Annotated in this window: 38 protein-coding genes and 1 pseudogene (2 of these 39 cut by a window edge); 34 read left to right on the forward strand and 5 right to left on the reverse strand. The window is 44.8% G+C overall.

Features of this window, described 5'->3' with window-relative positions; all coding sequences use genetic code 11:
- The 3 genes from prfB to SK066_RS03535 form a co-directional block, all read left to right on the forward strand.
- Positions 1–481, forward strand: a protein-coding gene (gene prfB / locus SK066_RS03525; protein ID WP_188774109.1) for a peptide chain release factor 2; it begins 633 nt to the left of the window's first position. Within the gene, positions 1–481 belong to an annotated coding region that runs on past the window's edge; the region does not span the whole gene.
- 375 nt (positions 482–856) lie between these two features.
- Positions 857–2,056: a pyridoxal phosphate-dependent aminotransferase gene (locus SK066_RS03530; RefSeq protein ID WP_320543669.1), complete on the forward strand. Its 1,200-nt coding sequence runs from the start codon at positions 857–859 to the stop codon at positions 2,054–2,056.
- A 507-nt stretch (positions 2,057–2,563) separates the two neighbouring features.
- Positions 2,564–3,460: a YitT family protein gene (locus SK066_RS03535; protein WP_188774564.1), complete on the forward strand. Its 897-nt coding sequence runs from the start codon at positions 2,564–2,566 to the stop codon at positions 3,458–3,460.
- A 532-nt stretch (positions 3,461–3,992) separates the two neighbouring features.
- Here the strand turns inward: SK066_RS03535 and SK066_RS03540 are convergent.
- Positions 3,993–4,445 carry a DUF6386 family protein gene (locus SK066_RS03540; protein WP_320543670.1) on the reverse strand — a complete coding sequence of 151 codons (453 nt, stop codon included), beginning with the start codon at positions 4,443–4,445 and terminating at the stop codon, positions 3,993–3,995.
- A 469-nt stretch (positions 4,446–4,914) separates the two neighbouring features.
- On the opposite strand from SK066_RS03540, the gene argC reads away from it, so the two are divergent.
- The 16 genes and pseudogenes from argC to SK066_RS03620 all read left to right on the forward strand — a co-directional run bounded on the left by argC (position 4,915) and on the right by SK066_RS03620 (position 26,656).
- A complete protein-coding gene (gene argC, locus SK066_RS03545; protein WP_320543671.1) occupies positions 4,915–5,973 on the forward strand; it encodes an N-acetyl-gamma-glutamyl-phosphate reductase in 1,059 nt (352 codons plus the stop codon).
- Between the two features lie 136 nt (positions 5,974–6,109).
- On the forward strand, positions 6,110–7,336 hold the full coding sequence (gene argJ, locus SK066_RS03550) for a bifunctional glutamate N-acetyltransferase/amino-acid acetyltransferase ArgJ (protein ID WP_320543672.1): 1,227 nt from the start codon (positions 6,110–6,112) through the stop codon (positions 7,334–7,336).
- A 306-nt stretch (positions 7,337–7,642) separates the two neighbouring features.
- Positions 7,643–8,452, forward strand: coding sequence for an acetylglutamate kinase (gene argB / locus SK066_RS03555; protein ID WP_320543673.1), 810 nt, complete (start codon positions 7,643–7,645; stop codon positions 8,450–8,452).
- 111 nt (positions 8,453–8,563) lie between these two features.
- A complete protein-coding gene (locus tag SK066_RS03560; protein WP_320543674.1) occupies positions 8,564–9,799 on the forward strand; it encodes an acetylornithine transaminase in 1,236 nt (411 codons plus the stop codon).
- A gap of 190 nt (positions 9,800–9,989) precedes the next feature.
- Positions 9,990–10,955 (forward strand): ornithine carbamoyltransferase, encoded by a 966-nt coding sequence (gene argF / locus SK066_RS03565; RefSeq protein ID WP_188774102.1) that lies wholly within the window; start codon positions 9,990–9,992, stop codon positions 10,953–10,955.
- Between the two features lie 165 nt (positions 10,956–11,120).
- The gene (locus SK066_RS03570) at positions 11,121–12,374 is read left to right on the forward strand and encodes an argininosuccinate synthase (RefSeq protein WP_188774101.1); all 1,254 of its coding nucleotides are present in this window, start codon (positions 11,121–11,123) and stop codon (positions 12,372–12,374) included.
- An 8-nt stretch (positions 12,375–12,382) separates the two neighbouring features.
- Positions 12,383–13,786: an argininosuccinate lyase gene (argH, locus tag SK066_RS03575; protein ID WP_320543675.1), complete on the forward strand. Its 1,404-nt coding sequence runs from the start codon at positions 12,383–12,385 to the stop codon at positions 13,784–13,786.
- Positions 13,787–14,984: 1,198 nt separating this feature from the next.
- Positions 14,985–16,409 carry a glucuronate isomerase gene (uxaC, locus tag SK066_RS03580; RefSeq protein ID WP_320543676.1) on the forward strand — a complete coding sequence of 475 codons (1,425 nt, stop codon included), beginning with the start codon at positions 14,985–14,987 and terminating at the stop codon, positions 16,407–16,409.
- A 307-nt stretch (positions 16,410–16,716) separates the two neighbouring features.
- A pseudogene (locus SK066_RS03585) lies at positions 16,717–16,824 on the forward strand (metallothiol transferase FosB); the annotation flags it as partial.
- A 66-nt stretch (positions 16,825–16,890) separates the two neighbouring features.
- Positions 16,891–17,895: a LacI family DNA-binding transcriptional regulator gene (locus SK066_RS03590; protein WP_320543677.1), complete on the forward strand. Its 1,005-nt coding sequence runs from the start codon at positions 16,891–16,893 to the stop codon at positions 17,893–17,895.
- Positions 17,896–18,480: 585 nt separating this feature from the next.
- Positions 18,481–20,034: an MDR family MFS transporter gene (locus SK066_RS03595; RefSeq protein ID WP_320544792.1), complete on the forward strand. Its 1,554-nt coding sequence runs from the start codon at positions 18,481–18,483 to the stop codon at positions 20,032–20,034.
- Between the two features lie 252 nt (positions 20,035–20,286).
- Positions 20,287–20,973, forward strand: a complete 687-nt coding sequence (gene ftsE, locus SK066_RS03600) for a cell division ATP-binding protein FtsE (RefSeq protein WP_188774093.1) — start codon at positions 20,287–20,289, stop codon at positions 20,971–20,973.
- Positions 20,963–21,883 (forward strand): permease-like cell division protein FtsX, encoded by a 921-nt coding sequence (ftsX, locus tag SK066_RS03605; RefSeq protein WP_188774092.1) that lies wholly within the window; start codon positions 20,963–20,965, stop codon positions 21,881–21,883. The genes ftsE and ftsX overlap by 11 nt, the downstream gene beginning before the upstream one ends.
- 151 nt (positions 21,884–22,034) lie before the next feature.
- On the forward strand, positions 22,035–23,312 hold the full coding sequence (locus SK066_RS03610; RefSeq protein WP_320543678.1) for a murein hydrolase activator EnvC family protein: 1,278 nt from the start codon (positions 22,035–22,037) through the stop codon (positions 23,310–23,312).
- An 88-nt stretch (positions 23,313–23,400) separates the two neighbouring features.
- Positions 23,401–24,861, forward strand: coding sequence for a S41 family peptidase (locus SK066_RS03615; protein WP_188774090.1), 1,461 nt, complete (start codon positions 23,401–23,403; stop codon positions 24,859–24,861).
- Positions 24,862–25,036: 175 nt separating this feature from the next.
- Positions 25,037–26,656, forward strand: a complete 1,620-nt coding sequence (locus SK066_RS03620) for a PDZ domain-containing protein (protein WP_320543679.1) — start codon at positions 25,037–25,039, stop codon at positions 26,654–26,656.
- Between the two features lie 59 nt (positions 26,657–26,715).
- On the opposite strand, the gene SK066_RS03625 is transcribed toward SK066_RS03620, so the two are convergent.
- Together SK066_RS03625 and SK066_RS03630 are read right to left on the reverse strand one after the other, a co-directional pair.
- Positions 26,716–27,537 (reverse strand): flagellar motor protein MotB, encoded by an 822-nt coding sequence (locus SK066_RS03625; protein WP_188774088.1) that lies wholly within the window; start codon positions 27,535–27,537, stop codon positions 26,716–26,718.
- Between the two features lie 2 nt (positions 27,538–27,539).
- On the reverse strand, positions 27,540–28,328 hold the full coding sequence (locus SK066_RS03630) for a flagellar motor protein (RefSeq protein ID WP_188774087.1): 789 nt from the start codon (positions 28,326–28,328) through the stop codon (positions 27,540–27,542).
- A 556-nt stretch (positions 28,329–28,884) separates the two neighbouring features.
- Between SK066_RS03630 and uvrB the strand changes: the two genes are divergently transcribed.
- The 4 genes from uvrB (at position 28,885) to SK066_RS03650 (ending at position 37,422) form a co-directional block, all read left to right on the forward strand.
- Complete coding sequence (gene uvrB / locus SK066_RS03635) at positions 28,885–30,885, forward strand: excinuclease ABC subunit UvrB (RefSeq protein ID WP_188774086.1); 2,001 nt, start codon at positions 28,885–28,887, stop codon at positions 30,883–30,885.
- Positions 30,886–31,134: 249 nt separating this feature from the next.
- Positions 31,135–33,996, forward strand: a complete 2,862-nt coding sequence (uvrA, locus tag SK066_RS03640) for an excinuclease ABC subunit UvrA (protein ID WP_320543680.1) — start codon at positions 31,135–31,137, stop codon at positions 33,994–33,996.
- A gap of 298 nt (positions 33,997–34,294) precedes the next feature.
- A complete protein-coding gene (locus SK066_RS03645; protein WP_250345294.1) occupies positions 34,295–35,437 on the forward strand; it encodes a S1C family serine protease in 1,143 nt (380 codons plus the stop codon).
- Between the two features lie 62 nt (positions 35,438–35,499).
- On the forward strand, positions 35,500–37,422 hold the full coding sequence (locus SK066_RS03650; protein ID WP_320543681.1) for a stalk domain-containing protein: 1,923 nt from the start codon (positions 35,500–35,502) through the stop codon (positions 37,420–37,422).
- A gap of 180 nt (positions 37,423–37,602) precedes the next feature.
- Here SK066_RS03650 and SK066_RS03655 read toward each other — a convergent pair whose 3' ends face one another.
- Positions 37,603–38,052, reverse strand: a complete 450-nt coding sequence (locus SK066_RS03655; RefSeq protein ID WP_320543682.1) for a hypothetical protein — start codon at positions 38,050–38,052, stop codon at positions 37,603–37,605.
- 429 nt (positions 38,053–38,481) lie between these two features.
- Between SK066_RS03655 and SK066_RS03660 the strand changes: the two genes are divergently transcribed.
- The 3 genes from SK066_RS03660 (at position 38,482) to galU (SK066_RS03670) (ending at position 43,746) form a co-directional block, all read left to right on the forward strand.
- Complete coding sequence (locus tag SK066_RS03660) at positions 38,482–40,995, forward strand: U32 family peptidase (protein ID WP_250345296.1); 2,514 nt, start codon at positions 38,482–38,484, stop codon at positions 40,993–40,995.
- A gap of 654 nt (positions 40,996–41,649) precedes the next feature.
- The gene (galU, locus tag SK066_RS03665) at positions 41,650–42,534 is read left to right on the forward strand and encodes a UTP--glucose-1-phosphate uridylyltransferase GalU (protein ID WP_188774081.1); all 885 of its coding nucleotides are present in this window, start codon (positions 41,650–41,652) and stop codon (positions 42,532–42,534) included.
- 327 nt (positions 42,535–42,861) lie between these two features.
- Positions 42,862–43,746 carry a UTP--glucose-1-phosphate uridylyltransferase GalU gene (gene galU, locus SK066_RS03670; protein ID WP_320543683.1) on the forward strand — a complete coding sequence of 295 codons (885 nt, stop codon included), beginning with the start codon at positions 42,862–42,864 and terminating at the stop codon, positions 43,744–43,746.
- Between the two features lie 217 nt (positions 43,747–43,963).
- On the opposite strand, the gene SK066_RS03675 is transcribed toward galU (SK066_RS03670), so the two are convergent.
- On the reverse strand, positions 43,964–46,438 hold the full coding sequence (locus tag SK066_RS03675; RefSeq protein WP_320543684.1) for an O-antigen ligase family protein: 2,475 nt from the start codon (positions 46,436–46,438) through the stop codon (positions 43,964–43,966).
- Between the two features lie 311 nt (positions 46,439–46,749).
- Here SK066_RS03675 and SK066_RS03680 point away from each other — a divergent pair, with 311 nt between their 5' ends.
- From SK066_RS03680 to SK066_RS03715, 8 genes are all read left to right on the forward strand, one after another.
- The gene (locus tag SK066_RS03680; protein ID WP_320543685.1) at positions 46,750–47,901 is read left to right on the forward strand and encodes a class I SAM-dependent methyltransferase; all 1,152 of its coding nucleotides are present in this window, start codon (positions 46,750–46,752) and stop codon (positions 47,899–47,901) included.
- A 149-nt stretch (positions 47,902–48,050) separates the two neighbouring features.
- Positions 48,051–51,227: a glycosyltransferase gene (locus SK066_RS03685; protein ID WP_320543686.1), complete on the forward strand. Its 3,177-nt coding sequence runs from the start codon at positions 48,051–48,053 to the stop codon at positions 51,225–51,227.
- Between the two features lie 33 nt (positions 51,228–51,260).
- The gene (locus SK066_RS03690) at positions 51,261–52,043 is read left to right on the forward strand and encodes an ABC transporter permease (protein WP_320544793.1); all 783 of its coding nucleotides are present in this window, start codon (positions 51,261–51,263) and stop codon (positions 52,041–52,043) included.
- A gap of 28 nt (positions 52,044–52,071) precedes the next feature.
- Positions 52,072–53,376, forward strand: coding sequence for an ABC transporter ATP-binding protein (locus tag SK066_RS03695; RefSeq protein WP_320543687.1), 1,305 nt, complete (start codon positions 52,072–52,074; stop codon positions 53,374–53,376).
- 18 nt (positions 53,377–53,394) lie between these two features.
- Complete coding sequence (locus SK066_RS03700; RefSeq protein ID WP_320543688.1) at positions 53,395–54,366, forward strand: glycosyltransferase; 972 nt, start codon at positions 53,395–53,397, stop codon at positions 54,364–54,366.
- A gap of 178 nt (positions 54,367–54,544) precedes the next feature.
- Entirely contained in the window at positions 54,545–56,701 is a 2,157-nt protein-coding gene (locus SK066_RS03705; RefSeq protein WP_320543689.1) for a glucosyltransferase domain-containing protein, read from the forward strand.
- A 132-nt stretch (positions 56,702–56,833) separates the two neighbouring features.
- A complete protein-coding gene (locus SK066_RS03710; RefSeq protein ID WP_320543690.1) occupies positions 56,834–57,256 on the forward strand; it encodes a sugar 3,4-ketoisomerase in 423 nt (140 codons plus the stop codon).
- A protein-coding gene (locus tag SK066_RS03715) for an acyltransferase (RefSeq protein WP_320543691.1) crosses the window boundary here: on the forward strand, positions 57,253–57,671 show its 5' portion. Its footprint extends 166 nt past the window's final position; the window shows 419 of its 585 coding nt (coding positions 1–419); it begins with the start codon at positions 57,253–57,255; the stop codon falls past the right edge of the window. Before SK066_RS03710 ends, SK066_RS03715 begins: the two co-directional genes overlap by 4 nt.

The following is a 57,671-nucleotide window of genomic DNA, read 5'->3' on the forward strand; positions in this document are numbered from 1 at the left end:
TCGTCATACGTCGTTCGTATCCTGTGACGTTGTTCCAGAGATTACGAATGATGCTGAGATCGAGATCCGTACAGAGGATCTGAAGGTCGATACGTACCGCGCGAGTGGTGCGGGTGGTCAGCACATCAATACAACGGATTCCGCGGTTCGGATTACGCATATTCCAAGTGGCGTGGTTGTAAGCTGTCAGACCGAGCGCTCCCAGATCAAAAACCGTGAGCGTGCGATGACGATGCTTCGTTCCAAGCTGTATGAGCGGAAGATTGAAGAGGAGCGCAAGCAACTAGAAGAGATTCGTGGTGAGCAATCGGATATCGCATGGGGTAGCCAGATTCGTTCTTACGTATTCCATCCGTACAGCATGGTGAAAGACCATCGTACACAGGTAGAAACGGGGAATATTGGCGCGGTGATGGATGGCGATCTGGATTCGTTTATCGATGGTTATCTGCGTAGCCAGTTGAAGATTGAAGTGGAATAATAAATGATGAGCTTATAGTATAGGTGGCTCGTTTGAAATACATGTTGTGCATCATACGATGGCACAATTGAAATAAACGGTATGGATCATGTTATGAGCCGAATAGGCATCAACCATGGATCCATAAGAGCAGGCGCTGTATAAGCGACTGTTCTATCGTGTAGGAACCCTGAGACTTGCTTCTTCTATGAAGTAGGGCTCAGGGTTCTTTGTTATGTGGATATTGCAAATGATGCGGTATTATGGTTGGTTGCTTTCATAACAGGTAGAACCTGAGGATAGGAATAACAATGGTATCGCGGTGATGTTACGTTGCAATTCAGAGCATAGGGGCGGATAATGATTCTAATTTTATAGAGATAGGAGTGCAAGCATATGAGAGGAAAACCATCATTACATAGACAAAAAATGCGACCAAACAGTATTCGTAAAATCATGGTGGAGGCAACGCAATATGAAGATGTCATCTCATTGCAAATTGGTGAGCCGGAAGTAGATACGGCTGCACATATTGTTGCTGCCGGGCAACTGGCGATGGCGCAAGGCTACACTCATTATACGTCGAATGCAGGTCTGCCTGAATTAAGAGAGGCGATCGCCGGGCGCATGAAGCGTAAATATGATATCGATATATCTCCTGCACGCATCGTGGTCACATCGGGAGCAGTGAGTGCATTACATACGATTTTGCTCGCTCTGATCGATAGCGGGGAAGAGGTATTAATTCCTGATCCTGGTTACCCAAACTATGAAGGCATGCTCATCATACAGCATGCGGAGTCGGTATATTACAAAACGGATGCAGAGCGGCAGTATATACCGGATATGCAGGATATCGAATCCAAAATTACGCCAGCGACTAAAGCGATCATCGTCAATTCACCGTGTAATCCAACCGGCGCGGTATATGCATGGAAGGTGTGGGAGGAATTGCTGCAATTGGCAGAACGGCATGATCTGTTTGTCATTTCGGATGAAATTTATGATGAGCTTGTATATGAAGGCGAGGTCTGTTGCCCGTTACAGGTGAGACCTGATCTGGCACATCGAATTGTAAGTGTGAATGGATTTTCCAAAGGCTATGCCATGACCGGCTGGCGTCTCGGTTATATGATCGTACCAGAGCAGTTGATTGAGCTGACCTGGAAGCTACTGGAGCCGACAACGACCTGTGCGGCAGAGTTTACGCAAAAAGCAGGCATTGCTGCATTGACCGGGGATCAGACTCATATCGAAGAGGAGCGCCTGCGTTATAAGCATAAGCGAGATCGTGCCTGCACGCTACTGACGCAGTATGGCATCCCTCATTCGCGTCCACAGGGTGCTTTTTATATTATGGCAGATGTTTCGGCGACAGGCAGAACATCAGAGCCTTTTGCGTTGGAGCTGCTGCATCGACATCAGGTCATTGTTGCGCCAGGTGAAGGCTTTGGGCCAGCAGGCTTGTATAGTGTGCGGATTTGTTTTGCAGGCAAGCTGGAGCAGTTGGAAGAGGGGATTCATCGTTTGGGACGTTATTATGGGGAGTTGACCGGACGATCCAGTGAGGTGCTGGGGAAGTCTACGTTGCTGTGAGGGTAGGAGAATGATGTTTATGATTTTTATAGTTGGAGAAAATAGATAAGTGCATAGAAGGTTTGAAGCTTTAGTTTGCAGAGGTCATACTGATACTTTGCGAATTAAAGCTTTTTCTTGATTTATTATCGATAATTACTGTAGCTAATTAAACGCCCGGTTATAGCAGACTGCACGGAGTTATATGTACAAGCCTGATTGGTTTGTATTCAACCATAAATTTGCCGCTGTGGTCCTCTCCCGGGTTAAAGTGTCACCCGTTTGCCGCGTGTTCTTTCGCGAATAGCCATTTTACACTACAATAAAAGCCGCGATGTCACACAGAATGATGGATCTACGATAAGTAGTGCAGGGATGCTATACGTTCTAGCTAGGCTATACCTATCCGTGAAGCTCTAGATACAAATATAGTTATAGCTGTACATACGAATCTCATTCGCAGTAGACGTACATCATCGCTATGTGACGAAATGAAGTGTGAATATGAAGGGTATGGGTGATGTAGTAATGGTAGGTTCTTCAATGACGGCAGGACGCAGGCGGAAGCCGCCGATGATTCCGCTAACCGGGCCGATTCGTAATGTATGGGATATGGCGCTGATTGTGACGGGAGCGTTTGTGATGGCGCTGGCGTTTAATTTATTTTTGCTGCCCAATCATATTGCGTCAGGCGGTGTAGCTGGGATTTCGATTATTGCGGCGCAGGTGCTTGGCATTGAACCGGCATATACACAGTGGGTGCTGAATATTCCATTGTTTATCGCGGGATATTTGCTGCTGGGTCGGCAATCGAGTATACGTTCTTTGTTAGGGACGATTGTGCTGCCGTTGTTCATTTATATTACGCGTGATATTCCTGCACCAACGACCAATCCACTGCTGGGTGCATTATATGGCGGGATTGGCGTAGGGCTAGGACTCGGCATTGTCTTTCGCGGACGTGGTTCGACGGGTGGACTCGCAATTCTGGCGCAGATTATTCATAAGCTGACCGGGTTTAGTATGTCGGTCTGTGTGAGCTTGACCGATGGTACGGTAATTTTGCTGGCAGGTATTTTGCTCAAGCCAGAGCAGGCGCTATATGCGCTGATTGGGTTATTTGTCACGAGCAAAATGATCGATGCGGTTGAGCTTGGATTTAGTAATTCTAAGGTGGCTTACATTATCTCTGAGGAGATTGAGCCGATGCGGCAGGCGATTTTGAATGATATGGATCGTGGACTGACCAAGCTGAATGCAGAAGGCGGCTATACTGGAGACGAGCGGACGGTATTTATGGTTGTCGTTGGGCAAAATGAAGCGAGTCGACTCAAGACGATTGTCCGATCGGTCGATCCGGAAGCCTTTGTCGTGATCAGTAATGCGCATGAGGTATTGGGGAAAGGGTTTAAGCTGCCGGGATAATCGAGCAGCTATAGGCTGTGAAATGTGTGCGGATGGAGATGCACGATAAAAGGTTATTATGAAGATGAGATACCTATCATCGGCTGTGTAGTTCCTTTTATAAAATGGGCTATGTATGCTGTTCGCTTGGCATAGGGTAATGCTGGAGTTCTAAAAAGAAAATTGTGACCCCAACGCGCATCGTAATGCTAAAAGGATAGTATAACCCTAAAAAAACAAAAGTAAATTGCAAAGAGAGCACTATACTTCGATATGGAGTGCCTGTACAAATGAACATTAGAACATCCCTTGGATGTACGAATGAGCATTTAGGGCGAACTACGAGGTACGGTGCTCTTTTTATATACAGCTGCGATATTTTCATGTATTCCCAGCGAATCCAGAAGCGTTAAACTGACAGTAGTCGAAATACGTAGGGTGAAGGTCTACCAGCTGTTCCTATGCCAGATGTTACATGGAGTGAACGCATCATAGTCATACATCATAAACAGAGATCAATATAAGCATCGATTAACCACACTAATGAAATAAACTACAGGCGCAATCGTTGCTCGAATGAATTCAACTGAACTGCGCCCTGCTCGGAGGCATCAGCTATATGTTGCTCAGAGTGAGATTGCTGCCATTCTATTGGAGTCGCTGCCAGCCATTGCAGGGCAAGCTGGATCGTCTGTTGTTGCCGTGACACCTGTAGTGCATATACACCTTGCTCTACCGTCCACAGTTGACCGGAGACCGCGCCAGAATCATCTGGTTCTAGATCACCACCTGTGGTGTCCTCTGCTGCACCGATAAATAGCTGACCAGAAGGAGCATAGAGTAGACATTGCACTTGCGGTTGCTCGATTGCCTTCATAATATGCACATCATATGTATCATCGTCTTCTACATGTAGTAGAGCGATGTGACCGTTATTGATCTCCTCTAGCTCATCCTCTTCAAGCGTCCACCAGTCGGGAGTATCGTCCAATGGCCTGTAGATCAAAGATCGATAAGGCTGCTGTATCGGTTGTAAATGAAAATGAAGCCTGCATGCGATGATTCCTCCAGTATGAATAGGATGATACGAATAAAGTGATCACAGGTTACAGTGAAAGTAGTGTAACGGATGATAGTGCGGAAGCCAATTTTCCAAGGAAAAGACTGAATACAGATAGCATAAAATCGGATGAATACTCATGATAGCGGAATGAACTATCATTTATCTTAACATAACATCATCCTATCATTCGAGTTACACCGAGCCGCATGGCAGCTCAGTATGTAGCTTCAAGGCGCTTAAAATAATGTTTGCATTCAAGGTTGTATTTATATTACATCGGATGTATAATAATACACAGATTATTCATCGGACAAAACAATGTATCGCAGCAGACCATCACCTTTATCCTCCCAATACAGGAGAAGGATATAATCACAACAGATGCTGTTGCCAGAGTACTGAACAGGGGGAAATGCACGTGAGTTCACATCAACTAAAAGTTGCTATCGTAGGTTCCACTGGCTACGGCGGGGTGGAACTGATTCGTTTTTTACAGCATCATCCGAATGTAACGATTACATCCGTTATTTCGGCTTCCAGTAGTGGCAAGCCGATCTCAGAGCAATTCCCGCATCTGAACGGTATGCTGGATATGGTGCTGGATGGTGTCGATCCACAGGAAACGGCAAGTAAGGCGGATCTGGTCTTTCTCGCTACGCCATCTGGTGTGAGCAATGAACTCGTGCCGCAGTATCTGGAAGCGGGGCTGAAAGTGATCGATCTATCGGGTGACTACCGCTTAAAGGATACGAATCAATATGAAAAATGGTATAAGCATAAGCCAGCACCAGCGGATGTACTCGCTGAGGCAGTATACGGATTGTGCGAGCTAAAGGATAACGATGTACGTGATGTGCGACTGATTTCGAATCCAGGCTGCTATTCGACTGCATCGCTGCTCGGTTTGTTGCCCGCTGTAGAAGCAGGTTGGGTCAACACCGATACGATTATTATCGATGCCAAGTCTGGCGTATCGGGTGCAGGTCGTGGTACAAGCCTGACGTCCCACTATGCGGAAATGAACGAAAACTTCAAAGCCTACAAGGTTAACAAGCATCAGCATATTCCTGAAATTGAGCAGGTGCTCAGTGAGGTGGCGAATAAACCGGTACAGGTGACCTTCACCACGCATCTGGTGCCAATGACACGTGGAATTATGAGCACGATGTATATGAAAACAGACGGTGGTCATTCCGAGCAGGAATGGATTGATTTGTACCGTAATTATTATAAAGAGCGCCCGTTTGTACGTGTACGTTCCGCAGGACAATGGCCAGCGACCAAAGAAGTCACAGGCTCAAACTATTGCGATATCGGATTTGCACTGGATGAGCGTACAGGACGGATGACGGTTATCTCGGTCATCGATAATCTGGTTAAAGGGGCAGCCGGTCAGGCGATCCAAAACCTGAATCTAATGATGGGCTGGGAGGAAAACCTCGGTCTGAATATGGTTCCAGTGTACCCGTAAGCAGCTCGTTTTATTGTAGAACGATCCAAGATGTAAAGCTTTCTAAAGTATAAAAACTGTCTGTAAAAGAAATATGTCATTCCATCTATCTACAAAGTATATCCACATCGTCGACCAGGAAGTGAGAGGAGATATCATGTCAGATCAATTGTTCAAACCGATTCAAGGTGGCTCTGTAACTACACCGTCAGGATTCCAAGCAGCAGGTCTGCATTGCGGACTGAAAAAAACAGAGCGTAATGATCTGGGCGTTATTGTATGTGATGTTCCAGCAACAGCGGCTGCTGTGTATACAACAAATCTGTTTCAAGCGGCACCGCTACAGGTGACACGCGATAGCCTATCCAATGGCACACTGCGTGCGGTTGTCGTGAATAGCGGTAATGCAAATGCCTGCACAGGGCAGCAAGGGGAGCAGGATGCGTATGCGATGCGTGCGGAAACCGCGCGTCAGCTGGGTCTGGATGAACAGGACGTGGCAGTAGCCTCTACAGGTGTAATCGGCGAATTGTTGAAAATGGATCGTGTGATTGCTGGAATCGAACGGTTGCCGGAGCAGCTTGGTTATGAGCCGAACCATGCGGAAGCCTTTTGCCAGTCGATCTTGACGACCGATCTGGTAAAAAAGGAAATTTGCGTGCAGGTGGAAGTGAATGGTATTGAAGTGCATATCGCTGGTGCAGCCAAAGGCTCGGGTATGATTCATCCGAATATGGCGACGATGCTGGCATTTATGACAACCGATGCTGTTATTCCAGCCGATGCGCTACAGCTGCTGCTACGCGATACGACAGATCGTACATTTAATATGATTACGGTTGATGGTGATACAAGTACAAATGATATGCTCGTCGTGATGGCGAGTGGACATGCAGGCAATCTGGAGCTGACACCAGAGCATGAGGATTGGACAGCTTTTGCCGCAGCATTCCGTCATGTGTGTGAGCATCTAGCACAGGCGATTGCACGCGATGGAGAAGGAGCAACCAAGCTGGTTGAGGTGGAAGTGACCGGAGCAGTAAGCGACCTGTCTGCACGAGCGATTGCGAAGACGGTGATTGGCTCCAGTCTGGTGAAATCGGCGATGTTTGGTGCAGATGCGAACTGGGGACGCGTCATTGCTGCGGTAGGACGTGCGGGTGAGCCGGTTGACGTGAATACGGTCGATATTCGTTTGGGCGATATTGTTGTGCTGACAGCATCACGTCCGGTGCCTTTTGATGAAGAAGCAGCGCTAGAGTATCTAAAAGGAGATACGGTGCGTATTACGGTAGATTTGCACTATGGTGAAGGTCAGGCCATCGCATGGGGCTGTGACCTCACGTATGATTATGTGCGTATTAATGCTGCTTACCGTACATAAATGAAGCGGTGAGATGGATAGTTGGATTAGATGTAGTGATAGTGCTGTAGCTTGGTTAGAAAAATGTTGGTGCACGATAGATTAGGATATGTTGTGAAGTTCAGTTGTATTTTATGGGATATCGCGTTAGGAATGCGCTAACGCTAAATGTAAGATGTTTTGCTGTCGCAAAAATCACTTTTTATTGAACCTCGCGTTAGGAATGCGCTAACGCTAGAAATGTAAGATATTTTGCTGTCGCAAAAATCATGTTTTTATTGAACCTCGCGTTAGAAATGCACTAACGCTAGAAACGGAGGGGAAGCGATGACTGGACAAGCGGGGCAGACCTTTGTCATGAAATGCGGAGGCAGCACGTTGGCTGCGTTGCCGGACTCGTTTTTTGAAGATTTGCAGCAGATTCAGGAATCCGGCGTTCAGCCGGTAATTGTACATGGTGGTGGCCCGGCGATTTCGGACAATCTGGCGAAGCTGGGGATTGAGACGGAATTTGTGAGCGGCTTACGTAAGACGACCGAAGAGGTGTTGGATGTAGTGGAGATGGTGCTTTCGGGCAGCATCAACAAGCAGATCGTCCGACGAATTCAGGGCAGCCGGGCAAAAGCGATCGGCATCTCTGGTGTCGACGGCGGTCTGATCCAGGCCAAACCGGTTGCCAATTCTGCGGAGGTTGGACTGGTCGGGGATGTTACGTATGTAGAAGCCACAATTATACGAGCGATTACGAATCTGGGCTATATGCCAGTCATCGCTCCTGTTGGGGTGGATGCTACAGGGCAACGGTACAATATTAATGCCGATACGGCAGCAGGTGCGGTTGCTTCGCATCTGGGCGTACCACGTATGATCGTAGTAACGGATGTGCCCGGTATTATGCGAACAGTCGAGGGTGAGAAGGTTGTATTACCTCAGGTCACAATTGAGGATACGCAGCATATGATCGAGACGGGCGAAATTTATGGAGGTATGATCCCGAAAGTGAAGGCGGCAGTTGCTTGCATTCAGGGAGACGTACAGGAGGTTATTATTGTCGACGGAAGCGAGCCGGGTATTCTCAGCCGCGTGCTGAACGGAGACGCAGTTGGAACACGTATTGTACGCCAGACGGTGCTGTAGCAGTATCGTAACGATAAATAGAGTAGATGGATGTCGTTAGTCAAGGTAGAGGCGAGTAGAGGCTTACACGAGCTGTATTTTAAAATCAACTATTCAAGGAGCGTGACCAGCATGACGAATCCGATGAGCAATGAGCCATCAGCAACAAATGAAAGTGCATTATTTCCTTCTTATGCGCGCTATCCGCTTGCATTTGTAAAAGGAAAAGGCAGTTATCTGTGGGATGCCGAAGGAAACAAGTATCTCGATTTCATGTGCGGTCTGGCGGTTACGAATCTGGGGCATGCTCCTGAGCCTGTGGCTGCTAAGCTAAAAGAGCAACTGGATCAGCTATGGCACACATCGAATCTATTCCAGATTCCGAATCAGGAAAAGGCAGCTCAGATGCTGACGTCAATCACCTCTGGTGATGCGGTGTTTTTCTGTAATAGTGGAGCGGAAGCGAATGAAGCAGCGATCAAGCTGGCACGTAAATATCAGCAGAAGATTAAGGGCGAAGAGCGCTACGAAATTATTACCTTTACCCAATCGTTCCATGGACGGACGCTCGCAACACTGACAGCGACAGGGCAGGACAAGGTAAAAGAAGGCTTCCATCCGTTGCCAGCTGGCTTTATCACAGTGCCGCTGAATGATCTGGATGCATTGCAAAAGGTGATCGGTCCTCATACTGCCGCTATTATGCTGGAAATGATTCAAGCTGAGGGTGGCGTCTATCCAGCAGAAGTAGCTTATGTGCAGGCCGTAGCCGAGCTGTGCAAGCAGCATGGCGTGTTGCTGATCATTGATGAGATTCAAACAGGCATGGGACGTACAGGTAAGCTGCTCGCATCCGAGCATTATGGTATTGAACCGGATATTTTCACACTGGCAAAAGGTCTGGCTAGCGGCTTCCCGGTTGGCGCGATGGTAGGTAAAGCGTATTTGAAAGATGCCTTTACCGCAGGCAGTCATGGCTCTACATTTGGCGGTACACCACTTGCGACAGCAGCAGTGATAGCTACACTAGAAACGATGCAGGAGCAAAACGTCGTTCAGCACGCAGCAGAGATGGGCGACTATCTGATGCAGCAGCTGGAAGACAAGCTGAGCAGCCATCCATTTGTCATCGAGATTCGTGGTAAAGGTCTGATGATCGGAATCGAATGTACGGCTCCAATTAATGAGTTGATTCTTGCTGGACAGAAAAAGGGACTGCTGTTCGTAAGCGCGGGGCCTAACGTCATTCGTCTGCTGCCGAACCTGCTCATTACGAAGGAAGAGATCGATCATGCGGTAACGATTCTGAGCGAGCTTATTCAGGAGCATGCGCCGGTTGTTGGAACGGCTGGAGCTAATAGTAACTGAACAGCGGAGCGTGATCAGACCAGCTAGCAGCCAAGAAATCGAGCATCGTGTTCTTTATCCGCGAATGCAAGTATAGGCTGCTATTACAAACGATAAACCAGGCGAACACCAATCCTAGCTACGGAATGCCTCATAAGGGATTCCGTACTACACATAGAACAGAATAGCTATCCACAAGGGAGGAATACCATTGGCAGATACAGCACAGACAGGCAAGCTGGAACTGAGCCATTTTAAAGGCAAAGACTTTATCGAGCTGAGTGATTTTACAGCGGAGGAGATTGAATTTCTGATCGACTTTGCTATCGAACTCAAGCGTAAACAGAAAGCAGGCGAAGCGTATCGTCCGCTGGAAGGTAAGACGGTCGGACTTATTTTTGAAAAATCATCCACACGGACACGGGTATCGTTCGAGGTAGGTACGTATCAGCTTGGTGGACATGCACTGTTCCTGAGCAAAAATGATATCCAGATGGGACGCGGTGAAACGATTGCCGATACCGCACAGGTCATGTCGCGTTATCTGGATGGCATCATGATCCGTACATTCGGACATGAAAATGTAACCGAGCTAGCCAAATATGCAGACATCCCGGTAATTAACGGACTGAGCGATCTGGGACATCCATGTCAGGTACTGGCGGATTTCCAAACGATTGTTGAGCATAAAGGTAAGCTGAAAGGCTTGAAGCTCGCTTATGTCGGTGATGGTAACAATATGGCGCATTCGCTCATGATCGGCGGCGCACGTGTAGGGCTGGATGTGTATGTGGCGAGTCCAGAAGGCTATGAGCCAGATGCCGAGGTATTGAAGCAATGTCAGGAGCTGGCGGCAGAGAGCGGTGCGACGATCAAGGTCGTGCGTGATCCGAAGGAAGCGGTAGAGAATGCAGATGTGATCTATACCGATGTATGGGCAAGCATGGGCTTTGAAGAGGAGCAAAAGGTACGCGAGCAAGCCTTTGCCGATTATCAGGTAAACGAGCAGCTCGTCAGTCACGCGAAGTCGGATTATATTTTCCTGCATTGTCTACCAGCACACCGCGGTGAGGAAGTAAGCGCAGGCGTGATTGATGGTGGCAACAGCGTTATTTTTGATGAAGCGGAAAATCGTCTGCATGCGCAGAAAGCGATTATGGCGGCATTGATCGGCTAAATGGATGGACGGCGAACGAGTCGCCTGTGTGGCGGCTGAATCGTGTATAATGACTACATCAGACCAAAACCTTTTGACCGTATGCGGATGAAGCCTGCCTGGAATGCTACATTCCAGCTTCACCGCACGGTGTCAAAAGGTTTTATATTGGAGGGCATATTAGCAATGGCAAAAGACAAAATCGTTCTAGCATACTCCGGTGGATTGGATACATCCATCATTCTGAAATGGCTGAAAGAAACATACGATGCTGAGATTATCACATTCACAGCAGATATCGGACAGGCTGACGAGCTGGATGGTCTGGAAGAAAAAGCACTCGCTACGGGCGCATCCAAAGTATACATCGATGATCTGCGTGCTGAATTTGCAGAGGACTTCATTTATCCAATGTTCCAGGCTGGCGCATTGTATGAAGGACAATACCTGCTTGGTACGAGTATTGCACGTCCACTGATCGCGAAGCGTATGGTCGAGATTGCTCGCGCAGAAGGCGCAATTGCCATTGCTCACGGTGCAACAGGTAAAGGGAATGACCAGGTTCGTTTTGAGCTGAACGCAGCTGCACTGGCACCGGAAATTAAAGTTATCGCACCATGGCGTCTGGAGCAATTCCGCGCTGACTTCCCGGGTCGCGCTGAGATGATCGCTTATGCAGAATCTCACGACATTCCCGTAACCGCATCGGCAGCGAAGCCTTATTCGACTGACCGTAACCTGCTGCATATTAGCTACGAGAGCGGCGTGCTGGAAGATCCGAACTTTGACGCAAGTGCAGAAGACAACAAAGATATGTTCCTGCTGAGCGTATCGCCAGAGGATGCACCGGATCAACCGGAAATGCTGGAGCTGGAATTTGAAAAAGGTAACTGTGTTGCATTGAACGGTCAAAAGCTAACTCCACTGGAAGCGATGGAGAAGCTGAATGAGCTGGGCGGCAAGCATGGTATCGGTCGTGTCGATATGGTTGAAAACCGTTTTGTCGGTATGAAGAGCCGTGGCGTGTATGAGACACCAGGTGGAACCATTCTGTTCACTGCACACCGCAAGATGGAATCCCTCACGATGGATCGCGAAGTAATGAGCCTGCGTGACTCGCTGATTACACGTTATGCGAATCTGGTGTACAACGGTTTCTGGTTCGCTCCGGAGCGTCTTGCCTTGCAAGCACTCGTAACCGAAAGTCAGAAAAACGTAACCGGTACCGTACGTGTGAAGCTGTACAAAGGCAATGTAATCGCAGCTGGACTGAGCAGCCCATACAGTCTGTACAACCCGGATATCGCGACAATGGAAGCTGATCCAACAAATGCTTACGATCAAGGCGATGCAGCCGGCTTTATCCAGCTGAACGCACTGCGTCTGAAAGTTAATGCAGGTGTACAGCAAGCAGCAAGCCAAGCGAAGCAAGGAGTGTGACCGGCAGCATGAGCAAACTTTGGGGTGGACGGTTTACCAAACAAACAAATCATCTGGTCGAGGAATATACCGCCTCGATCCATTTTGATAAAGCATTAGCAGAAGAAGATATTCAAGGGAGTCTGGCGCATGTAACGATGCTGGGCAAATGCGGCATCGTACCCGCTGAAGATGTGGAGACGATCAAAGCCGGTCTGAACAAGGTACTGGACAAAATCCGTGCAGGTCAGGTCGAGTTCTCCGTTTCCGATGAAGACATTCATATGAATATTGAAAAGCATCTGATCGAAGAGGTCGGCGCGGTGGGTGGTAAGCTACACACCGGACGTAGCCGGAACGATCAGGTGGCTACCGATATGCACCTATACTTACGTAATCGTGCGGTAGAGCTAGTTGGTCTGCTGCATGCATTGCAGGAATCCCTGATCAATCAGGCGAAAAATAATCTGGATACGATCATTCCAGGCTACACACATCTACAGCGTGCCCAGCCGATCCTGTTCGCGCATCATCTGATGGCGTATGTATCGATGTTCGAGCGCGATATTGATCGCTTGAAGGATAGCTACAAGCGCATTAATGTACTGCCACTGGGCGCAGGCGCGCTGGCAGGAACGACATTCCCAATCGATCGCCATTTTGTAGCTGAGCAGCTTGGCTTTGATGGTGTATACGAAAATAGTCTGGATGCTGTAAGTGATCGCGACTTTATCGTCGAGTTCCTTGCAGGTGCTTCGCTGATCATGACACACCTGTCTCGTCTGAGCGAAGAGCTGGTATTGTGGAGCAGCACCGAGTTTAATTTTATCGAGCTGGACGATGCTTTCTGCACAGGCAGCAGCATCATGCCACAAAAGAAAAACCCGGACGTAGCCGAACTCGTACGCGGTAAAACCGGTCGCGTGTACGGCAACCTAATTGGTCTGCTGACTGTACTCAAGTCGCTTCCACTGGCATACAACAAAGATATGCAGGAAGACAAAGAGGGCATGTTCGATACCGTGGCTACTCTGGAAGGCGCATTACAGCTGTTCGCACCGATGATCGCAACGATGAAGGTCAATACCGGACGCATGCGCGAAGCCGTAAACAAAGACTTCTCCAACGCAACCGACATCGCCGACTTCCTCGTTGGAAAAGGCTTGCCTTTCCGTCAGGCGCATGAAGTGATCGGTAAAACTGTCCTGTACTGCATTCAGGAAGGTAAATACCTGCTCGACCTGAGCCTGGAAGAATTCCAACAATTCTCTCCACTGTTCGACGACACCATCTACCACGTCCTGCAACCGGAAACCGTCGTTAACGCCCGTAACGTCTACGGCGGTACAGCAACCGTACAGGTCGAACAAGCCATCGAACGCGCAGGCAGCAAGCTTCAGCACACTACAGCATGGTTGGAGCAACACGCTTAATTTCTAAGCCAGGTATGTCGCATAGTTGCAGGATGTATCTGCAAAGCCAATACATTTGCTACACAGCCCATACCCAACAGCTGCTATCAAAACCGACCATAAATTAAAAGTTAAAAAGCTCATGCCTCACTTTTCGCAAGACAAGTGCGCATGAGCTTTTTTGCTATGCTTACCGCCTTTCAAGTATGAGTAATCTTCATTAGTGTTGCTGTAGTTCATTATTGTTGAATTAATGAATAAAAGATTACTGTACTCAAAGATGAAAAGGTTAATTATTGCGGTCGTTCACCATTAAAAGCGAGCTTTCTCATCATAGCAGTTGTATCAAGGCTTGAAGTGCTGTACTTAAAGTACGCTCAAAGATTGAAGATTATGTAGGTGAATCCGACATGTTTAAGTGACATATTATTATCTCCATTCGATTAAAAACTCTATTAAGTTCTACATATTATGGAGTGAACGAATATAGCAATTACAGCGTACACTTGAGACTAGGAGAACTAAGAGAACTAGGAGAACTAAGAGAACTAAGAGAACTAAGAGAACTAAGAGAACTAAGAGAACTAAGAGAACTAAGAGAACTAAGAGAACTAAGAGAACTAAGAGAACTAAAAGAACTAAAAGAACTAAAAGAACTAAAAGAACTAAAAGAACTAAAAGAACTAAAAGAACCTATTAACCGCTACTATGTTTATGTTTTTTGCTACTTCGTAGACTGCGATAATTACGGAACGGAGGGAAGGAAATAAGGGAAAAGGACGACTTGCAGTGTTAGAGATTTCCTAACACGGGATTCAATAAAAAGTGATTTTTGCGGAGCAAAATATCTTACAGCTTTGGAGGGGCGGGAATCTTCATTCTCACCCCATTCCAAAAGATTCCCGCGGCTCCACCCGAGTCCGTTCCCTTATTCCTTACCGCAAGTGATGGATGCCTCAGCACCATAGTCTAAAAAAGCATCCGCTTTAAATTTTTAAAAAGCTCTAAAAGCTCTAAAAGCTCTAAAAGCTCTAAAAGCTCTAAAAGCTCTAAAAGCTCTAAAAGCTCTAAAAGCTCTACTAACTACACTTTAAGCTCAATCTCATCTCCCAAATCAATTCCCCCTTGCGTAATATCTGAAAACGTATACAATAAAACTATAAAAATGTTCACGTTAACAAAATCCATCATCAGCCCGATGCGAAAGGAATGAAGAGGTATGGCCCGTAAGTTTCTGGATGAGAACTTTTTGCTGAATAGTGAAACCGCGATCCGCCTGTATCATGAAACCGCCAAGGATATGCCGATTATTGACTACCATTGTCACCTTAGCCCACAGGAGATTCGCGATAACAAAACATTTAAAAACATCACCGAGGCATGGCTCTATGGTGATCACTACAAATGGAGAGTGATGCGCGCCAACGGCGTAGACGAGCGATACATCACAGGCGATGCCGATGATTATGATAAATTTCTTGCCTGGGCGCGTACGGTGCCGCAATTAATCGGTAATCCGCTTCATCACTGGACGCATCTGGAGCTGCAACGCTTTTTCGGCGTAGACGAGCTGTTGAACGAGCAGACTGCGCCTGCAATCTGGGAAAAGGTAAACAAGCAGCTACAGGGCGAAGGCTTTGGCGCACGTGATCTGATCACCAAATCTAAGGTAACGGTAGTGTGTACGACCGATGATCCCGTTGATTCCTTGGAGCATCATACGGCGATCCGGGAATTAAGCGATTTTCATACACTTGTGCTGCCAAGCTTTCGTCCCGACAAAGCGCTGGAAATCAATCGGGATACGTTCCGTCCGTGGCTGGATCAGCTTAGTGAGGTATATGGACGTGAAGTGAATAGCTATGATGAATTTTTACAGGCGTTGGAGCAACGCGTGCGCTTTTTCCATGCTGCTGGTGGACGAGTATCGGATCATGCGCTTGATGTGCTGGTATATGCAGATACGACGCGTGAGGAAGCAAGTCGTATTTTTGCCAAAGCATTACAGGAGGGTAGTGTAACTGCCGAGGAAGAAGCCAAGCACAAATCGTACACGCTTATATTTCTGGCAGGATTGTATCGCGAGCTAGACTGGGCGATGCAGCTTCATATTCATGCGCTGCGTAACAACAATACGCCGATGTTCCGCCGCCTTGGCCCGGATACTGGCTATGATGCCGTCAACGATGGTGCAATCGCTGCTCCGCTGAGAGGGCTGCTGGACGGGATGGAGACCGCAGGTGGCTTGCCGAAAACGATTCTCTACTCTCTCAATCCGAACGATTACCAGGTGCTTGCCAGCGTAGCAGGTAGCTTCCAGGGCGGCGGTATCGCGGGTAAAATTCAGTTCGGTACAGCATGGTGGTTCAATGATCATCGGGATGGCATGATGGAGCAGATGCGTATTCTGGCAAACTATGGTGTGCTGGCACGCTTTGTCGGTATGCTGACCGATTCGCGTAGCTTCCTGTCGTATACACGGCATGAGTACTTCCGTCGTCTACTCTGTGATCTGCTCGGAAGCTGGGTCGAACGAGGCGAAGCACCGGATGACGATGAGCTGCTGCGTGAGATGGTCGCTAATATTTGCTATCACAATGCAGAGCAGTATTTTGGTTTTCCAGCGGTTGTACCGGTGTCCTAATTAGTCATTAGTAACTACCTGCAAATGGATGAGTTTGATAAGCAATCATGAATGATCGAACTATATTCCTAATTTCAAGCGCAGTTTAAGCGCCAGTGTATACAGAGTCTTCCTGTTGCCGTGTATGATGCAGAAGCGGCAGGGAAGACTCTTTTTGCATATTTGCATAGACGAATAGAATTGAAGCATGGAACCATAACAATAGCGCTAACATGCGGCAGAAATAATATGGTATGGTTAGGTGTAGATTAGCAGGTTAACCATATTGAGGTGAAACGATTGTCGATCAAAGGTATTAATTACTTGCTATTTTACAGACCCGGATGGTCATAAATTTGAATTTCATACAGGCACCTTGCAGGATCGCCTCGAATACTATAAGCAGGAAAAAACACATATGGAGTTTTTCGATTAATGATGCTTGGGAACGATGCAGGTCGAACATCTCCAGTACAAGTGACGATAAAAGGAAGGTATGCATATGGCATCTACCATTAAAGATATTGCCAGGCTGGCTAATGTGTCGCATACGACCGTATCCAGAGCGCTCAACAATAGCCCATTAATCAAGGAAGTCACCAAGCGCAAAATTGTTGAAATTGCACGTCAGCTGAATTATACGCCCAACTATAATGCGAAAAGTCTTGTATTGCAGCGTTCGCATACGATTGGACTGTTTTTCACCAGTCTATCGCATGGAACGAGTAGCAGCTTTTTTGCGGCTACGATTCGGGGTGTGAATTCGGTGATCGGAATTGAGTATAATCTGTTCGTGCGTGGGATTGATGATTATGAGGATTACAGCACGATTCATCCGAAGCGATTTGATGGCATTATTTTAATGAGTCAGAGCGATGATGATAATGCGTTTATTGAGCACGTTGTTAGTCAGGAGATTCCACTGGTGGTGCTGAACCGTCTTATTCCTGATGGTAGCTTTGTGAATATTGTATCGAATGACCGTGAGGGAGCGCAGTATGCGGGAGAATACCTGATTCAGCAGGGACACCGCCGTATTGCACTCATTGAAGGAATGAAGGGCTTCAAGTCTGCGGAGCAGCGTCGTACCGGCTTTTTGGATGCAATGAAAACAGCAGGGATTACGATTCCAGCGAGCTATATTGTACCCGGTCGCTATAGCACGGAAAGTGGCTATCAGGCGATGGAGGCATTGCTACAGCTCGATTCACCGCCAACAGCCGTCTTTTGTTCGAATGATGATATGGCGATTGGCGCGATGAATGCTGCATTTGAGATGGGAATCAAGGTGCCAGAGGAGCTATCGATTGTTGGATTCGATGATATTAACTTTTCGATGTATACCAACCCAGCGTTAACAACCGTGAAGCGTCCGATTGAGCAAATTAGTGCGCATGGTGCGACGAAGATTTTGGAGCGTATTAGCGAGCAATGTGCTGGCGAGGAATTGATCTTCCTCGGAACGGAGCTGGTTGAGCGTCGTTCAGTGGCAGAGCGTTCAGAGTAAAGTAAGCTTAGGATTGATGGTTAGCGTGGTGTGCTAGTGATAGAAGCATCCTTTGAAAAGATCACATTGCAGTTGGAAAACTCGAAAGGGTGATATGCGGAGAAATGAATTTCTGTTTCTCATTGAGCATGTTCAAAACGCTTCTTCAAAATGAGTTCTTCCAAAACCCTCACTGCTCGTGTATTCCAGTCATTCATCACTATTTGCGTATAGTCAATGAGTTATAGTCAGTTCGGAATGAAATATGTGTCTCTTCGGATCGTATTGATCGAGGGAACGCTCTTCATGCCGGGCTGGCTTTTTTATGATGCGTATTCTGGTAGCGTCGTTCGCGTTTCCGCACTGGTAGCAGTAGGCTGTGAGCGAGTTACTTTTTAAAGAAGAAGACGTGGAACTGTAAGAGATGGGGATAGGCTCTTCATTTCATATTCACTGCTCCAATTGAATACTCCAATCCACTGCTCAAAAATAATTCACAATTCTATAATGACCAATGGGTCATTCACGTGCTAATGTGTTAATAGTAACGTATGACGCATTTTGCGGAGCATGAATTTAGAGCAGGGAGTGACCATCATGAATGGAATGGCGGCGCAGGCCGGGAAGAAAAATGCAACAGGCTGGATCATAGCTGGGCTGCTGCTGGGTATATTTATCGCTTCGATCGATAATACGATCGTCGCAACCTCGATTGCGACCATTGTTGGCGATCTGGGTGGATTTGATCAGTTTGTATGGGTAACGTCGGCGTATCTGGTCGCTTCACTGGCAGGCACACCGATCTTTGGTAAGCTGTCCGATATGTATGGACGTAAACGATTTTTTATATTCGGTCTGATTATGTTTATGCTCGGTTCGATTCTGTGCGGTACGGCACAGTCGATTGTGCAGCTTAGTCTGTATCGAGCTATTCAAGGGATTGGCGGTGGTGCGCTGGTACCGATTGCGTTTACGATCGTATTTGATTCCTTTCCACCGGAAAAGCGTGGTAAGATGACGGGATTGCTTGGAGCGGTATTTGGCATGTCCAGCTTATTTGGGCCGCTGCTGGGTGCGTATATTACCGAATATGCTAGCTGGCGCTGGGTCTTTTACATTAATGTACCGCTGGGCATTTTGTCGTTGCTGCTAATCGCGATCTTTTATCGTGAATCGCTGGAGCGTTCACGTCAGCGGATTGATTGGACAGGTGCGACATTGCTTGTAGGTGCGGTCGTATCGCTTATGTTTGCACTGGAGCTAGGTGGCGGCACATATGCTTGGAGCTCGCCGTTCATAGTAGGCTTGCTGGCATGCTTTGTCGTGCTGTCGATTGGCTTTGTGTTTGCGGAGCGGAAAGCGGCCGAGCCGATTGTATCTTTTCCGATGTTCCGTCAGCGTTTGTTTGCAGGTAGTGTCGCTGCTGGATTTTTCTATGGTGCGGCATTTATTACGGTCACTCTGTATATTCCGATCTACGTGCAGGGGGTGACCGGAGGTACGGCGGTCAATTCAGGTCTGACGCTGATGCCGATGACGATTGGCTCAGTGATTGCAGCGATGGTCGGTGGGATTCTGGTTAATAAAATGACCTTCCGCCGCATTATGATGTTCTCGGCCATCGTCTTTATTATCGGAATGGTGCTGCTAAGTCAGCTGAAGGCCGATACGCCAAACTGGTTGCTGGTGCTGGATCTGGTCATTACGGGCTTTGGGATCGGCTTCTCGTTCTCTGTGCTGGGGATTAGCGGAATTCAGGAGTTCGATGTTCGCCAGCGTGGTGCGGCGAACTCCACACTATCCTTTGTCCGCTCGCTGGGGATGTCGGTCGGAGTGACTATTTTCGGTCTGATTCAGCGTAGTCTGCTAAACGGACAATTGCAGCAACAGCTTGGTGGAGGTGCGCTGCCAGCAGGCATGGATCTGTCACAGGTGGATCCGCGTGCGCTATTATCGGAGCAGATGCAGTCACAGATTCCGGCCGGTGTGCTGGATGTGATTCGGCAGGCATTGACTCATTCGGTAGCGGGTACATTTGGCTGGGCAATCGTACCTGCGGTCTGTGCGCTTGTTGCCGTTTCGCTCATGGGAAGTGCGCGAGCGGTAACCAGCTCTCGTCAAAGCGGCAAGCGAGCTGCTGGAGAACAGACATCTTCATAAGTTGTATCAACAAGCGGCAAGCCGCACTATGACAGGAACGATCGATTTCATGACAAAAATGAAATCGATCGTTTTTTGATTCTACGGATATTTTCAGGTTATTATAGTACCCAGCAGGTAACGAATTTGTTACAATAGAGATTGTGGAATTGTGTCATGCCTGCCGAAATTGGGCGATACATAGGCCAGCTACAAAGCCTGATCACCTGGCCTTGCACATTGGCCCTGAACCTGTAATTAGGAAGTGATGAATTGATCGAGATGCAGGACGTATGGAAAACGTATGCGAATGGCGCACATGCGCTACAAGGCGTTTCCGTCAAAATTGACCGTAATGAATTTGTATATGTAGTCGGTCCCTCTGGAGCAGGGAAATCGACATTTATGAAGCTGATGTATCGGGAGGAAAAGCCGACCAAGGGACAGATTTCCGTCAATGGATTCAATCTTGGCAAGCTCAAGCAGCGCAAGATTCCTTTGCTGCGCCGTAACATCGGTGTGGTGTTTCAGGATTTCCGTCTGTTGCCGAAGCTAACGGCTTATGAAAATATCGCTTTTGCTATGGAAGTTATTGAAGCGCCGCGCAAGCAGATGAAGAAGCGCGTGATGGAAGTGCTGGAGCTGGTAGGCTTGCAAAGCAAAGCGAATCGCTATCCCGATCATCTGTCTGGCGGTGAGCAGCAGCGGATTGCGATTGCACGCGCGATCGTGAACAACCCGTCCGTCATTATTGCCGATGAGCCGACAGGTAACCTGGACCCGGAGACATCGTTTGGCATTATGCAATTGCTGGATGAGATTAATTTCCGCGGTACGACCATTATTATGGCAACACATAACAAGGATATCGTTAACTCGATGCGTCGCCGCGTGCTCGCGATCGAGAATGGACAGATTGTACGAGATCAGATCAGAGGGGAGTACGGTTATGAATTTTAGTACCTTCTTGCGACACTTGCGGGAAGGTTTTCGAAGCGTGTTCCGCAACGGATGGATGTCGGTGGCATCCATTACCTCCATTATTGTGTCTTTATTAATTTTGGGCGTGTTCATTTTACTCGTCTACAATGTGAATCAGTTGACCGATAAGGCAGACAGCCAGGTCGAGATCAATGTGTTTTTAGAGCTGAATGTCAGCCAGTCGTTGCGTGAGCAGCTGCAAAGCGAGATCAGCAAAATGCCAGAGGTTAGCAACATCACCTACATTCCGAAAAATGAAGGCTTGAAGGAGCTGCGTCAAAACCTTGGCGAAGGCGGCGAAAACTTCCTGGAAGGCTATGCCGAAAATAACAACCCGTTACCTGATGCACTGCGTGTACAGGTTGTCGAAGCGAGCACGGTGCCATTTGTCGCACAGAAGATTGAAGCGCTCAACAATGAGCATGTTGAGAAGCCGATCCTCAAAGTACGCTATGGCGGTGAGACGATTGAGACCCTGTTTAAGGTAACTGATCTGATCCGCAATATCGGTCTGGTACTGGTTGCTGCACTGGCATTGATGGCGATGTTCCTCATTGCTAACACGATTCGGGTTACGATTCTGGCACGTCGTCGTGAGATTAGTATTATGAAGCTGGTTGGGGCGACCAATCAATTTATCCGCTGGCCATTCTTCATTGAAGGTGCACTGCTGGGTGGAATTGGAGCACTCGTTACGATTGCGATTCTGTTCGTCGGATATCAGCAGCTGGTTCATGCAGCACAGTCTTCACTCAGTCTCGGAACGCTCATTACGCTGGTGCCATTACAGAAGGTATGGCTATGGCTAGGCGGATTACTGCTCGTTCTGGGCGTCTTGATTGGCATCTGGGGAAGTACGGTATCGATTCGTCGCTTCCTGAAAGTTTAATTTTCAAAAATAGTCCTAATTTTTACCAAAAAGGACTGTAGACCTATAACAGATCACTTAAAGTTGCCGATAAATGAAAATGACGTAATTGCTGAGTGCCGGAAACGACTATTTAAAATAACCTACTGGATATAAAGGATGGGAATAAAAGTTGAAAAAAGCCGCATCAATTATGGCCGCTATCTTATTGGCCGCTGCATTACTTCCGCCTGCACAGGCATCCGCAGCCAAATCATCGAGTGACATTCAGCAGGAATTGAAAGCTGTCGAGAAACAGGCACGAGAAGCGAAACAGCAACAGAAAGCTGCTGAGGCACAGCGCGAGAAGTCTTCTGCATTGCGAAAAGCTGCCAAGCATGATCTGGGTATTGTGCTGAACGCCATCAACGAAGTAAATAGCCAGATTGCTCGCGTGTCCAATGACATCACGAAAACCGAAACAGGGTTGAGACAGGCGAAAAAGGATCTGACTGAAGCTCAAGAGCGGATCAAGGCAAGAGAAGGCATGATTGATACAAGAGTACGTATGATGTACACCGACGGTATGGTTTCGTATCTGGATGTGTTGATGTCTGCGAACAGCTTTTCCGACTTTGTTGAGCGTGCAGATTCCCTGCGTATGATCGTGGATCAGGATCAGGACATTCTGGCACAGCACGAAAAAGATAAACAATTCGTCATTGTGACGCAAAATAAATTAAAAGCAGACTATGCGCTGGCAAAAGGATTATATGCAGAAAAAGCGAAGCGTAAGGGCGAGCTGAATGCAAAAGAAAACGAAAAGCAACGCCTGATCGCTAAATACGATCTACAAATTCAAAATGCCGAAGATACGACAGCAGAGCAAGAGCAAGCGTTGTGGGATCTGGCAGACAAACGTGCCGCTCTATATCGCGAGAAAACTTCAATCGAAGCACAGGAGCGTGCCGCAGCGGAAGCACGTGCGGCGGCTGAAGCAGCAGCGCGCAGCGCAGCTAGCGGTGGTGGCGGTAGCTCCTCCGGTGGCGGAGGCGGCGGTGGTTATCAAGGTAGCGGAAGCGGTACGCTGAGCGTGCCAGTATCTGGCGCACGCTTGTCTTCACCATTCGGCTATCGTACAAATCCAGTAACTGGTATTTATAAGCTACATGCAGGTGTCGACTTTGCGGCTCCGCAAGGAACAGACATTACCGCAGCAGATGGCGGTACGGTCGTGGTTGCTGGTGCGATGAGCGGCTATGGGAATGCAGTGATTATCGATCACGGTAATGGCATCCAGACGCTGTACGGTCATATTCGCAATGGCGGTGTGATGGTACAGGTTGGACAAAGCGTCAGCCGCGGACAAAAGATTGCTGAGGTCGGTTCCACAGGGAATTCAACCGGTCCTCACTGTCACTTTGAAGTACGTGTAAATGGATCGCCTGTAGATCCAATGGGATACCTGTAATACGATTGCGATTCCGGCTGTTCATCGTCCTTCCCTTTAGGTGGAGGATGATGGACAAGCCGGTTTTAGCTTAGAAAGGCGGTCTTACATGATGAGAAAACGCACGGTAGCTCTGCTTGTGGTTGCCATGATGGTACTCAGTAGCGTGCTGACGCTGGCTGTAGTGAATTTACCATCCTTTGTGCAGAGAGCCTCGATGGGTCAGGGCGTACTGGGCGCACTCAGCGGTGGTGGTCTGAACGATCAGGAGAAAAGTAAGCTAAGTACAGTCGCTAGCCTGATCGAGAGCAATTATTATCAGAATGTGGATGAAAGCAAGCTGGTCGATGGTGCGATCAACGGCATGATGGAAGCGCTGGGTGATCCGTATTCTAGCTATATGGATACCGATACAGCGAGCCAGTTCAGCGAATCGATCGCAGGTTCATTTACGGGCATCGGCGCGGAGGTATCGCAGGATAACGGAAATGTCGTTATCGTGGCACCGATTAAGGGCTCCCCTGCGGAAAAAGCAGGTCTGCGTGCGAAGGATATTATCGTTTCTGTGAATGGCGAGAAGCTGTCCGGTAGCGATCTGAATGCCGCAGTAGCTAAAATTCGCGGCGAAAAAGGTTCGGTCGCTCAGCTGGAGGTTCAGCGTGCCGGCAGCAAGGAAACGATGACTTTTAAAATTACACGCGACGATATCGCAATGGAAACCGTCTATGCGCGCATGACAGGCGATAAGATCGGCGTTATCGAGATTACGCAGTTCTCGCTCAATACAGCCGAGCGCTTCAAACAAGAGCTGACCAAGCTGCAATCGCAGGGGATGAAGGGTCTTGTGATCGACGTGCGTAACAATCCAGGCGGCGTATTGTCTGTTGTGGAAGATATGGCATCTCAATTAATCGCCAAGGGCAAGCCGATCGTTCAGATCGAAGACCGCAAAGGACAGCGTCAGGTTGCGAATTCTAGCGGTCAGAGCGTGGATTATCCAATTGCAGTCGTAACCAATGGTGGCAGTGCCAGTGCGTCGGAGATTCTTGCCGGAGCACTCAAGCAGTCCGCAGGTGCGACATTGTATGGCGAAACGACGTATGGTAAAGGAACCGTACAGACGAGCATGGACAATCTGTTCAATGATGGTAGCCTGATCAAAATCACCATCGCCAAATGGCTCACACCAAACGGCGACTGGATTCACAAAAAAGGCATCAAGCCTGACGTCGCGGTAGCACCACCGGATTACTATACGGTGACACCAATCAATACCGATACCGTGCTTGCCTACGACATGAACAATGACAATGTAAAAAATGCACAGATCATGTTAGCAGGTCTTGGCTACAAGGTCGATCGTAAAGACGGCTACTTTGACCGGAGTACCGAAACGGAGGTTCGTGCATTCCAGGCAGAGCAAAAGCTGGAGCAAACAGGCAAGATCGACGCGAAAACAGCCGCGGCATTAGAAGCAGCACTGATCAAGCATATTCAAGATCCGCAATATGATGTTCAACTGAACAAAGCGATTGCAGGTGTGGAAAAGCAGGTTAGCGCAGCCAAGTAAGCGCAACTTTTGAGTTCTATTCACGTTAATACAAATGATTCCAGAGAAGGCTGTTCGCAGCCTTCTTTTTTTGGATACATTTCGATACAATAGAATGGATTGAATCATCACGCCGATTACTTGACACGATGCATATCGATGACTGGAATGGGAACACAAAGGGGAGTGAGCCGTAGTGGAGATACTGGGCAAGACGCTGCACATTGTACTGGAAATCATCGTATCGCTACTTACGCAACCATTTTATTATATATTTTTACTGGCTGTACTGCTGCATTATCGGCGGCAGGGACTATTGGAAAGGCGATTGTTTAACATTCGCGTGCATATTTACGCCGGGCGCGTGCTACGCACGGTAGGAGCAGGCTTGCTCGTTGGCATATTGGCTTCACTGCTAATGACCGGTGTAGGTATACATACACAGCCACAGCTATTATGGGTCATTGCTGGGCTGATCGTGATCTTATCGTTGTTCCGTCTGCGTCTTGCTCATCTGCTGGATGCACTGGCATTGCTCAGTATCGTGTATATGGTGCTGTGGTTCATACCGGACACGCCAGCAGCTGGATGGCTCGGAACTATGATTGACGCTATTCGTCAAACGGATTGGATGGTATTATTCGCGCTGGCTGTATTGCTACATATTGCAGAAGCCGTGCTGTTTCGTATTCAGGCATCCGGACTGTCTTCGCCAGTAGCGGTTGAAGGAAAGCGTGGCAAGCCTGTAGGCGGATATACACTGGATGCGTTCTGGCCGGTTCCTGTCTGGCTGCTCGTTCCAGCGGCTGGCGGCTGGTTGTTGCCATGGCAGCCGCTGCATGGCGGCGAAGCATGGAGTGCTGGTGTAACGCTGGCCGTATTGCCTGTCATGATCGGTACGAGTGTGCTGACACAGAGTGATTTGCCACAGACCAAAGCACGTATCATTTCCAAGCAGCTCTGGCAGAGTAGTGCGGTGCTGATTATTCTGGCTGTTGCTGCTTACTGGTGGCAGCCGCTGGCACTGCTGGGTATCTGGATCGGTGTGATCTGGCGCGAATATATCGCTTACAGTAGCCGCCGTCAGGAGGCAGAGCGGATGCCGATGTATACTCATTCCCTGCGTGGTCTGCGCATACTGGCTGTCATTCCAGGCAGCCCTGCCGATGAGTTAGGTATCCAATCAGCCGAGACGATGTTTAAGGCGAATGGGGTTCAAGTGCACAGCCCACAATCGCTGCATGAAGCACTACGGATGAATCCAGCTTTTTGTAAGCTGGAGGTACTGAATCGGGATGGAGAGAGTAAGTTTTTACAACGTGCAATCTATGCTGGCGAGCATCATCAGCTAGGTATGATCTTCGTACCGGAAGATGATGCTGTAGTAACAAGGGAAGTCCAGCGCTTAAATGCCTTTCATTTGCTTCGTAAGCCTGTCGTGAGTAAAGGCGGAGCACGAAGTCCGATGATGCTTACAGCAGGCGATGAGAGTCTGACTACTCCATCCAGACAGGCTGTAGTTGATTCTAACCGCAATTCGAAGCGTATACAGACGAGGAAGAGTACTAGCAAGCAAGCGGAGCAGACGCAGTCTGAGGACGTGACACAGCATGTAGAAGAGAAGGCACCCGTATCTTTAACAAAGACGGTGTCTACATCCAATCCAGACGATGCTAACAGATCAGCAGCGCCGTCTGATACAGAATCGGAATCTGTATTGCCAGAAGCTACACAGCCACGATCCTCTACAGAGCCAACAGCGGCTGCTGATGGATGGGTCGGCTTACCCAAACGTAGTCGTAAAAGGGATCATTGATCCCAAATCAAAAGGGAAGGCACTCATTAGTGAGTGCCTTCCCTTTTGTTATGACCAATCTATTCTTGTAGCTGACGCAGTACAATAATCTCTACCCGCCGATTTTTTTGCCGTCCGGCTGGTGTAGAGTTATCTGCGGTTGGACGTGTGGCTCCATAGCCGGCATATTGAAACTTCGATTGATCCAGCTTCTTCACATCGATAAAATAGCGCAGCACGGATAGCGCCCGTGCACCTGACAGCTCCCAGTTATCCTTGTAGCGAGACGCATACACAATCGGCAAATTATCCGTATGCCCCTCAATACTGATCGTGGTGTTAATCGATTGGAACAGACTGGCTAATCGAGCAAGCGTTCCGAGCGAGCCTGACTTCAGATCAGCTTTCCCTTCATCAAATAAAAACTGATCGCTCAGTGTAATCGAGATGCCCTGCGGCTTGTCCACGACAGACACCTGCCCTTGCAGATTGTTCGTTTGTACATAGTTTTGAATGACTTGCATCAGGTTAGCGAGCTCGCGCTCCTGTTCACGAAACGCTTGCTCGCGATTGGTGAGTGTCTCCTGTCCAGAGCTATTTTGCTGTCCTTGGGGAGTTTGTCCGTTTTGCCCTTGTTGATTGCCTTTACCGCCATTATTAACACTTTGTCCAGCAGTTCCCGTTACGCCTTTGCCACCATCGAGAATCGAGTTTTGACTCTGAAAAGTAAGCTGTAGCGATTCGGTCAGCACTTTATATTTGTCTGAGTCAATCTGACTAACCGAATACATAACGACAAAGAAGATCAGCAGCAGGGTGATCAGATCGGCGTACGTGATCAACCAGCGATCCTTATGATCATGTCCGGTTGACTTGGATTGGCGGCGAGAATAACGTCCCATCGTTATTCCTCCTTCATGGATGCCGGGCTGTTATCATACCCGTTATCTTGTCCGGTCACAAACGTCTCCAGTTTACGACGAACAAGCTGTGGATTTTCACCATTTTGAATAGAGAGAATACCTTCTAGCAGCATTTCCATCGTTTGAATCTCCAATTCGGCACGTGCGCGAATTTTGGAGGCGAGCGGCAGGAAGATCAGATTGGCGCTGGCTACCCCGTAAAGTGTTGCTGTAAATGCGACTGCAATCGAAGCGCCCAGCCCTGTCGGTTCATTTAGACTGCTGAGTACCTGAATTAGACCCATAACGGTACCGATGATCCCCATCGTAGGTGCATATCCACCCGCAGAGTCAAAGATTTTGGCATACTGCTCGTATTCCTGTTCCGTCTTGCCCATCTCCAGCTCCAAAATCTGGCGAATCACATCACGATCGGTTCCGTCTACGACTTGCTGCAAGCCTTCACGTAAGAAAGCATTCTCATGTGAAACCGCCTGTGGCTCTAGTGCCAGTACACCAGCACGGCGCGCGTGCATCGACATATTGACCACATCCTCGATCAATTGCTCATTATCTGTGCGCGCTGGAATGAATACCGTCATGATGGCCTGCGGAACCTTTTTAAGACGAGATGCCGGAAAGCTGATCACCACAGCTGCCGCAGTTCCCCCGAATACGATTAATGCGGCAGCGCCTTGAATCAAGCCACCAGCGTCGCCGCCTTCCCATAAAAACCCCCCGATCAATGCAGCAATACCTGCAATAATTCCAATAATTGTTGTCAAATCCATGTATCCATCTCCTGTTCTGCATGCGGGAAGCGAAGTCTGTACTGGAACGTGAGTATCGATGAAGGGACAGTGGTGTATATGCTGTATCTTCATCTCATCCATATGAAAATAATTGAAAAAAGTGTTGTTTACAGACGCTGTTTCAATTGCATAAATAGGTTTCGAAGAGTATAATAGAAGGGAACAAACATTCCTATTCCGGTGCTCGTACTGTTAAATCCTGAGAGGATTTTCAGGGCTACGACACGGTCGGGACAGAACGTTGCTATATCATTATTTAACCATTTGGAGCGTTTGGCAATATCCATCATTTTGCAAATCTTTGCGCGGATATGTTGATTCATGTACTGCATATGTCAAATGATTCATGCAGTGCGCTTCAAGGGACGGATGGCATGGTGAATATGTACCATTAACGAGATTCGTTCATTCGGGATGTGCCGCTTCAGCGAACGCTGGGTAAAGTATACTGTACCGGGCATTCCCATGTACGGTCTCTTTTGTTATTATCGGGCACACGTAATTTATATTTTAGACGATAGGGTGATGCAGGGCAATGAACGATATTGTTGTCAGCTCCAAAAAATTTGAGATACAGTCGGAATTTTCCCCGCAGGGCGATCAGCCCAGAGCGATTGAGGAATTAGTCGAAGGCGTACACGAGGGCAGAAAGTTTCAAACGCTGCTCGGTGCGACCGGTACAGGTAAGACTTTTACAATCGCGCAGACGATCGAACGTTTACAGCGACCAACCTTGGTCATTGCACACAATAAGACACTGGCTGCGCAGCTGGCGAGCGAGTTCAAAGAATTTTTCCCGAATAACTCGGTCGATTATTTTGTCAGCTATTATGATTATTATCAGCCTGAGGCGTATATTCCATCCTCAGACACGTATATCGAAAAAGACTCCAGTATTAACGAAGAAATCGATAAACTGCGCCACTCGGCGACCAGTTCGCTGTTTGAACGTCGCGACGTGATTATCGTAGCCAGTGTATCGTGTATTTATGGCCTCGGTTCTCCGCAAGATTACGGTGGTTTGCTACTATCGTTACGAGTAGGCATGGAAAAGTCGCGTAACGAAATTTTGTCGCGACTGGTTGATATTCAGTATCAGCGTAATGATATTAACTTTGTACGGGGTACATTCCGTGTACGCGGTGATGTGATTGAGATTTTCCCGGCTTCACGCGGTGAACAGGCGGTTCGTGTGGAGCTGTTTGGTGACGAGATCGAACGTATTACCGAGATCGATGTACTGACTGGTGAGCTGGTGGGTGAACGTGATCATATTGCGATTTTCCCAGCCTCTCACTTTGTTACCAAAGAAGAGACGATGCGTGTAGCGATTGGCAATATCGAGCGTGAGCTGGAGCAGCAATTGGCTCTGTTCCGTGAGCAAGGCAAGCTGCTGGAAGCGCAGCGTTTGGAACAACGTACACGTTATGATCTGGAGATGATGAAGGAGATTGGTTTCTGTTCCGGTATCGAGAACTACTCGGGACCACTCACCTTCCGCGAGCGCGGCGAAACGCCGTATACGCTGCTTGATTATTTTCCAGACGATATGCTTGTCGTGATTGACGAGTCGCACGTGACCTTGCCACAGATTCGTGCCATGTACAATGGTGACCAGGCGCGTAAAAATGTACTGGTCGATCACGGTTTCCGTTTACCATCTGCACTGGATAACCGTCCGCTCAAGTTTGAAGAATTTGAGCAAAAGGTTGGTCAGATGATTTTCGTTTCCGCGACCCCAGGGCCGTATGAGCTAGAACATTGCGATACGATGGCGCAGCAGATTATCCGTCCGACTGGTTTGCTTGATCCGATCATCGAGGTACGACCAACGAAAGGTCAGATCGATGATATGATCGGTGAGATCAGACAGCGGATTGAGCGGGACGAGCGTGTGCTTGTGACGACACTCACGAAGAAGATGGCGGAAGACCTCACCGACTATTTAAAAGAAGTCGGTATTAAAGTCAGGTACATGCACTCTGATATCAAGACGCTGGAGCGGATGGCGATTTTACGGGATCTTCGTCTGGGTACGTTCCATGTACTCGTCGGGATCAACTTACTTCGGGAAGGTCTGGACTTGCCTGAAGTATCGCTGGTGACCATTCTGGATGCCGATAAAGAAGGATTCCTGCGTTCTGAACGTTCATTGATTCAGACGATCGGTCGTGCGGCACGTAACTCCGAAGGTCGCGTTATCATGTATGGCGATAAGATTACGGATTCCATGGCGAGGGCGATGCAGGAAACCGAGCGCCGCCGTAGCGTTCAGGTGGCTTACAATGAGAAGCATGGCATTACACCACAGACGATTCGCAAAAAGGTACGCGATGTGATCGAAGCGACCAAGGTTGCCGAGGGCAAAGCCGATTATATGGCAGAAGCATCCAAGGCGAAAATGTCCAAGCGCGAACGCGTTGCTCTCATCGAGCGTTTAGAAGGCGAGATGAAGGCAGCTGCGAAGGACTTGCAGTTTGAACGTGCAGCTGAGCTGCGCGATGCGGTGCTTGAACTACGCGCAGAGATGAGCTAGACACACTCAACATGAACAGACTTACATCAAAGGTTGTCGGACAATCCTTCCTGTTATTTAGGAAGGATTCCTGACAACCTTTATCATAGATAAACCATAAAGAATAAATGACGAATACTAGATGCATTTTAATATGTATCTTATCTGTTACTAAATAGCTTATGCGGAGCATTTCGTCATACCTGTTCATCAGGCATGTAGATTCGCATATTGATTCTTCCGGAAGCACCGGAGTTGGAGGTTGGAGCTTTGCTGAACAAATTTATTGAAATCAAGGGTGCCCGCGCGCACAATCTTAAAAATATCGATATTCAGATTCCGCGCGACAGCTTTGTCGTATTAACCGGTTTGAGCGGATCGGGCAAGTCCTCGCTCGCGTTTGACACGATCTATGCGGAAGGGCAGCGCCGTTACGTAGAATCGCTGTCTGCCTACGCACGGCAGTTCCTCGGTCAAATGGACAAGCCGGATGTGGATTCGATTGATGGACTATCGCCAGCGATTTCAATTGACCAGAAAACAACAAGCCGTAACCCGCGTTCTACTGTCGGTACGGTAACGGAAATTTATGATTACCTGCGTCTCCTATTTGCACGTGTAGGACATCCACATTGTCCGGATCATGGCGTTGAAATTACGTCTCAGACCGTAGAGCAGATGGTCGATCGGATTATGGAATATCCAGAGCGTACCCGTCTACAGATTCTTGCGCCTATCATTTCCGGTCGTAAAGGCGAGCACAAAAGTGTATTTGCCGAGATTTCCAAGCAGGGCTTTGTACGGGTTCGCGTCGATGGTGAACTGCGCGATCTGTCTGAGGATATTCAGCTGGAGAAAAATAAAAAGCATACGATCGAGGTTGTCGTTGACCGGATCGTGATCAAGGAAGATGTTACAGCACGTCTTGCCGATTCGATTGAGATGGCACTGAAGATGTCGGGTGGTCAATTGCTGGTCGATATTATCGGTCAGGAGGAGCTACGCTTTAGCTCGAATTTTGCCTGCCCGATCTGTGGATTCAGCATTGAAGAGCTGTCGCCACGTATGTTCTCATTTAACAGTCCATTCGGTGCTTGTCCGGAATGTGATGGTCTCGGGATTCGAATGGTAGTTGACCCGGATCTGCTCATTCCTGACAAAAGTAAAACGATTGAAGAAGGTGCTTTTCAGGCGTGGAGCGGTGGTCTATCGAATTACTATCCACAATTCCTCAAATCCGTCTGCGAGCATTATAAAATTCCGATGGATATTCCTGTATCCGAATTGACAGCCGATCAGATGAATTTGATCCTGAATGGCTCTGATGGACAAAAGATTCGTTTCCGCTATGAAAGTGACTTCGGACGAACTAAAGAAGCTCAGGTTGTATTCGAAGGAATTATTCCTAACCTGGAGCGTCGTTACAAGGATACGTCATCAGACAGTATGCGCGAATATATCGAAGGCTATATGAGTGCGAAGCCATGCCCGGTATGTAAAGGCAAGCGTCTGAAACGCGAAATTCTGGCAGTAAGCGTCGATGGTAAAAATATTTCCGATACGACAGAGCTGCCGATTCATGATGCGCTTCATTTCTTCCAAAATATCCAATTGAGCGAAAAGGAATTCAGCATTGCTCGTCTGATCCTCAAAGAGATCGTCAGTCGTCTCGGCTTCCTTGTCAATGTCGGTTTGGATTATCTAACGATGGCGCGTGCAGCAGGTACATTGTCCGGTGGTGAGGCACAGCGTATTCGTCTGGCAACACAGATCGGTTCCAGTCTGACAGGCGTATTGTACATTTTGGATGAACCGAGTATCGGTCTGCATCAGCGTGACAATGATCGTCTGATCAAGACGCTGGAGCATATGCGTGATCTGGGCAATACATTGATCGTCGTAGAGCATGACGAGGATACGATGATGGCTGCGGATCATATTATCGATATTGGCCCAGGTGCGGGGATCCATGGTGGACAGGTCATTGCAGCCGGTACACCAGCTGAAGTGATGGATCATCCGGATTCATTGACCGGACAATATTTGAGCGGACGTAAGTTCATTCCGGTACCGCTGGAGCGTCGTCAACCTGGCGAGCGCTGGCTCGAAATACGCGGCGCGAAGGAAAATAACCTCAAAAACGTGAATGTGAAGATTCCAATCGGTCTATTCACAGCTGTAACAGGTGTATCCGGCTCCGGTAAGTCGACGCTGGTGAATGAAATTTTATACAAAACGCTGGCTCGTGATCTGAATAAAGCACGCGTGATTCCAGGGCAATACCGTGAAATTCGTGGTCTGGAGCATATCGACAAGGTGATCGATATCGACCAATCGCCCATCGGGCGTACACCACGTTCCAACCCGGCAACCTATACCGGTGTATTCGATGATATCCGTGATTTGTTCGCTCAGACGAATGAAGCCAAAGTACGCGGCTACAAAAAAGGTCGCTTCAGCTTCAACATCAAGGGTGGACGCTGTGAAGCCTGCCGTGGTGACGGTATTATCAAGATCGAGATGCACTTCTTACCGGACGTGTATGTACCTTGCGAAATCTGTAAAGGACAACGCTATAACCGTGAGACACTGGAAGTAAAATATAAAAATCGTACGATCGCTGATGTACTCGATATGACGATTGAGGATGCAGTTGAATTTTTCCAAAACATGCCTCGTATTCATCGCAAGCTGCAAACGTTGCTTGATGTAGGTCTTGGCTATGTGAAGCTTGGTCAACCGGCAACAACACTGTCCGGGGGGGAGGCGCAGCGTGTGAAGCTGGCTTCTGAACTGCATCGTCGCAGTACAGGGAAGACGATGTACATTTTGGATGAGCCAACAACTGGCTTGCATGTGGATGATATTGCGCGTCTGCTACAAGTGTTGCAGCGTCTGGTTGATTCCGGTGAATCGGTTCTCGTCATCGAGCACAATCTCGATGTGATCAAAACAGCCGACTATCTGATCGACCTTGGGCCAGAAGGCGGTAGCGGCGGTGGAACGATTCTAGCATCCGGCTCACCAGAGCATATCGCAGGTGTGGAGAATTCCTACACTGGTCGTTATTTGAAGCCGGTATTGGAGCGCGATACCGTGCGTAGTCGTGAGCTTGAAAGTAGTCAGGTATAATCGTCTATACGAGATCCGATAGCAATTAAATCAGTGCCCGAAGTGATCGATCGCGTCAAAGGGATCACTTCGGGTTTACATAATGAATAATTACCAATGTAAGAGCTACCAATAGTGTCAAAACTGTATCCATTTGGGTACATCCAGCAGATTGTTAGCGATCTAGCATATATGTTACATTTGAAATACAAGTTTTTACAGAATCGCGTCAGTGTGCAGTTTTACGTCTACATCGGTTTGTATCCTGATTCAGGATGAATAATAGATAAGCAAGCAACTACAGAAAGGCTGGATGAATTTGAAAAAACTCCATATCCCCGTAACCGCACTTGTTATCGCCGGCGTCACTTTAATTGGCTCTGTACCTCTAGCTACCTTTGCTTCGGCAGCAGCATCCGGCTATACATATACCGCACCGCATTTGCGTGCGTCCTCAACTAGTGCCGGCTACACGAAAGTCATTGCCCGCATCTCACCTTCGGTTGTAGGGATTGTTGGTGTACCTACAAAAGAAGCTTATATGGCAGAAAGCGCTGCAAGTGGCGATGATTCGCAGTACAATCCGGATGATCCAGGTATTGCTTTTGGCTCAGGCGTGATCATTTCCAAGGATGGCTGGATTGTAACCAATGCTCATGTTATCGCTAACATGGAGGATGGAGCAAAGGTAATCACATCCGATGCAAGCGGACATAACAAGACGTATATCGTGCAGGAATTTTACAGCGATACCGTCAGCGATCTGGCGCTCGTTAAAATCAATGCTACAGGCTTGAAAACAGCCTCTTTCGTATCCTCGTCTCAAAAGCCTGAGGTGGGTGAGCAGGTAATCGCGATCGGTACTCCGCTGTCTCTGTCGCTGCGTAATACAGCTACATCAGGCATTATTAGCGGTGTGAATCGTGCTGTAGATGCGTCCTACTACCTGCTACAAACCGATGCGGCGATCAATCCAGGTAACAGTGGTGGACCGCTGATCAATATGGACGGAAAAGTAGTAGGCATCAACACGATGAAATACGAAGCGGTAGGTGTCGATAATCTTGGATTTACGATTCCGGCAGATACCGTACAATATATTATCAAACAATTATTCGCTTATGGTGAAGTCCGCCGCGCATCGATCGGACTGGAGCTCAAAGAAAGCGATGATGCACTGATCGGGCTACCAACGAATGATGCACTGACTGTCGCTGCTGTTCATTCCGCAGGTGCGAAAAAGGCAGGCATTAAGGAAGGCGATATTCTGTATAGCGTGAACGGCACGCGGGTACACACTGTAGTAGATCTGAATGAGCTATTCCGTTCCTACAAGCCGGGTGACAAGGTAAAGCTTATGATGCAATCGGCGGGTGATATTGTGACACGTACCGTTCAGCTTACCCAATCCCAGACAACGGATGCGGTCGTATCCACTGACGAAGAAGCTGGCGGAGAATAATCATCAGCGTTTCACTTCCATTCCGCAACATCCACTTTTGACTATAGAAATGAGGAACTGAAATGAATAAATGGATGCGTATTACTGCGACAGGGATGCTGACTGCGGTAATGACCGCCACAACAGCTTATGCTGGAGCAGGCTTTGCTTCGGCAGCTGAGATGCTGGAGCTGAAAATTAAAAAAGGCAGTACGGCGGCTACGATCAACGGCGACAAGCAGACGATCATTAAGCCCTATGAAGCGGCGGGTGCAACGATGGTTCAGCTTGGGCTATTCTCGCGTGCTTTTGGCGCTACAGTTGAGCTGCACGAGAACAATACTGTTCAATTAATCTCCGGCAAGCATACGATTGCGATGACAATCGGTAGCAAATCGGCAACAGTGAACGGCAAGAAGATTGCTCTGCCTGCGGCACCAGTTATGCGCGGTGGCACGCTGATGGTTCCACTTCGTCCGCTCGTGGAAGGGATCGGTGGTAAAATGAAGGTCGTATCCGGGCAGATTGTGATCACACTATCCTCTGCGGAAACACAAGCTGGTAGCGGCGATACTGCAAGCGAGCATGCGGATAAAACACGTGTCGGTAGCAGCAAGTACCAATGGTCGGTAAAATATCCAGACGATCTCGTCTATCTTGGTAGCTCGGACGCAACGATATCGAACTTTATGAACAAAGAAAGTACGTATTTGCTACAGGTTGTTGTACAGCCAGATACGGTTACAAGCTCGGTCTATACGCAACCAGACCCCGATGATCTGCTGAATGAGCTGCTTAACCATATACAGGTACTCGGTGATACCGTGCTGGATCAACAGATCGTGAATGGTGCAAACGGTACGTATGCTCGTGTAGTCAGCAAAACAGATGAGGGTTATCTGTCTGAGACACGTTTATATGCAGGTAATGGCAATCTGTATTATGTGCTGTATGCCGATTCCGAAGCGTTTACGTACAAAGATTTTAAAGATAATCATGCGTTATTGGATTCGTTCCAGATGTCCTTTAATACAAATGATAGCAAGTCAGAAGACCTGACAGAGGGCAGCGAGTCAGAGGAGGAAGGACAGGCATTTGAAAATGCTGATTACGGCATTTCGGTCAACCTGCCATCGGATTGGACGATCAGCGATGATTCCAACGAAGCTTCCAGCAAAGACGGCGCTTATGCCAAGTTCGGAGCATACGGGGTACCGGCAGGACAATCGTTGCAAGATTGGGCGAAGGATATCCGTACCTGGTTTGGCGATAGTTTTGCTGCCGATCATTATCGTTATGTGAGCACAACGGAGCGTCAGATTGATGGTCAAGCAGCGCTCGTGAACGAGATGCAATATCGCTATAATGATGACCAGTGGTATACCGAGTATGAAGTATTACTGCAAAAGGACGACTATCGCTATTACTTTGAATACAGCGGTCATTCCGATGATCCACTGGTTCAATCTCAATTTGAACAGATTGTTAACTCCATGAAGGTTGATTTTGAGACGCTATCCAGCAATTTTGGTCATCTGCCAGCAGATTATTATTCAACCGATCGTACGAAGACCATCACGCGTACATCGCCAACCTATAATTACAGCTTGCAAGTGCCGCGTTACTGGACAGATAATGGCAATGATTACACATCGTCTAGCGTATCGTTCTACTACACAGGTGGTAGCTTCAATGTGGATATCCGAAATACAAGCTCGCTAGAAAAAGCAGTAGCCGATGCGAAGGCGACACTGCAATCTGCCAGCAGTAGCGTGAAGCCTGTTTTGTCTGAAGGACAGGCAACTACGATCGCAGGGGTACCGGCGTATACCTTCACCGCTACGTATGCGGATAGCGAAACGCCGTACACAGGCAGCTATACTATTTTCACTAAAGGCAAACGTACTTTTATTTTGACCAATGAAGTGAACGATGCGAACAACACGAGTACGCATCAGACAGAAATAGCGAAGGTGCTGTCTTCGTTTCAATGGATCGGTCAATAATAATTAGAGCGACTGCATGATGCTGGGCTATATAGTACGAGCCATATAGTACTAATGCATATGTATAAGTTGCGGCGCTAAAGATTCATCCTAGTCTAAGCATGTCTAACCATATGATCCAAGCTAAAAGTTAAAAAGCTGACGATATAGAAGTGATTCCTTCTATATCGTCAGCTTTTTTCATATGATCGAATCAAGTTCAAAATACCAGTGCAAAAATTCAGCAAACGATGCCCACTGTGGTTCTAGTGTTCCAGCTAATGCTTGCTGCATTAAAGCTCCAGCCTCGATATACATCACCTGATCCGTCTGCTTGTTGTACACATATCCGCCTTCACCAGCAAATGTATCCAGTGGCACATAAGCATCAGATAAGCCCATAGCTTGCAAATTAGTCATGCCTAGCTTGAGATCACTGGAGTTCGTCATAAACCATCCGATATGCGCAAGCTCGTGATTACGACTACAAAAAGTAGGCCCATCCTCAGCATATACAAAAAAACGAAAGAAATCAGAATCCTCTGCAATACCAAGGTCACTTAATGCGATCATATAGGATTCGTAAGGTTCATCATACCACCAGCCTTGCTGACGTCCGTACTGCTCAATCCTCGCTAAAGAATAGGTCATATTGTACATCCACCTGCCAGATTATAGATTAAAATGCGACTATTACTATGTAATATCATATTCACCATACAGGCAATAGCCCTATCCAATACATTTTATCGGCTCGCTGAAGTAAGATCGCAAAGTTGCTAACCACTTATTCCTCACTATCAAGGCATAACCGTTTTACATATCAAACGAGATGATTTCCAAATCGATCTTATCGCACTCTGCCTTTAACCTGCAAATTGCCTGTAAATTTTCATACAAATTTAAAGGATACGGTAGATACAAGCATACAGGTCTGGTACACTGGATTAGAATCATTATAAAGTGTGTGACGTATGTGCTGCCTTTGCGCAGGTATTCCATTTTATTATGAAAACGGGCGATGGGCCGTGAATATAGCAGTGCCCTTAACAGGGACAATTCGGGAGGAAATTAACCTACATGACGGATACAGCATTACAAAGACAGGACGTGGAGCTTCTAGCGCCAGCCGGCGACTGGGACTGCATGCGGGCGGCGGTAGCGAATGGGGCGGACGCAGTCTTTTTTGGCGTGGAAAAATTTAATGCACGTGCACGTGCGAATAACTTTCGGATGGATGAATTGCCAGAGATTATGGCATTTTTGCATAGCTATGGGGTAAAGGGCTTTTTGACGTTTAACATTCTCGTATTTGAAAATGAATTGGAAGATGCGCGTGAGCTGATCGATGCTTGCGTGGATGCAGGCGTGGATGCGGTCATTGTACAGGATCTTGGTCTGGTGAAAATGATCCGCGAAATTTCGCCGGATTTCCCAATCCATGGTTCGACGCAAATGACGATTACTTCGCCGGAAGCGGTAGAATTTACGAAGCCATTTAATATGGAGCGTGTCGTACTGGGACGCGAGAACAATTTGAAGCAAATTCAAAAGATTGGTGAGCAAGCACGTTTGCCGATGGAAGTATTTGTTCACGGTGCATTGTGTGTATCATACTCCGGACAATGCTTGACTTCGGAGATGTGGGGCGGACGCTCTGCTAACCGTGGTGAATGCGCGCAGGCATGCCGTTTGCCATACGATCTGATCGTAGACGGTGAACAGAAAATTATGGGTGATGTGACATACCTGCTGTCTCCAAAAGACCTGGCAGCGATCGATATTATGCCACAGCTGATCGAAGCAGGCGTAACTTCCTTCAAAATCGAGGGTCGTCTCAAATCGCCGACCTATGTAGCGAATGTGGTTAGCAAATACCGCAAAGCGATCGATCGTTATTTTGACGGTGATGCAACACCGATTAGCAATGAAGATATTCGTGAGCTGCAACAAAGCTTCTCACGCGGCTTCACACATGGCTTCCTGGAAGGTACGAACAATAAGCAACTCGTAGATGGAACTTTCCCGAAAAGCCGTGGAGTATACCTGGGACGCGTAGAGAAGATTTTGCGTGACGGTGTCGTTTGCCGACTGGAAGCTCCACTCAAGCGTGGTGACGGTATCGTATTCGATGCTGGCGACCCAACGCAAAAAGAAGAAGGCGGTCGTGTATACGATCTGCGCCGTCAAGGTGTAAAGCTCGAAGGCGAAGCCGATGAGACCTGGATCGTAGATATCGTAGCTGGACGTAACGATGTGAACCTGAAGCGTGTGCATGTTGGCGATAAAATCTGGAAAACGAATGACCCTGCACTGGATAAACGTATGCGTCAAACGTATGAAACAGACAAGCCGTACCGTGTATTCCCGGTTCATGTCAAAGCGATCGGTCATGCAGGCCAGCCGCTCGTAACCTACTGGACGGACGTGCAAAAGGGTGTGACAATCCGTGTAGATTCGGAGATGGAGCTGGAAATCGCAGCGAAGCGTCCAATGAATGCCGAGCTGCTGCAAGAGCAATTTGGTCGTCTGGGCGGTACCATCTTCCAACTGGATGAGCTGGATGCACAACTACATGGCGATATCATTATCCCAATGCGTGAACTGAATGCGATTCGCCGTCAGGCTGTTGAGCAACTGGAAGGTGAGCGTCCGAAGCCACCGGTGTATATCAAGCGTGATATTTCGGTGATGAACGATATCGCTTCTGCTGCGCCATCGGTAAAAGGTAGCGAAGCGATGCTGACGGTACTATGCCGTAATCTGGATCAGGTACATGCTGCGCTGGAAGCCAATGTGGACATGATCTATGCTGACTTCGAATTCATCAAGCAATTCCCAGCAGCGGTTGAAGCCGTTCGTGCAGCAGGCAAAAAGATCGCACTGGCAACACCACGCATTCATATGCCAGGCGAAAATGGCTATCATGCGAACATTTTACGTCTACAACCAGATGCAGTGCTCGTACGTAATACCGGTGCACTGTACTACTATCTGGCACGTCGTCAAAGTCATCCGAACGAGACGCATCCTGAGCTGATTGGTGACTTCTCCCTGAACGTAGCGAATCACAAGACCGTCGATTTGTTCCTGGAAGCGGGTCTGGATATGGTTACACCATCATATGACCTGAACATTCAGCAAATGGTTGATCTGCTTGGCAGCAGTCGCACCGACAAGCTCGAAGTCGTGATTCATCAGCATATGCCCATGTTCCATACCGAGCACTGTGTATACTGCACATTCCTGAGCGAAGGTACAGATTACACCAACTGTGGTCGTCCATGTGAAGACAGCCGTGTTTCTCTGCAAGACCGCATCGGTATGTCTCACCCGGTACGTGTCGATGAAGGCTGCCGTAACACGGTGTATAACGCGATCGAGCAATCCGGTGCGGAATACCTGAACAACTTCCTAGAGCTGGGCGTTCCAAGCTATCGCATTGAGTTCCTGGAAGAAACGCCAGAGCAGGTACGTGAAGTTATCGAGCTGTACAGTCAGGCACTGCACGGCGAGATCAGCGGTACACAGGTCTGGAAAACACTCAAAGCAACGAATCAGCTTGGCGTTACTCGCGGTCAATTGGTGAAGTAAGACTGGAGCTTGTAATGACTATCTTGCAACGTCTAACGACATGACTGGATATAAAGCACGGTTTAGATAATGCTCTGATCATGGGCTAGATGTATAGAAACTTTCATGCTGCTCGATATTGGCAGTGGCAGTTTAGAAAACGGTATAATCCTGAACTCTGAGCGAACGACGTTAACGTTAGCTCATGATCATCTACACTATACGCAAAGAATGATACAAGCTTTTTTTAATATTCCCCTACAGGGTCCCTTCCGGTGCAACGTGACAAATGAGGATAGTGTATATCGTCCTCATACGCGCGCTACTGGAAGGGATTTTTTTATATGTATTGGGGTGAGACTTAAACTTAGGCTATGATGCTTCAACTACTGTATATACGAGTTTAGGTTTACACCGTGCAGCTAATTAGGAAAGGTCATGTCACGCTATGTACATATTCACGTTACTTCATCTAATTAGAGATGTATTCGCTTTCCTAAAATCTGACATCGTTTTGCTGGGTAAATTGATTCATTATTGGTTAAAATATATCGTGGCCGTATGCAGGCTAATGGAACACTGCCTCATGCCCGGTTATACATATGACCATGAGACAGCCCCATCACGTACAACACAATACACGTATTCATATTAGAAAATGGAGGAATCAATGCCATGAAAATACGTAAAGCGATTATTCCCGCCGCTGGACTCGGAACCCGCTTCCTGCCAGCAACTAAAGCGATGCCGAAAGAAATGCTACCGATTGTAGATAAGCCAACCATTCAATATATTATCGAAGAAGCCGTTTCATCCGGTATCGAGGATATCATCATCGTTACAGGTAAAGGCAAACGTGCGATTGAGGATCACTTTGACTATTCGTTTGAGCTGGAGCAAAATCTGGAGGAAAAAGAAAAGTGGAAGCTACTGGATGCGGTACGTCAGCCATCTGAAATGGCAGACATTCACTATATCCGTCAAAAAGAACCGAAAGGTCTGGGACATGCGATCTGGTGCGCGCGTAAATTCATCGGTGATGAGCCATTTGCAGTACTGCTCGGTGATGATATCGTCGAATCGGATGTGCCTTGTCTGAAGCAGATGATGGATGTGTATGAAGAACATGAAGCATCTGTAGTCGGGGTCAAAGAAGTACCATGGGAACATGTATCCCGTTATGGTCTGGTCGCGGCGGAATCGATGCCGGATTCGGATCGTCTGTACAAAGCAACCGGATTGGTCGAGAAGCCACCACGCGAAGAAGCACCGTCCAATCTGGCGATCATGGGACGCTACATCCTCACGCCAGAAATCTTCGATATTCTGGGTAGCCAGGATGCAGGAGCAGGTGGCGAAATCCAGCTGACCGATGCGATCTCCAAGCTGGGCGAATCTCAGGACATTCTGGCGTATCAGTTTGAAGGACTGCGTCATGATGTGGGCGAGAAGAGCGGGTTTATTCAAACGACAGTACATTATGCGCTGAAGCACCCAGAGCTGCGTGATTCGACGCTGGAATATCTGCGTGAAGTGTTGGCGGAAGAGGATAAGAAATAAACAGCGCAACATTGTAGTAGAGATATCATTTAGGATATGGATGATAGAAGTAATACTGAATGATATCTACAATTTAAATACCTTTATTATGTACACAACTATATTCGATTTCAATGAGTTTAATTTATAAAAAAAGCATGTCTATAGGGGCATATGTTTCGCCTCTATAGACATGCTTTTCATTTTTTATATATAAATGATCACTGACTATATTAAGCATTTTACGTAGGAGTTAGTTATTTACACATATAAAGATGCAGAATCAACAAAAAATATAGTATATTTAATGCATTATATGAATATTAACGATTTGTAGAAAGGATACTTATGAAAATACGTAAAGCGATTATTCCCGCCGCTGGACTCGGAACCCGCTTCCTACCAGCAACCAAAGCGATGCCAAAAGAAATGCTACCGATTGTGGATAAGCCAACCATTCAATACATAATTGAAGAGGCTGTAGCATCGGGTATTGAAGATATCATCATTGTTACAGGTAAAGGCAAACGCGCGATTGAGGATCATTTTGATTACTCGTTCGAGTTAGAGCATAACTTAACTGAAAAGGAAAAGTGGAAGCTGCTGGATGCGGTACGTCAGCCATCCGAAATGGCAGACATTCACTATATCCGTCAAAAAGAACCGAAAGGTCTGGGGCATGCGATCTGGTGCGCACGTAAATTCATCGGTGACGAGCCATTTGCAGTACTGCTCGGTGATGATATCGTCGAATCGGATGTGCCTTGTCTGAAGCAGATGATGGATGTGTATGAAGAACATGAAGCATCTGTAGTCGGTGTGAAAGAAGTACCATGGGAACACGTATCCCGTTACGGTCTGGTCGCGGCGGAATCGATGCCAGATTCAGATCGTCTGTACAAAGCAACGGGATTGGTCGAGAAGCCACCACGCGAAGAAGCACCGTCCAATCTGGCGATCATGGGACGCTACATCCTCACGCCAGAAATCTTCGATATTCTGGGTAGCCAGGATGCAGGAGCAGGTGGCGAAATCCAGCTGACCGATGCGATCTCCAAGCTGGGCGAATCTCAGGACATTCTGGCGTATCAGTTTGAAGGACTGCGTCATGATGTGGGCGAGAAGAGCGGGTTTATTCAAACGACAGTACATTATGCGCTCAAGCATCCAGAGCTACGTGATTCGACGCTAACGTATCTGCGCGAAGTGCTAGCGGAAGAGGATAAGAAATAAACAAGACTCTGTAGAAGAGCTCGATATGTAGATATTAATTAAAAAAGCCGTGCGTTCCCTGATTTCTAAGGAAGCGCACGGCTTTTTATTACTTATTACATTGAACACTACATTCTGAATTATCCACTTTAGATCATTCGTTACTCATGTATTAGTGTATCGAACAGATCACTTATCCTACATTCAGATAAACATCCATAACCAGCTTGATTATCGATTACTTCGTTGCCGTATACTTCTGGCTAGCAATCGCGTCGATCTGTTCTTTTGCTTTAGGATCAGCTGCAATCACTTTGTCATAGACAGCCTTGTCAGCCTGACCTTCTTGTTTCAGTGCAGCCAGATAGTAGATCGCTGCCTGTTTGTTCGTTGCATCGCTCAGGTCGTCACGTACACCTTTTTTCAGTACATCTACAGCTTGAGCAGTTTCACCTTGCATCAGGTAGATTTCACCTACGCCGAGTGCAATTTTAGGAGTGACGTCGAATTCACGACCTTGCAACTGACCTTCTGGCAATGTGGTCAGATACTGAATACCGTCCAGCACCTGCTGATACGCATTCAGACCTGCTTGGAAATACTTCTGTTCTGCCGCAGTATCCTTGCTCTGGTAAGCCTGGTTACCCAGAACATACGCCTGTGCAATGACACCTTCATACCAGCTAATATCCCATTTGTATTTCGGAGTACTATCCACGAGTAGAGCGAATGCTTTATCGCTTTCACCATGAACCTGATACAGTGTGATCATTTGCTTAACAATGTCTTTATTGAAAGGCTCACGATCATGCGCTTTATTTAGCAAAGCAAGATCTTCATTGTAAAATTGCTCATTTTTCGTTTGCTGATATCCTTGTGTTAGCAGTGAACTCAAGTATACGACAGCCTCTGGATACGTACTACGAATCGATAGCACATCATCCAGCAACGTACGATATTGTTCGTAAGTAGCATTCTTGCTACTTGCTAGCTCTGCAACCTTCACAACATCCCCCGCTGCCTGTGAAAAGCGCAAGGATGTGAAGGAGATGATCAATGCAGCCAGACCAATCAATGTTATATAAATACCACGCATCAGACCTTCTTGAAGCTTCAAATATTTGAGCGGCTGTGCATCCATCGCAGCGGTCATACCGCCGAGACCAAGGAAAACCAGAATGCCCATATATGCATAACTCAAGTTGAAGTCGAGCAAGCTGTGCATCAGAATCGAAACTGCAATGATGAAGTACAGGAAATGTCCTTCACGCGCTTCACGTTCTGATTTGATATAGCCACAAATATATTTGTAGAAAATAAACCCGATAAACAGAATGAAAATAATAAAGCCGATCGCACCAACCTCAACCAGGTACTGGAAGAAGAAGTTGTGGACCTGACGGCTGACATAAGGGTTGTTTTGATACGCTTCAAACGAAGCACCCCATGCGCCACCGCCACCGCCAAAGAACGGATAATCACGGAACAGCTTCAGAGCATCACGGTAGAACGTGAAACGCTCCAATACACTACTTTGCTGGAAGTTAATATTTTCAAAACGCACACGGATGTTAGCTGGCAGCAGATTACGCAGGTTCGTTGCAATCAGCAGGATTAAAATAACGCCGCCCAATACAGCCGAGCCAATCGGTAACCATACACTCGCAAAGCGACGTGCGCCCCAGCCTTCGGTTTTGTCTTCAAGCTTCGGAGCGACGAAGCGTCCGATCGCCATCGCCAGCAGACCGACGATCAGCGAAGTGAGCAGTACATACGCCCAGCCTTTAGCCGCTGTCACACCATCATACTTGGCAATCATCTGCAAACCAATATTCGTAACTGGATTCAAAATGATCGCCGTCGCCGCACCTGCAATCACCATATAGATGATCCACAAAATTTGCTGCGCCGGACGCAGCATGAGCAGCAGTACAAGCAGCACGAACGGAAGTACAACCAGACCACCACGAGACAATGTCAAAATCAGTGACAGAATGATCGGTACTAGCATAAAGCCATGCAGCAGGTGGTCATACCACTTTTTCAGACGGCTCACATTGAATAAGCCCGCAAACAGCATTGCCATCAAGAAAGCTGCATATGTATTCGCATACTGGAATACTGAGGTTAGACGCCAGCCGTTGGAGTCGCTCATCACAGCGTCGGTATAGATGCCGTTTTGTACGCCGCTTGCGAACCAGCCTACAAGCTTGCCACCCAGTGGAGCCTGTCCGAACCAGTTGATAAAGCCAAACATAATAATAAGGTAGGCAGAGCCCATAATCGTCATTTGAATGATTCGGTTAGACAGACGATCTCGTAGCATATAGGCGCCCAGGATGAAAATAAATGCGTACATCCATTGAATTAGCAACATATTTACGGCATAATGCCAAGAGGCGGCACCAAACATGGAAATCATGTACGAGATGGGCAGCAAAATGATCAATAGTGAGATCATATCGCGCTGGTCGTCCAATTTTACCTGCTTGTAAAAATAAATCATTCCTAGAATGACAAGCACACCGGACAGCAGCACCGCCCAGAAAATCACTTTTTCAAACGTAAAGCTCAAACCATTAAATAATGCAATTTGAAATGGGGTCCACAACAGAAATAAAATAAGACAGATGTTAACGACCCAGAACATGCCATTTCGTTTTCCGTCCTCGGTGGACGCTTTAAACTGTTTGCCGTATACTGGATTAGCCAATGTTTTAAACTCCTTTTCATCTACAATATGAAACTTTTCTAATGAATTTTATCATACGTTAAGATGTACATCTAGTTTTAGTGTTAAAGCAGTTTTTGAAATTGGCATGTATTAAATAAGCGTGTATAACTTTACAAATTCTTTCATTATATAAGTTCAACCAAGCTGCACAGGCCCGTGCTTGCGTGGCTGTTATACTTAGTGATATCATTGGATTAGTTTTGCTTGTTTTTACTAAAGTAGTTTGCATTCTTGTATGTAAAAGATTTGCTTTAGTATTTTGATTCGTCTCAGGAGGCCTTATTACAATTATGGATTATACAGGTGAACGATTTATACCTAATAATGATGGTTTAGAAATAGAAGCTGAACATATGCATCGTTATAACAGCATTGCTGAAAGTTTAAAAGGCATGAGAGTATTAGATGCTGGCTGTGGAACCGGATATGGTTCATTTCTAATATCACAATTTGCAAAAAAAGTAATTGGTATAGATATTTCACAAGAAGCTGTTGATTGGTGTAATAAAAATTATGCTTCGCAAAAAAATTTGGAGTTTACACAAGGGTCTTTAGAAGCTATCCCTTTTGATAGTGAAGAATTCGATTGTGTTGTCAGTTTTGAAGTTATTGAACATGTTGATTCAAATATTCAGCGTGCATTTCTAAGAGAAGCGAGAAGAGTATTAAAAAAGAATGGTGTTTTGATTATTTCTACACCTAATAAGCTGATCTACACAGATAAAAGCGGATATCATAATCCTTTCCATATCCATGAATTTTATGAAGATGAATTCAAACAATTTTTAAGCCAAGAATTTGCTGTTACGAAGTTATACAGTCAATCTTTATATACTGTTTCAAGTATTTACGGGGATATCAAAAAGAATGATAATGTTAAAATGTTTCAGCATTCTTCGTTAGATTCTTCTGGAAAATATATGATTGCTTTATGTTCTAACACGAATAAAATAATCCCATCAATTAAACTGGATTCGGTATATAAGTTTGATAATCCCGGTGGTATTCATTTTTCTAGCTTATACGTAGGCACTGAAAATAATGATTATTCACAGAGTCAAAAAGAAACTGCCGTATTACTCAACCATGCAGATAATAAGTTTTCGATCACTTTTGATCTGTCTGCATATAGTCAAATTTCGAAGTTTAGATTTGATCCAGTTGAAGACAATTTTTGTATTTGTAATATCGAAGAGATTTTGACTGATGGCAAGCTAGAGTCTACTGCTCCTTTAAATGCATTAAAATATCATAAGCAGGGTTTCTTGTTTATGAATATTGATCCTCAATTTGAGATCGCTGGAGATTTTTCAAACGCAACTTATATAACAATACAGGGCTATTTTAAGATTTTAAGTCAGTCCGAAATCAGTGAATTTGTTGATTATTTCTATCAAAAGATGATCGAAGCTACAGAAAAGGCTGCGAATGATAATATTTAGGCTTGATTTATGTAAAATACAACATGATTAAAACTTATGAATATCCTGCCTTAGTATAGAAGTACATATACTAGGGCAGGATTTTAAATTGATATGCGGAATACTGGTTTTGGAGTACATTAATATAATGATTATTTGGTGGTGTCTAGATGCAAGTAAGTATAATAATTGCAGTGTATAATCGAGCTTCACTTTTACCGGATTTACTTGAACAGTGGAAAAAAGTAGATGCACATACTAAGTATCAATATGAGCTTATATTTAGCGATGATGAATCAAGCGATCACTCGGTTGATATACTTAAAGCATGTACAGGACTTCCAATGCGTGTGCTGGAGAATAAGCATGGAGGTGCTTCGCGCGCCCGAAATCATGCTTATCAATATGCCAAGGGAGAAATCGTTATTTTCACAGGCGATGATATTTTTCCTACTTTGAATTTTGTAAATGAACATTATGAGGCATATTTAAAGAATGGAAGTGACTTTGCTACCTTAGGCTGCATTGAATGGCGCGAAGGTATCGAAATGAATCATTTAATGAAGCATATTACTGATATTGGCTGTGAACAGTTTGGATTTGTTGGGATGAGACCTTTTGAAATTGTGGACTTCCGACATTTTTATACCTCTAACATTAGTGTAGCACGTGAGAAGTTAGAACAATTAGATGGTTTATTTAGTCTCGAATTTAAAAAATACGGATTTGAAGACATTGATTTAGGATATCGCCTTTATAAAAATGGTCTACAAATCATCTACAATCCAAACGCTTTAGCTTATCATGATCATGTCTATAATGATGTTATGAAATTTTGTAACCGACAGCTATCTGCTGGTGAAGAATTAAATACATTTAAACGATTACATCCGAAGCTGAGCTTTGATGAAATTAAAGTAAATATCGACGAAGTTCATCAAAGATATACGAATTATATTACTGCGGATAAAAAGTTCGATGTTACAGCTGATATAGGCAGAATGCTAATCTACTTAATGATTCAGGGTACAAAAATTATTGAAAAAATACTCAAAAAGAGATCTTCTGCCTTTCTAAAAAAAGTATGTTCTAAATTTTATTCAATTATATTTAGTTATTATATGTATCTTGGACTTGTAATGGGTTCTGATGCTCAAGATTATGCTACACCTATTCAAGCGAAGAGATTTACATTTAATTATTTGTTTTTTGGAAAAGCGCAATTGTTTTTTGATCGTAAAAATAGGTTTAACGAGCATAATAGTGTAGTATTTCGGACGGCAGGAGCCAAAGTTATTGATCTGCATGTAGATATTCCTAAAACGGAACTTGGAAAAATTCGCTTTGATGCATTAGATAGTTTTTGTAAAGTGAAGATTTTAAAAGCGGTCGCTATTGCTGAAAATGGACAAGAGACACCAATCTATTTTGAATATACTAATGCGACGAAGCATACTGGCAATCAATATAATTTTATCGATCAAATCGATCCAGTGATTATTAGTGATGTCTTACCTGAAAATACTAAGTCGGTTTCCATAAAGTATCAAATGAATTATCTGTTGGGTAAAAGAGTCCTACTGAAATCAAAACAAGCGGGCAGATTGCTGAAAAAAGCTATAAAAAAAATTATGAATCGTCAATCTAACCATGTTCATCAACCTCAAATGATAGTTGCTGAAAAAAACGAGAGTAAAAGAAAATTATGGATTACAATTAGTCTTCCTGATCAGACAGCTGCTGAGTCGTTGGTTTCAAAGTATCAGCAAATCGTAGAGGCTTTTCCAGATATACGGATTGAATTGGATTATTGTTCTTCAAATCATTATGAGCAATATGTATATGCTTTGGAACAGATTGAAGAAGCAATGGACAGAAGTCAGTTTTTGAATGTGGTATTATGTTTGCTGGAATATAACTATGACTTTGTTTTATTGTCAAATGGATTAAGTGAATTTCCATTAATTCATGCGAAAACATTAAAAAGTGCAGTTATTCTATCTTCTAACTATTCGTATGAGTCTTTAATCAATGGAGAAGTTGAAGTGACGGGAAATTTAATCCGACTTCCAGGTGAAACAACTTTAAATGAGACTAAGGATCTTTCCACATATATCCCGTCTTTAAAGTGTATAAATAATAATTTGCTTTTTACAAAAAATCAAAAAACAATTACAGTTAGTCAAAATTTGCATCTTGAACCTACTACCCACCCTAAACCGGTTATTTTTGTGTTGCCTATATTTATGGCAGTGGGTGGAGTAGAACGAAATACCATTGAAGTGATGGAAAGGCTCAAATCAGAATATGATTTTGTAGTAATTACTTTTGAACGGCACCGGAAAGAACAGGGAAGCTTATTTTATCAAGTTGCCCGCTTAGGAATTGATTATTATGATTTTGCTGAAATTTCTGGATTTGATAATTATTTATATTTGCTCGAAAGTTTAAAAAAGATGTATCAACCTTCTTTAGTATGGATGTGCAACAGTTCGCCGTGGACAATGGATAACAACACATCATTGCGCAAAACGTTTAATGACATTCCTATTGTTATGCAAGACGTATATGATTATAAATACGGTTGGATTGAATATTATGATCAGCCTGCTATCCATGCATATGACCGCTTTATTGCAATTAATAAAAAGATTGAAGACAAATTTATTGATACGTACGGTATCTCTGCTGCAGATATTGATCTAGTTTACCCAGCTGCGGATACAGATAAAGTGAAAAATATGAATGAGGAACTTTATTCAAGAGAAGATGTATTAAAAAAGTTTGGTCTTAATCCAGAACGTATGCATTTTGCATTTATTGGTCGATTTACAGAGCAAAAGCAGCCTCTTAAAATGTTGAAATTAGCTAAATATATTGTTGAAAACTATGATAATATCGATTTTGTAATGGTTGGAGATGGTGAGCTTTCAACAGAGGTGGACCATTTTGTGAAAGAATATAAATTAACAGGAAGAGTTCATCGAATTAAATACATCGCAGATGTATTTCAATTTGTTAAATCAATAGATGCACTCTTTATCGCATCTATTTATGAGGGATTGCCAATTGTTACGATTGAAGCTATGTGTGTAGGAACACCTATTTTTGCAACTGATGTAGGAGATATTGCACTTTTCGTTGAAGAGCAACAGTCCGGATTGATTTCACGTCAAGATGATGTTAACAGCCTTACAAAAGCAATTGATGTGTTTTATGCTAATCTTAAAATGTATAAGCAAAATTCGATGATGCATACTCAAGATAATATTGAGTTCTTCTCATCGGCTAGAGCAGCAAGACTTATGAATGACTCTTTCAAAAAGGCTTTACAAAAGTATCGGTAACCGGCATTTATTAAAGGAGAGTTTGCATTGAATATGATTCGAGAGGTATGGAATTATAGACATCTCTTAATGAATATGTCTAAAAGTGACTTTAAGAACAGATACTCAGGTTCTTATTTTGGGGTTATATGGGCGATCATTCAACCGCTAATGACCATTTTGATTTTCTGGTTCGTCTTTCAGGTTGGATTTAGAGCCCAACCGATTTCAAATGTACCATTTATTTTATGGCTATGCGCAGCCATCATACCGTGGAACTTTTTTACGGATGCAATCATTAACGCAACAGGCGCATTTACTAATTATTCTTTTGTTGTTAAGAAGCTCGTTTTTAAAATTGCATTATTGCCATTAGTCAAGGTATTGGCTTCGTTCTTTTTAAATATTGCATTTAATTTACTTTTGATTTTAATTTATAGTTTATATGGTGACTTTCCAGGTATTCATTTACTCAGTATCATATACTTTAATATTTGTTTGACTGCATTAATTACTGTGTTGGCTTATTTTTTATCTACACTGAATGTTTTTTTTAGAGATACAACACAAATCGTAGGTATCTTTTTACAGTTTGGTATCTGGTTGACACCCATCATGTGGCAAGAATCAGTTATTCCTGAAAGCTTTCGATGGATTGTTAAGTTAAATCCTATCTATTACATTATTAATGGTTATAGGGATGCACTAATCAATAGAGTATGGTTTTTTGAGCACCCATTACAAACCCTCTATTTCTGGGGTGTGACGGCAGTTATTGGTATTATATCCTTTTTCTTTTATAAGAGAATGAAGTCTCATTTTGCAGATGTATTATAAAATAATACATTCAAGCTAAGAGCAGTACATGGAGCAGGAGGTTTTGGTCTTGGAAGAATGTCTTATTGATATCCAGGATGTTACGAAAATATATAAATTATATAAACAACCTATGGATCGCGTGAAAGAGGTACTTAGCTTAACTCAAAAAAAGTATCATAAAAACTTTTATGCAGTTGATAAAGTTTCCTTAAGTGTAAAACGAGGAGAAACGGTAGGAATCATCGGTAAAAATGGTTCTGGAAAATCAACACTTTTAAAAATGATTGCTGGCGTGCTATCACCCACTGAAGGAAAAGTAGAGGTCAATGGTAACGTTTCTGCTTTATTGGAATTAGGAGCGGGATTCAACGGAGATCTTTCTGGCTTAGAAAATATCTATTTGAATGGTACATTGCTTGGATATAGCAAAGATTATGTGGACAAAAGTATAAAAGCTATTCTTGAATTTGCAGATATTGGCGATTTTATTTATCAACCTGTAAAAACATATTCAAGTGGTATGTTTGTTCGACTTGCATTTGCAATTGCTATAAATATTAATCCGGAAGTTCTTATTGTTGATGAGGCTTTAAGTGTAGGTGACATGCGTTTCCAACAAAAATGCTATCGCAAAATCCGTGAAGTGAAAAAGACAGGTACTGTCTTGTTTGTTAGTCATGATACAGGAGCACTGGCAAGCTTCTGTGATCGCATCATCTGGATGGATGAGGGGAAAATTTTTAAAGAAGGTCGTCCAGACAAAATTCTTGATGAATATCAGGCTTTTATGAGCTATGACATCAAAGAAATGCAGTCGGTTACAACATATAGTAATGTAACAGTGGAAGGACAAGAAGAGGAAACTCATGATTTGTTATCAGGTGTTACCAGAGCTAAAGCATTTGGTAATGGTGATGGAAACTTTGAGATGGTTCGGTTGATTCATTCTGATACGGGTAAAGAGTCTACTGTTGTAGCTGGCGGGGATCCTATTTCAATCGATTTTAAAATTAATATCAATAAAACTGTAGACATGCCTATTTTTGGTTTTACACTTAAAGATGCATTAGGAAATGCAGTTATTGTATCCAATACGCATTTTGAGAAAGTCCATATTTCTCCATTGATTGAGGGCAATACCTATCACTATCAATTTCAAATGGTATTTCCTCATTTAAGAAGCGGTAAATATTCTTTAGATATTGCACTAGCCACTGGAACTTATCAGGCTCATGAACAGATACAGTGGATTAATGATGCGCTAGTTATTGTAGTTAAAGATCCGCAACCGTATCAAGAAGGTAGAGGATATTTAGTTCCTAAAGATATAAAATTCTGTCCAATTCAATAAAAGGGAGTTTAAAATATTATGTTTTTTAAAAAAAAGCCCTCCATTGAGCAGCATGAGAAAATTTCAGTTGTGATTCCATTGTATAATCATGAAAAATATATTGAAGAAGCGATCGATAGCGTATTGAAACAAACCTACAGTAATCTAGAATTGATTATTATCGATGATGGCTCTAAAGATAATTCTGTACAGGTTGCTCGCAAATTCAATGATTCAAGAATTACAATTATTACTCAGGAAAATAGAGGGGCACATAATACAATTAATCGTGGACTGGATATAGCCTCTGGAAAATATCTTACTGTTTTGAACTCAGATGATTACTATGAAAAAAATAGATTAGAAAAATGTATTCAGTTTTTAAGAGAACATCAGGATGTTCATCTGGTTTGTTCATACATTAAAGTCATTGATGATAAGAGTAAGAAGCTTGGTATTAAGCAAGGCTGGAAGAATATGGAGCCTTGGGCGGTTCCTAATCGTCACCTTTCTTTTGCATCTACAAACGATTTCTTGAAAAACTTGCTCATGTCCAATTTTATTTCTACTACAAGCAATATGGTATTCACACGTAAACTGTATGAGTCCATTGGTGGTATGCGTAATCTCCGTTTTGCTCATGATTGGGATTTTGCGTTAAGAGCAGCAGAATATGGAAAATGCGCTATAATTGAAGAACCGCTTATGGGTTATCGGATTCACGGAACGAATACGATCAGTACAAACAGAAAACATATGTTGTTTGAAATCTGCTGGATTTATGCTGCACATTTAGATCGTTTTGAAGGAACAGCTATTTTTAACGGTAACCCGATTGAGGATTTGCAGAGTATGGCAGAATCAATGAATTTACAAAATAATGATAAGTTACTATGGTTGTTGCGTTCTTATCTAAATGCGGCCAAGAAAAAAGGAGAAATAGAGCCCGAACTGCAGTTTTTAGATAATCAGGAGTTGCGAGAATCTCTTTTTAGATATATCAACGAATAGAAATTCTAAGTTAATACAGGATGGTATGACTATAGACAGCCCTTTATCTTTCAATATCCGAGCAAAGATTATAGTATAATCAGCACGGTATAATTGAAATAAAGGGCTATCCTTTCGATAAGCTTTATCGGCAATAATATATTAATCTGGAACCCTGACTGGGAGGATTGCAAAAAGAATGGCGACTCAAAAAAATGTTGCACGTACAATCATATTTGGCATTATAGGTACATTATTACTATATGTTTTTTTATCATTAATATTATGCGGTAGAATTGTAATGGAAGCCCCCCGTTTTTCCAACGAATTGGCAATAACACAGAGTGATTTGAAGTCTACACTTAAAGACTTTAAAGATAATAATAATGTGTTGACTGCAACCTCGAATGATCCATGGATTGAAATAAATTTCAATCAAACCTTACATCCCGAAAAAATACAAATAAGCATATCTAATTTGAGCGTAGATAGTTCTTTTGCACAAATCTATTATTCAAACAAAGAAAATGATTTTTCCGAAGGTAAATATGTTGAATATACATTAAGAAATGGGATGAATGAAATTTCTTTTTCTGATCATCCTTCCATCAAAAGCCTACGTCTAGACTTAACAAATCAGACAGGCGTCTCCTTGCAAGTAGACTCTGCTCAATTTGTACTTGATCCTAAAATAACGCTATTTTGGATCTTTTTCTTAATTATGTTTATTGTGTATATAGCTATTTTATATAGTATCCATCGTTCGGTTCGTTCTGATTCTACTATATCTGTAACAGAATCGCTTTTTTCCTGGTCAGTCTATCGACAGGAATATAAATTGTTCATCTGGAGCTTTATTATTGGCGTTTTATATTATCTTCCTTATATTACAAATACGCTTTACTCCATAGATGATTACTATCTTGATCAGTTATATAACATCAACATTGACACATTAGGTTATAATTTTCATTCTACAGGAAGATATACACAGGCCATTTTAGCACAACTATTTTATTATATGAATATCCAGCCATTGACTAAGCCATTAGGACCGTTATTATTCATTGCGGCTCTGTCATTATTAGGAATTTGCTTAACTCGCCTTCTGAAAATAAACTCATTTATTTTGTCACTAAGTATAGTTCTATTGCTTGTAACGAATCCGTTTTTCGGTGAAATTTTTCACTATAGTATTGTTCCTGCTTACAGCGCTTTTGCTGTTTTGGCTCTGGCAGGTGGTGTGGCATTTGGACATAAATATAAAAATAACAAAAGATTTATTTTTGGATTTTTATCAATCGTCTTTTATATCATCTCTCTTACGACATATCAGATTTTTTACCCGATCGTATTTATTGTATTTCTATACAATCTTATCATGCCATCAACATTGCATATTTCGAAACGTAAAAATGCTGATATGTATGTAGAAGAAGAGCCTATATTAGAAAAATTAATCCCAATCTTAATGTACGGTGCTGCTTTTGTAATATATTCCATATTACTCAAAATTGTATTTTTCTTTTGGCCACCACAACTCGCCTACTCTGGAAACAATATAGGGCAATTATTATATAACTTTACTCATATGCCTTACTGGATTAGTATTTTTGGTAATATTAATCGTTTTTTACTTGAAAATAATCCATTTAATTCTCAGCTTATTAATTTTTTATTATGGGGTATTTTCTTTACGATTTTAGCAGCTTATGTTACGTTCAATGGTATGCTTGCAAAAATCTCGCTTACTAGATTATTAAATGTATCTATTCGTTTATTTATATTAGCTTTTATTGGATTAGTAGCTTGTTTAGGATTCTCTTTACTGCGACCAGAAGAGATTTCCTCTAGATCATTTACAGCATTCGGACTTTATCAAGCAGTATTGCTCCTAACTGTTTATAGTATTGTTACTATCCTTAAGATGAAGCCAAGGTATCGTAAAATATTGGTTTCGGCTATGATCATTATTATTCTTGTTGGAAATATTGGAAGGATTGGAAGGAGTGCACTTGATCAACATAGACTGAATAGTATGGAAAATAGTCTTGTTACTCGAATTGTAGAGCGTATGGAAGCTAATAAAGACTTTACACCTAATTCACGTCTAGTCATTTCTGGAACTGCTAATTTAAATTCGATATCTTATACGACATTTGGAGATTATAATGTACCTGCATCACAGCAGTTTTCTAAAGTGTTTTTGTTTAATGAAGTCACAGGATACAGTTTTCAGCAACCAACGCCAGAAGATATAGAAAAAGCTAATCAATTACTAGAAGGTATGAAGGGCTGGCCAGATCAGACATCGATCAAAAATGAGAATGGGGTATTTATCATCAAGTTGAATTGATTGATCAATTGATTAGGGCAACCTGTTACATTTGCATCAACGGTATCAAATTTATAGTTTGTGTAGTAATCTATTTATATTAATTTTAACAGTGGGATGATATTTAAATAATTTACTACCTGTGGGGGACCAATGAATAATAATGCCTTTTTGAAAAATGAGAGTGCTTTGTTTGATATTCAGGAGCTTGGTGACAGCAGAGGTGCACTGGCTGTAGTAGAGTCGATGAAAAATATTCCGTTTGATGTTAAACGTGTCTTTTACATTTATGGTACAGCAGAAGGTATTCGAAGAGGCTTTCATGCGCATCATAAAACAAGACAGGTTTTGATCAGCGTATCAGGGAACTGCAAAGTTCATTTAGATAATACAAAACGTAAAAAAGAAGTACTACTTGATCACCCAACCAAGGCTTTATTGCTTGAGCCTAATGATTGGCATGAAATGTATGATTTCTCACCAGATTGTGTGCTGCTGGTGCTAGCTTCTGAATTGTATCAAGCAGAGGATTACATTCGAGATTACGATCAATTTATTGAGGTGTATGGTTCATGAGTAATTATTTCGTACATTCGCATGCTCTTGTAGAGACAGAGCACATCGGTAAAGATACGCGTGTATGGGCATTTGCTCATATTTTACCTGGTGCAGTGATCGGGGAGAATTGCAATATTAATGACCACACCTTTATTGAAAATGATGTAGTGCTAGGGGATAATGTAACAGTTAAGTCAGGCGTCTATATTTGGGATGGTATTACGGTTGAAGACAATGTGTTTATTGGCCCTAATGTAACATTTACCAATGATTTAAAGCCGCGCTCCAAGCAATATCCAGATGCCTTTTTAAAAACGAAAATTGAGGAATGGGCTTCGATTGGAGCTAATGCAACTATTATAGCCGGTCATACCATTGGTAAATATGCGATGATTGGTGCAGGATCGGTTGTGACGAAGGATATTCCCAACAA

The organism is Paenibacillus hunanensis (assembly GCF_034055775.1).
In the GTDB taxonomy this organism is placed as follows: domain Bacteria; phylum Bacillota; class Bacilli; order Paenibacillales; family Paenibacillaceae; genus Saccharibacillus; species Saccharibacillus hunanensis.

Excerpts from the sequence above, each read along its gene's own strand:
- ftsX (WP_188774092.1), top strand. The coding sequence starts at position 20,963 with ATGAATTTTAGTACCTTCTTGCGACACTTGCGGGAAGGTTTTCGAAGC.
- galU (WP_188774081.1), top strand. The coding sequence starts at position 41,650 with ATGAAAATACGTAAAGCGATTATTCCCGCCGCTGGACTCGGAACCCGC.
- SK066_RS03535 (WP_188774564.1), top strand. The coding sequence starts at position 2,564 with ATGGTAGGTTCTTCAATGACGGCAGGACGCAGGCGGAAGCCGCCGATG.
- SK066_RS03630 (WP_188774087.1), bottom strand. The coding sequence starts at position 28,328 with ATGGATTTGACAACAATTATTGGAATTATTGCAGGTATTGCTGCATTG.
- uxaC (WP_320543676.1), top strand. The coding sequence starts at position 14,985 with ATGGCCCGTAAGTTTCTGGATGAGAACTTTTTGCTGAATAGTGAAACC.
- SK066_RS03595 (WP_320544792.1), top strand. The coding sequence starts at position 18,481 with ATGGCGGCGCAGGCCGGGAAGAAAAATGCAACAGGCTGGATCATAGCT.
- argB (WP_320543673.1), top strand. The coding sequence starts at position 7,643 with ATGACTGGACAAGCGGGGCAGACCTTTGTCATGAAATGCGGAGGCAGC.
- uvrB (WP_188774086.1), top strand. The coding sequence starts at position 28,885 with ATGAACGATATTGTTGTCAGCTCCAAAAAATTTGAGATACAGTCGGAA.
- SK066_RS03690 (WP_320544793.1), top strand. The coding sequence starts at position 51,261 with ATGATTCGAGAGGTATGGAATTATAGACATCTCTTAATGAATATGTCT.
- SK066_RS03700 (WP_320543688.1), top strand. The coding sequence starts at position 53,395 with ATGTTTTTTAAAAAAAAGCCCTCCATTGAGCAGCATGAGAAAATTTCA.
- argH (WP_320543675.1), top strand. The coding sequence starts at position 12,383 with ATGAGCAAACTTTGGGGTGGACGGTTTACCAAACAAACAAATCATCTG.
- SK066_RS03695 (WP_320543687.1), top strand. The coding sequence starts at position 52,072 with ATGGAGCAGGAGGTTTTGGTCTTGGAAGAATGTCTTATTGATATCCAG.
- SK066_RS03685 (WP_320543686.1), top strand. The coding sequence starts at position 48,051 with ATGCAAGTAAGTATAATAATTGCAGTGTATAATCGAGCTTCACTTTTA.
- SK066_RS03650 (WP_320543681.1), top strand. The coding sequence starts at position 35,500 with ATGAATAAATGGATGCGTATTACTGCGACAGGGATGCTGACTGCGGTA.
- SK066_RS03705 (WP_320543689.1), top strand. The coding sequence starts at position 54,545 with ATGGCGACTCAAAAAAATGTTGCACGTACAATCATATTTGGCATTATA.
- SK066_RS03530 (WP_320543669.1), top strand. The coding sequence starts at position 857 with ATGAGAGGAAAACCATCATTACATAGACAAAAAATGCGACCAAACAGT.
- SK066_RS03570 (WP_188774101.1), top strand. The coding sequence starts at position 11,121 with ATGGCAAAAGACAAAATCGTTCTAGCATACTCCGGTGGATTGGATACA.
- SK066_RS03710 (WP_320543690.1), top strand. The coding sequence starts at position 56,834 with ATGAATAATAATGCCTTTTTGAAAAATGAGAGTGCTTTGTTTGATATT.
- SK066_RS03625 (WP_188774088.1), bottom strand. The coding sequence starts at position 27,537 with ATGGGACGTTATTCTCGCCGCCAATCCAAGTCAACCGGACATGATCAT.
- argJ (WP_320543672.1), top strand. The coding sequence starts at position 6,110 with ATGTCAGATCAATTGTTCAAACCGATTCAAGGTGGCTCTGTAACTACA.
- galU (WP_320543683.1), top strand. The coding sequence starts at position 42,862 with ATGAAAATACGTAAAGCGATTATTCCCGCCGCTGGACTCGGAACCCGC.
- SK066_RS03680 (WP_320543685.1), top strand. The coding sequence starts at position 46,750 with ATGGATTATACAGGTGAACGATTTATACCTAATAATGATGGTTTAGAA.
- SK066_RS03655 (WP_320543682.1), bottom strand. The coding sequence starts at position 38,052 with ATGACCTATTCTTTAGCGAGGATTGAGCAGTACGGACGTCAGCAAGGC.
- SK066_RS03660 (WP_250345296.1), top strand. The coding sequence starts at position 38,482 with ATGACGGATACAGCATTACAAAGACAGGACGTGGAGCTTCTAGCGCCA.
- SK066_RS03560 (WP_320543674.1), top strand. The coding sequence starts at position 8,564 with ATGACGAATCCGATGAGCAATGAGCCATCAGCAACAAATGAAAGTGCA.
- argC (WP_320543671.1), top strand. The coding sequence starts at position 4,915 with ATGCACGTGAGTTCACATCAACTAAAAGTTGCTATCGTAGGTTCCACT.
- SK066_RS03615 (WP_188774090.1), top strand. The coding sequence starts at position 23,401 with ATGATGAGAAAACGCACGGTAGCTCTGCTTGTGGTTGCCATGATGGTA.
- SK066_RS03590 (WP_320543677.1), top strand. The coding sequence starts at position 16,891 with ATGGCATCTACCATTAAAGATATTGCCAGGCTGGCTAATGTGTCGCAT.